At 61.4% G+C, this 47,568-nt stretch carries 44 protein-coding genes, 1 tRNA gene and 1 pseudogene; 27 read left to right on the top strand and 19 right to left on the bottom strand.

Annotated elements, in window-relative coordinates:
- A partial coding sequence (locus VGI36_01980; GenBank protein HEY2483883.1) for a hypothetical protein occupies positions 1-561 on the top strand: 561 nt, incomplete at its 5' end.
- Between the two features lie 165 nt (positions 562-726).
- On the opposite strand, the gene VGI36_01985 is transcribed toward VGI36_01980, so the two are convergent.
- Together VGI36_01985 and dksA are read right to left on the bottom strand one after the other, a co-directional pair.
- A tRNA-Ala gene (locus VGI36_01985) sits at positions 727-802 on the bottom strand.
- A gap of 120 nt (positions 803-922) precedes the next feature.
- Positions 923-1,282, bottom strand: a complete 360-nt coding sequence (dksA, locus tag VGI36_01990) for an RNA polymerase-binding protein DksA (GenBank protein HEY2483884.1) — start codon at positions 1,280-1,282, stop codon at positions 923-925.
- Positions 1,283-1,353: 71 nt separating this feature from the next.
- Here dksA and larC point away from each other — a divergent pair, with 71 nt between their 5' ends.
- The 3 genes from larC (at position 1,354) to VGI36_02005 (ending at position 3,622) form a co-directional block, all read left to right on the top strand.
- Positions 1,354-2,559 (top strand): nickel pincer cofactor biosynthesis protein LarC, encoded by a 1,206-nt coding sequence (gene larC, locus VGI36_01995; GenBank protein HEY2483885.1) that lies wholly within the window; start codon positions 1,354-1,356, stop codon positions 2,557-2,559.
- Entirely contained in the window at positions 2,560-3,213 is a 654-nt protein-coding gene (locus VGI36_02000; GenBank protein ID HEY2483886.1) for a radical SAM protein, read from the top strand.
- 85 nt (positions 3,214-3,298) lie between these two features.
- Positions 3,299-3,622: a hypothetical protein gene (locus VGI36_02005; GenBank protein HEY2483887.1), complete on the top strand. Its 324-nt coding sequence runs from the start codon at positions 3,299-3,301 to the stop codon at positions 3,620-3,622.
- Positions 3,623-3,763: 141 nt separating this feature from the next.
- Here VGI36_02005 and VGI36_02010 read toward each other — a convergent pair whose 3' ends face one another.
- The 3 genes from VGI36_02010 to VGI36_02020 form a co-directional block, all read right to left on the bottom strand.
- Positions 3,764-4,066: a hypothetical protein gene (locus VGI36_02010; protein ID HEY2483888.1), complete on the bottom strand. Its 303-nt coding sequence runs from the start codon at positions 4,064-4,066 to the stop codon at positions 3,764-3,766.
- A gap of 68 nt (positions 4,067-4,134) precedes the next feature.
- Entirely contained in the window at positions 4,135-4,965 is an 831-nt protein-coding gene (locus tag VGI36_02015) for an alpha/beta fold hydrolase (protein ID HEY2483889.1), read from the bottom strand.
- Positions 4,966-4,992: 27 nt separating this feature from the next.
- Positions 4,993-6,900: a SurA N-terminal domain-containing protein gene (locus VGI36_02020; GenBank protein ID HEY2483890.1), complete on the bottom strand. Its 1,908-nt coding sequence runs from the start codon at positions 6,898-6,900 to the stop codon at positions 4,993-4,995.
- Between the two features lie 191 nt (positions 6,901-7,091).
- On the opposite strand from VGI36_02020, the gene VGI36_02025 reads away from it, so the two are divergent.
- The 7 genes from VGI36_02025 (at position 7,092) to VGI36_02055 (ending at position 13,853) form a co-directional block, all read left to right on the top strand.
- Complete coding sequence (locus tag VGI36_02025; GenBank protein HEY2483891.1) at positions 7,092-8,165, top strand: rod shape-determining protein; 1,074 nt, start codon at positions 7,092-7,094, stop codon at positions 8,163-8,165.
- 50 nt (positions 8,166-8,215) lie between these two features.
- Positions 8,216-9,073 carry a rod shape-determining protein MreC gene (gene mreC, locus VGI36_02030; GenBank protein ID HEY2483892.1) on the top strand — a complete coding sequence of 286 codons (858 nt, stop codon included), beginning with the start codon at positions 8,216-8,218 and terminating at the stop codon, positions 9,071-9,073.
- Positions 9,070-9,576, top strand: coding sequence for a rod shape-determining protein MreD (gene mreD / locus VGI36_02035; GenBank protein HEY2483893.1), 507 nt, complete (start codon positions 9,070-9,072; stop codon positions 9,574-9,576). Before mreC ends, mreD begins: the two co-directional genes overlap by 4 nt.
- A 20-nt stretch (positions 9,577-9,596) precedes the next feature.
- On the top strand, positions 9,597-11,534 hold the full coding sequence (gene mrdA / locus VGI36_02040; protein HEY2483894.1) for a penicillin-binding protein 2: 1,938 nt from the start codon (positions 9,597-9,599) through the stop codon (positions 11,532-11,534).
- Between the two features lie 199 nt (positions 11,535-11,733).
- A complete protein-coding gene (gene rodA / locus VGI36_02045) occupies positions 11,734-12,837 on the top strand; it encodes a rod shape-determining protein RodA (GenBank protein ID HEY2483895.1) in 1,104 nt (367 codons plus the stop codon).
- A 94-nt stretch (positions 12,838-12,931) separates the two neighbouring features.
- Entirely contained in the window at positions 12,932-13,177 is a 246-nt protein-coding gene (locus tag VGI36_02050; GenBank protein HEY2483896.1) for a hypothetical protein, read from the top strand.
- Positions 13,178-13,217: 40 nt separating this feature from the next.
- On the top strand, positions 13,218-13,853 hold the full coding sequence (locus VGI36_02055) for a class I SAM-dependent methyltransferase (GenBank protein ID HEY2483897.1): 636 nt from the start codon (positions 13,218-13,220) through the stop codon (positions 13,851-13,853).
- A gap of 65 nt (positions 13,854-13,918) precedes the next feature.
- Here VGI36_02055 and VGI36_02060 read toward each other — a convergent pair whose 3' ends face one another.
- Entirely contained in the window at positions 13,919-15,106 is a 1,188-nt protein-coding gene (locus tag VGI36_02060; GenBank protein HEY2483898.1) for an acyl-CoA dehydrogenase family protein, read from the bottom strand.
- 193 nt (positions 15,107-15,299) lie between these two features.
- On the opposite strand from VGI36_02060, the gene VGI36_02065 reads away from it, so the two are divergent.
- The 3 genes from VGI36_02065 to VGI36_02075 all read left to right on the top strand — a co-directional run bounded on the left by VGI36_02065 (position 15,300) and on the right by VGI36_02075 (position 18,133).
- A complete protein-coding gene (locus tag VGI36_02065) occupies positions 15,300-16,193 on the top strand; it encodes a hypothetical protein (protein ID HEY2483899.1) in 894 nt (297 codons plus the stop codon).
- Between the two features lie 185 nt (positions 16,194-16,378).
- Positions 16,379-17,143: a VOC family protein gene (locus VGI36_02070; GenBank protein ID HEY2483900.1), complete on the top strand. Its 765-nt coding sequence runs from the start codon at positions 16,379-16,381 to the stop codon at positions 17,141-17,143.
- 18 nt (positions 17,144-17,161) lie between these two features.
- Positions 17,162-18,133, top strand: coding sequence for an LLM class flavin-dependent oxidoreductase (locus tag VGI36_02075; GenBank protein HEY2483901.1), 972 nt, complete (start codon positions 17,162-17,164; stop codon positions 18,131-18,133).
- Between the two features lie 98 nt (positions 18,134-18,231).
- On the opposite strand, the gene VGI36_02080 is transcribed toward VGI36_02075, so the two are convergent.
- Positions 18,232-19,161 (bottom strand): hypothetical protein, encoded by a 930-nt coding sequence (locus VGI36_02080; GenBank protein HEY2483902.1) that lies wholly within the window; start codon positions 19,159-19,161, stop codon positions 18,232-18,234.
- 149 nt (positions 19,162-19,310) lie between these two features.
- Between VGI36_02080 and VGI36_02085 the strand changes: the two genes are divergently transcribed.
- The 4 genes from VGI36_02085 (at position 19,311) to VGI36_02100 (ending at position 22,931) form a co-directional block, all read left to right on the top strand.
- Entirely contained in the window at positions 19,311-19,562 is a 252-nt protein-coding gene (locus tag VGI36_02085; protein ID HEY2483903.1) for a hypothetical protein, read from the top strand.
- Between the two features lie 3 nt (positions 19,563-19,565).
- Positions 19,566-20,729 (top strand): N-acetylglucosamine-6-phosphate deacetylase, encoded by a 1,164-nt coding sequence (gene nagA, locus VGI36_02090; protein ID HEY2483904.1) that lies wholly within the window; start codon positions 19,566-19,568, stop codon positions 20,727-20,729.
- 28 nt (positions 20,730-20,757) lie between these two features.
- The gene (locus VGI36_02095) at positions 20,758-21,606 is read left to right on the top strand and encodes a MaoC/PaaZ C-terminal domain-containing protein (protein HEY2483905.1); all 849 of its coding nucleotides are present in this window, start codon (positions 20,758-20,760) and stop codon (positions 21,604-21,606) included.
- Between the two features lie 89 nt (positions 21,607-21,695).
- Positions 21,696-22,931 (top strand): ABC transporter substrate-binding protein, encoded by a 1,236-nt coding sequence (locus VGI36_02100; GenBank protein HEY2483906.1) that lies wholly within the window; start codon positions 21,696-21,698, stop codon positions 22,929-22,931.
- Positions 22,932-23,069: 138 nt separating this feature from the next.
- On the opposite strand, the gene VGI36_02105 is transcribed toward VGI36_02100, so the two are convergent.
- Complete coding sequence (locus VGI36_02105; protein HEY2483907.1) at positions 23,070-24,353, bottom strand: alkyl sulfatase dimerization domain-containing protein; 1,284 nt, start codon at positions 24,351-24,353, stop codon at positions 23,070-23,072.
- Between the two features lie 143 nt (positions 24,354-24,496).
- On the bottom strand, positions 24,497-25,210 hold the full coding sequence (locus VGI36_02110; GenBank protein ID HEY2483908.1) for an HAD family hydrolase: 714 nt from the start codon (positions 25,208-25,210) through the stop codon (positions 24,497-24,499).
- 287 nt (positions 25,211-25,497) lie between these two features.
- Here VGI36_02110 and VGI36_02115 point away from each other — a divergent pair, with 287 nt between their 5' ends.
- The 5 genes from VGI36_02115 to VGI36_02135 all read left to right on the top strand — a co-directional run bounded on the left by VGI36_02115 (position 25,498) and on the right by VGI36_02135 (position 31,646).
- The gene (locus tag VGI36_02115; GenBank protein HEY2483909.1) at positions 25,498-26,136 is read left to right on the top strand and encodes a riboflavin synthase; all 639 of its coding nucleotides are present in this window, start codon (positions 25,498-25,500) and stop codon (positions 26,134-26,136) included.
- Positions 26,133-26,600 (top strand): Rrf2 family transcriptional regulator, encoded by a 468-nt coding sequence (locus tag VGI36_02120; GenBank protein HEY2483910.1) that lies wholly within the window; start codon positions 26,133-26,135, stop codon positions 26,598-26,600. The genes VGI36_02115 and VGI36_02120 overlap by 4 nt, the downstream gene beginning before the upstream one ends.
- 65 nt (positions 26,601-26,665) lie before the next feature.
- Complete coding sequence (locus VGI36_02125) at positions 26,666-27,838, top strand: GNAT family N-acetyltransferase (protein ID HEY2483911.1); 1,173 nt, start codon at positions 26,666-26,668, stop codon at positions 27,836-27,838.
- Between the two features lie 253 nt (positions 27,839-28,091).
- A complete protein-coding gene (gene asnB / locus VGI36_02130) occupies positions 28,092-29,861 on the top strand; it encodes an asparagine synthase (glutamine-hydrolyzing) (protein HEY2483912.1) in 1,770 nt (589 codons plus the stop codon).
- A 156-nt stretch (positions 29,862-30,017) separates the two neighbouring features.
- Positions 30,018-31,646, top strand: coding sequence for a glycosyltransferase family 39 protein (locus tag VGI36_02135; protein ID HEY2483913.1), 1,629 nt, complete (start codon positions 30,018-30,020; stop codon positions 31,644-31,646).
- Here VGI36_02135 and VGI36_02140 read toward each other — a convergent pair.
- The 7 genes from VGI36_02140 to VGI36_02170 all read right to left on the bottom strand — a co-directional run bounded on the left by VGI36_02140 (position 31,603) and on the right by VGI36_02170 (position 38,747).
- Positions 31,603-32,166 (bottom strand): DNA-3-methyladenine glycosylase I, encoded by a 564-nt coding sequence (locus VGI36_02140; GenBank protein ID HEY2483914.1) that lies wholly within the window; start codon positions 32,164-32,166, stop codon positions 31,603-31,605. The two genes, VGI36_02135 and VGI36_02140, sit on opposite strands and share 44 nt — an antisense overlap.
- Positions 32,167-32,247: 81 nt before the next feature.
- Entirely contained in the window at positions 32,248-33,144 is an 897-nt protein-coding gene (locus VGI36_02145; protein ID HEY2483915.1) for a ParB/RepB/Spo0J family partition protein, read from the bottom strand.
- 23 nt (positions 33,145-33,167) lie between these two features.
- A complete protein-coding gene (locus tag VGI36_02150; GenBank protein ID HEY2483916.1) occupies positions 33,168-34,010 on the bottom strand; it encodes an AAA family ATPase in 843 nt (280 codons plus the stop codon).
- A gap of 141 nt (positions 34,011-34,151) precedes the next feature.
- Complete coding sequence (locus VGI36_02155) at positions 34,152-34,835, bottom strand: RsmG family class I SAM-dependent methyltransferase (protein HEY2483917.1); 684 nt, start codon at positions 34,833-34,835, stop codon at positions 34,152-34,154.
- A 25-nt stretch (positions 34,836-34,860) separates the two neighbouring features.
- Positions 34,861-36,732 (bottom strand): tRNA uridine-5-carboxymethylaminomethyl(34) synthesis enzyme MnmG, encoded by a 1,872-nt coding sequence (gene mnmG / locus VGI36_02160; GenBank protein HEY2483918.1) that lies wholly within the window; start codon positions 36,730-36,732, stop codon positions 34,861-34,863.
- 138 nt (positions 36,733-36,870) lie between these two features.
- Positions 36,871-38,271, bottom strand: a complete 1,401-nt coding sequence (gene mnmE / locus VGI36_02165; protein ID HEY2483919.1) for a tRNA uridine-5-carboxymethylaminomethyl(34) synthesis GTPase MnmE — start codon at positions 38,269-38,271, stop codon at positions 36,871-36,873.
- Positions 38,272-38,408: 137 nt separating this feature from the next.
- Positions 38,409-38,747 (bottom strand): HEAT repeat domain-containing protein, encoded by a 339-nt coding sequence (locus VGI36_02170; GenBank protein ID HEY2483920.1) that lies wholly within the window; start codon positions 38,745-38,747, stop codon positions 38,409-38,411.
- A gap of 337 nt (positions 38,748-39,084) precedes the next feature.
- Here VGI36_02170 and rpmH point away from each other — a divergent pair, with 337 nt between their 5' ends.
- From rpmH to jag, 4 genes and pseudogenes are all read left to right on the top strand, one after another.
- Complete coding sequence (rpmH, locus tag VGI36_02175; GenBank protein ID HEY2483921.1) at positions 39,085-39,243, top strand: 50S ribosomal protein L34; 159 nt, start codon at positions 39,085-39,087, stop codon at positions 39,241-39,243.
- A 35-nt stretch (positions 39,244-39,278) separates the two neighbouring features.
- A pseudogene (rnpA, locus tag VGI36_02180) lies at positions 39,279-39,623 on the top strand (ribonuclease P protein component).
- Positions 39,624-40,040: 417 nt separating this feature from the next.
- Positions 40,041-41,720, top strand: coding sequence for a membrane protein insertase YidC (yidC, locus tag VGI36_02185; protein ID HEY2483922.1), 1,680 nt, complete (start codon positions 40,041-40,043; stop codon positions 41,718-41,720).
- Positions 41,717-42,622: an RNA-binding cell elongation regulator Jag/EloR gene (jag, locus tag VGI36_02190; protein HEY2483923.1), complete on the top strand. Its 906-nt coding sequence runs from the start codon at positions 41,717-41,719 to the stop codon at positions 42,620-42,622. Before yidC ends, jag begins: the two co-directional genes overlap by 4 nt.
- Before the next feature lie 445 nt (positions 42,623-43,067).
- Here the strand turns inward: jag and VGI36_02195 are convergent, their stop codons facing one another.
- The 3 genes from VGI36_02195 to VGI36_02205 form a co-directional block, all read right to left on the bottom strand.
- Positions 43,068-44,354 (bottom strand): DUF1329 domain-containing protein, encoded by a 1,287-nt coding sequence (locus VGI36_02195; GenBank protein ID HEY2483924.1) that lies wholly within the window; start codon positions 44,352-44,354, stop codon positions 43,068-43,070.
- A gap of 402 nt (positions 44,355-44,756) precedes the next feature.
- Positions 44,757-46,070 carry a DUF1329 domain-containing protein gene (locus VGI36_02200; GenBank protein HEY2483925.1) on the bottom strand — a complete coding sequence of 438 codons (1,314 nt, stop codon included), beginning with the start codon at positions 46,068-46,070 and terminating at the stop codon, positions 44,757-44,759.
- Between the two features lie 474 nt (positions 46,071-46,544).
- Positions 46,545-47,568, bottom strand: a 1,024-nt coding sequence (locus tag VGI36_02205) for a DUF1329 domain-containing protein (GenBank protein ID HEY2483926.1), incomplete at its 5' end; no start/stop codon positions are given.

A 47,568-nucleotide genomic window follows, 5' to 3' on the forward strand; every position in this document is an offset into this window, starting at 1 on the left:
GTCGTACGACGGATACTCATTCAGCACTACCGACCGCTGCCAGGCGGTGATGGCCCTTCGTGGCTAACCGTCATCGCGCACGCCAAGGACAGCCTGTGGAGCGTCGACCTCTTTCGCTGCGAATTGATTCTGCTCGAGAGCTTTTGGGTCATGGTCGTGATGGACGTCTTCAGCCGCCGCATCACCGGCTTTGGTGTTGCCGCGGCGAACCTCGACGGTCCCGCGGTCTGCCGGATGTTCAATCGAGCGATCGCAAAGCAAACACTGCCGCGCTACCTCTCCTCGGATCATGATCCACTGTTTAGCTTTCATCGCTGGCTGGCGAATCTTCGCGTGCTTGACGTTGGCGAGATTAACACGCTTGCCTGTACGCCCCGTTCCCACGCTTTCGTTGAGCGATTGATCGGGACCGTGCGGCGCGAGTGCCTCGATCAGACCTTGTTTTGGACCCGGAGTGATCTTGAGCGAAGCTCGAGGATTATAAAGCCTATTACAACCAGCTTCGGTGTCACACCGGGCTGGCCGGAGATACGCCGGCCTATCGCAGCGGCGCAACCGTAGCCTCCCTTCTTGAGGACTTATTACCTCACCCAATCGCAAACCTGCAGTCATATCGTTGGCGCCGACACTGCAACGGCTTGTTTCAGACTCCCATTGCCGCATGAACTGCAACTCGCCACACACAGGCAACTGGTCGCAAGAACCCTTTAATTTACAAAGAAAAAATGGTGGAGCAGAAGGGATTTGAACCCTCGACCCCCACGTTGCGAACGTGGTGCTCTCCCAGCTGAGCTACTGCCCCACCGCAGGCGAGACGGAATTATTGCCCGAATCAGCCCTTCAGGAAAGCGCCGGTGAAGATGCTGCCTGGAGGGTCACTACGACTGCCCGCAACTCGGCATAGAAGGGCAAGTCCGGCGTTTCAGCTTTGGCGTTCGCGCGCTTCCTGTGCCGACTTGCATGATATGCAAAAGGTGGTGACCGGGCGTGCTTTTAGTCGCTCGATCCCGATGTCGCCGCCGCACTCCTCGCAGCGGCCGTAGCTGCCTTCATCGATCCGCTCGACAGCTTCTTCGATCTTGCCCAACAATTTGCGCTCTCGATCGCGCAGGCGCAGCAAAAAATTCCGATCGCTCTCCAGCGAGGCACGATCTGTGGGGTCGGCGTACCCATCCTCGGTCCCGTTATTCATCTCGCCGACGGCGCGATCCGCTTCACTCAGAATTTCCTGTTTTCGGTCTTCCAGAATTTTGCGGAAGAGTTTGAGGTCTCGTTGCCTCATTACTTTAGGCTCGGCGCTGAGCCGAGTTTCTGATTCTATCGGCGCCCTGATAGCATGTAAAGCTCGCAGTCATGAAAACCGCGTATCTCGACGCATTCTCGGGCCTCGCCGGCGATATGATGGTCGGCGCGCTGATCGATTGCGGACTCGATTTCGCGAGCCTTACACGCGCTTTGGCCTCCCTGCCGCTGAGCGGCTATCGCCTCGCGCAGCACCGTCGCGTGATGAGCGGAATCTCCGCGGTGAAATTCGAAGTAGAAGTCGGCGAACCCCAACCCGAACGGCACTTGGGTGAAATTACCGCGATGATCGACCAGGCCGCCGCGCTTTCACAAACGGTCAAGCGGCGCGCGAAAGCGATGTTCGAGGTGCTGGCGGAGGCGGAAGGCAAAATTCACAACACTCCACCCGATCATGTGCACTTCCATGAAGTCGGCGCGGTCGACTCGATCATCGACGTAGTCAGCGTCGCGTGGGCACTCGACGCATTGGGAATCAGCGAGGTCCTGGTTTCCCCACTGCCCGGCGGCCGGGGTTTTGCGCGCTCGCAGCATGGAATCATTCCGGTCCCCGCACCCGCTACCGCCGAGTTGTTAACCGGATTTCCCCTGCGCCTAGGTGATGGCGCCGCCGAGATGGTCACTCCCACCGGTGCCGCGGCGCTCAAGGCGCTTGCCCGCCCGGCTCCGCTGCCGTTGTCCTTCGAAATCGAACGGGTCGGGTATGGCGCCGGTTCGCGCACGCTGGAAGACCGACCGAACGTTCTGCGCGTGATGATCGGCCATCAGCAGTCCGCGTTCGATGCTGACGAGATGATCGAAATCCAGGCCAACATCGATGACCTTAACCCCCAGGTCTATGATCACGTGGTAGAACGCCTGTTCGCGGCCGCCGCACGCGACGTGACGCTGACCCCGACCATGATGAAGAAGGGGCGGCCGGGGGTGGTGCTCGGGGTCCTCGCCGAAGCGCAGCACCGCGACGTCCTGGCGCGGATAATCCTCACCGAGACCTCGACTATCGGGCTGCGGTTTCATCCGGTGTCGCGTCTCAAGTTGCCGCGCGAGATCCATGAAATTGAAACCTCCTTCGGCAAGATTCGGGTCAAGGTTTCGCGCGCCCATCAGGACGACCACAGTCAGCATGCGGATGGAGATCGAGCTTCCCAGATCTCGCCCGAGTATGATGATTGCAGGCGGGCCGCCTTGGAGCACGGCGTCCCGCTGCGAATCGTTATGGACGAGGCACGTGAAGCTGCCCGCAAGCATTTGAGTTAAATGGCCTCCGAGCGGCTACACATCAACGAAATCTTCTACAGCATCCAGGGCGAATCGACTCATGCGGGGCGCCCGTGCGTGTTCGTGCGGCTAACCGGATGCAACCTGCGCTGCCGCTGGTGTGACACCGAGTATGCCTTCTTCGAAGGCCGCAAACTGACCATCGCCGAGGTTGCGGCGATCGTCACCAGCCACCAGTGCAATCTGGTCGAAATAACCGGTGGTGAGCCGCTCCTCCAGGAAGGGATCTATCCGTTAGCCGATACCCTACTCAAATCGCAGCACACGGTGATGATCGAAACCTCGGGCGCCGTCGATGTAAGCCGCCTCGACCCTCGGGTGATCAAAATCATGGACCTCAAATGCCCGGGCAGCGGAGAATGCAATCGCAATCTGTGGAGCAACCTCGGGCATCTGAGCGCGCGCGACGAAGTCAAGTTCGTGCTGGCCGATCGCGCGGACTATGAATGGGCACGCGACACGATCCGCGCGCGCAACCTCGACGGCCGCGTGAACGCCCTCCTCATGAGCCCGGTGTTCGGAGTACTCGACCCCGCGGAACTCGCCCAATGGATCCTGGAAGATCGTATTCCCGTACGTCTGCAAATCCAGATTCACAAACACATCTGGCCGCCCGACACGCGCGGGGTTTGAGCAACGCCGACCCGAAAATCCGCAAACTTAGTGCATTGCGCACTTTGCCTTGACCGCCGATGCGATTCGACGACCCTTGAGCGCGATGGCAGCGCCTCTGATCAGTGACGTGTTGCCCGATCTGCTCGAGGAGATGGTGTATCTCGCAAAGCAGGCCGAGGCCGATCCGCTTGAAGGTCAGTTGCGCGCTCTGAAAATAGAATCGGTTTGCGACTGCGGCGACGAAAATTGCGCCAGCTTCGCGACCGCTCCGGTGGTCAAGGTCGCCACCTTCGTGGAGCTGGAGGCGATGGAAGGCCAGCTGATTATCGATCTGAATGCCGAAAACCAGGTTTGCTTCATCGAGGTGCTGGGCCGCCCGGACGTAAAGTATCTGCTTGAAGAGTATTACGATTCGCAGCCGTCCTGACGCTGCGCGTCAAGCTTCCTGCGGGACTGCTGAGTTCCGGGGTCTCCGGCTCTTCCGCAATACCGTGCCCTCCATTCGGAGCGAGCAACCACTTTCCGTCATTTCACGGCGATCGGGCGAGCTTTCAGGCGACGATCGTGACTATTGATTCTCTTGCTCGTGATTCTCTTGCTCGGACGAATCTGAATCGTTGCTGTCGTTGTTATTCTGGTCCGAGTCCGCGCTCCCACTGGAATCGTCCTGGTCCGGTCGGGCGCCAGGGTTGTCCTCGCTGGAATCGTCGGATTTCTTTGAGGTTGTGCTCTGATCGTCGCTCTGCGGCTGCTGACCGTAGGTAGGACTATCCCGGGGTTGTGAAGTCTGCGCTCGAGCGCCGTTGGCACCCAACGCGGCCACGAAGGCGACTATCACCAGGCCTTTGAATAGCAATGAAGCACGACGCATTTTCAAACTCCTGTCAGAAACTCGATAACCTCGGGACCCTCATGCCGCTGAACTAGGACCAGACCCCTCTAGCCAAACGCGCGCCGCTTGCTTTGCACACGGAAATCCTCGACAAAGGTCCGCACTTCCGCGGCGACCTGGTGTTTTTCGTTGTCCACCGTGATCACGTGATAGCTCTCTTCCAAAACCACCTCGCGGCGCTCCGCAGTGCCCAGATGCCGCGTAACAAAACTCCGATTACGCCCCATGGGACAAGTATGATCCTGGCGCGAGTAAATCAGTAGGGCCGGCTGTGTCACTCGCTCGAGCCGCCGACGCACCATCTTCGAAAGATCGAGCAGGTTGATGGGTGCCGAAAGTGGCAACAGACGCGCGGTCGGATGAATCCGACGCGCCGCCGCGTCGTGGATGTCGGAGCCGCTGTCGTTGTGCAGATAAAGATGATTCGCCAGCTTTCCGAGCTTCCGAACCGCGCCCAGCGCGACGGTGGCCGTCCACGAGAGAAAGAAGGCCGGCGCCAGCATCGCAACTCCCGCGATTGCTTCGCCCTGATCCACCGCCAGCCGCGCGGCCAAGACCGCCCCCGCCGACAGGCCAACTACCACGTTCGGGTCGCCGTAGCGGCGCAGGTCTTCTAATCCCTGCACCACGCTCTCGTACCAGTTGTCATAGGTCGATGCGCCCAGGTCCTCGGGACTACCCGCATGACCGTTCAAGCGAACACCGCGCACGCGAATTCCCGCAGCGGCCAGCTGCTCACCCAGCCACCGCATTTCATACGGCGTACCGCTGAGGCCGTGTACCAGGAGCGCGCTGACTCCCTCGCCGGGAAAGAAGAATTCGTTTTTGTCGACGACCGGAAATTCCGGCGATGGTGGTTCTTCGGCAGGTGGGGTCATGTTCCTCTGCGCGAACGACTACATCGACTAGTCTGTCGTATTATTGGCAAACTGGTTGGCGTCGATGGTGATTTTGGCCTTCGCCTTGAGCTGCTCCAGGTACCTGGTCCAAGCCTGGGCGCGGCGCCCGGCAAGGTACTCCTGCATGAACGAATCCTTGGCACTTTTCCACGCTTCTTCCGACGGATTCGACCGCGTGGTGACTTCAAAGATATATGAGTTGCCGTCCCGTTCCATCACCCGCTCAATCAGTCCGGGCACGGTAGCCACCGTGCCGGTCTCGTCGCTAATCTCGGGAAAATCGCCGAGACCGGGAATGCTGGAGGTCGATCGGTCGAATGAATCGACGTTGTGAATCGTAAGGTTGTTGGTTTCCGCGACCCGCTTGAAGTCGGCAGGGGTTTTCATCTGCCCGATCAGTTTTCGCGCCTGAGTGCGAGCGGCGGCCTCGGCCATCGCCCGCACATACGCATCGCGTACCCTGGCTTCTATCTCCTTTAAAGGTGGAACCCGCGAGGGGGTCCTCTCGATCACCTGGACCAGAAACGGCGCCGGACCAGGGACCGTACCCACCTGCCCCGCATCCATCGAAAATGCCTTTTGCGCAAGCGCGGTCTCCCCTTTGAGCCCCTGAATCGGCTCTCCCTTCGCGAAGCTCGGCGGCTGGACGACGTCGAGGCCGCGCTTCTTCGCGAGGTCCTGGAGCTTGACGCCGGTGAGCGCAGCGCTCAGATCCTCGTCGATTGCTTGCCGAGCCAACCGCGCTCCGGCCTGGGAACGCATCCCCTCCACGATTCGGGGCTCAGCTTCCTGGAGAGTGTCGACGCGAGCGGGTTTTACCTCGTCGACCTTGACGACGTGATAGCCGAAACTGGTTTCGACGATTTCGATGTCACCCGGCTTCATCTTGAAGGCCGCGTCTTCAAACGGCTTGATCATTTGCCCGCGGGAAAAGAACCCGAGGTCGCCGCCCGACTGCTTGTTGGAAGTATCGTCGGAATATTTCTCGGCGAGCGCTTTGAAATCTGCGCCTGCCCTTAGCTGTTTGAGAATGTCCTCGGCCTTGGCCTTGGCTGCGGCCTTTTCACTGGCGCTCGCCCCAGGCGGAACGGAAATCAAGATGTGCTGCGCGTGCACCAGATCCGGATGGGTGAAGCGGCTTTTGAGATTGGCCTGGTAGTAGTCTTCGACTTCTTTCTGACTGGGTGCCGCCAGGGCCGCCAGCGCGAGCGGTTCGTAGTGGATGAACGCGATCTTTGCACGCTCGGGTTCGCGAAATTCCTCGGCGTGCTGTTTGTAAAAGTCGGCGATTTGTTGTGCGGTCGGATTGATCTGCGCACTGAACTGCTGCCAGGGGACCTCGAGGTAGGCCAGTCCGATGCGCTGGTTGTGCAGGTCGTAGGCGTGGCGAGCCTCATCCTCACTTACACTGACGCCTTCTTCGATCATGCGCTGCAGGGTGTCAGCGACCATCGCCACCCGCATCCCGCTCTCGTAGTCGGCCGGACTCAGGCCGTTCTCGCGCAGCACTTCCTGATAGGTCTGGAAATCGAACTGGCCATCGGACTGGAAGACCCGCTCGCCGGCGATTTTCTGTTCCAGCGCTTCGGTGCTGACCGTCAGACCGAGGTGCTGGGCTTCGCGCGAAACGAGCTGTTTCTCGATGATCTGGTCGAGCGCCTCCTCCCGCAGGTTGACGTTCTTCAAAAGTGCGGTCGCGTTCGCGCCGTACATGTTTTGGAGGTTTTGCCGGAGGCGTTCGGCCTCGTGATCGACCTGGTCGTTCAGGATGCGCTGGCCATCGACGGTGGCAACCGGGCGAACCTGCTTGAAAAATCCGGCACCGAGACCCCAGAAGATGAAGACCACCGTAATGAGTCCCAGCAGCACCCGCGTCGTCCAGGAATAGGCATGGCGGCGCATCAGTTCGAGCATGATTCCGTAATCATATCCAAGCGGGTTTTCGCGGCGCAAATTCGGGGGCTTACTTGAATGTGCCGCAATCCATCTGTTACCTTGCTCGGCAGGCGGTAAAGGGACCGGCAACCCGATTTTCCCGCCATTTTTCAGGGCTTGGCAGACCTCTTCCGGGGGAAATTCGGGCTGGGCTCAGCCGCAAAAAAGCCGTGCCCGAGCGGGTCGGCAAGGGGCAAATTCCCGTGGTTCTCAATGCGGTCTTCGGTTGGTTCTCTAACGATCTGGCAATCGATCTCGGCACTGCCAACACCCTGGTCTACGTAAAGGGCGAAGGGATTATCTGTAACGAGCCTTCGGTAGTGGCGGTACAGCGCGACACTCGCGGCTCGCGCCGCATCCTTGCGATCGGTGCGGAAGCGAAGCGGATGGTCGGCCGCACGCCCGGTTCAATTACTGCGATTCGTCCGCTGCGTGACGGCGTGATCGCTGACTTCGAAATCACCGAAAACATGCTGCGTTACTTCATCCAGAAGGCACACTCGGGCAAAACTCTGGTGCGGCCGCGGCCGCGCGTCGTGATCGGTGTACCGTTCGGAATTACCGCGGTCGAGAAACGCGCGGTGCGCGAATCGGCAGAATCGGCCGGTGCGCGCGAAGTTTATTTGATCGAAGAGCCAATGGCAGCGGCGATTGGCGCCGGACTTCCGATCACCGAGCCGTCCGGCAACATGATCGTCGACATCGGCGGCGGCACCACCGAGGTCGCGGTCATTTCGCTGGGCAGTATCGTGTTTCCGCGCTCGGTCCGAGTGGCCGGTGACAAGATGGACGAGGCCATCATCCAGCACATCAAGCGCAAGTACAACCTGCTCATCGGCGAGCGGACCGCGGAGCTCATAAAGATCACCATCGGTTCGGCTTACCCCGGCAACGAAATTCAAACCATGGAGATTCGCGGCCGCGACTTGGTCGCGGGGGTGCCAAAGGAAATCGAGATCACCGACGAAGAGATTCGCGAAGCGCTCCAGGACCCGGTGCGCCAGATTATTGAATCGGTTCGCATCGCGCTCGAGCGCACCCCTCCGGAACTCGCTTCGGACATCATGGACAAGGGCATAATGCTTGCTGGCGGCGGCGCCCTGCTTCGCAACCTGGATGTGCTGCTGCGCGAAGATGTCGGATTGCCGGTCACGCTCGCGGAAGATCCGCTGACCGCGGTCGTGATGGGCGCGGGCAAGGCACTCGATGAATTGTCGCTGTTGCGGGGCGTCACGGTTGAATGATGGGTTGGGTGGATACAGGTGGCTGTGCCCGCACTCCGGGTCGCATTTAAGTGAAGGGATCCTTTCTGTGGCGCAACCGCGTGGTTCTGACCGGCGGCGCGTTGATCGTGCTCTCGCTTTATCTGATGACTGCAGGCGTGCGGCAAGGTGATCGCGTGAGCGCGCCCGCGCGCGGAATGCTCGAGGTCCTGCGCCCGGTCCAGGCGGGAACCGCCAACTTCGGCGCTGGCCTGCGTTCGATCTATCACGATTACTTGAACCTGGTGCAGGTGCGCCAGGAAAACGAGCGCCTGATCGCCGAGCTTGCCCGCGTCAAGGCTGAACAGGCGCGGATGGCCGAACTGGAGGCCGAAAATCGCCACCTTACCGAACTGCTCGAACTGCGCGATGTGCTGGGAGCCGATGCGATCGCGGCCAACGTGATCGGGAGCGACGCGACCGGAATCTCGCACACGCTCATTCTGGGGCAGGGCTCGGCCGGCGGCCTCAGACCAGGGATGGCCGTGCTCTCAAACGAGGGTGTGGTGGGCAGGATCATAGAGACCAGTCCACACGCCTCGCGGGTCTTGCTGATCGACGATCATAACTCCGCCCTCGATGGGTTTGACCAGCGTTCGCGCGTCCGTGGCATCGTCGCAGGGATGGTCGATGACGGAGTCATCATGAAGTATGTGGACCGCTCGCAGGACATCAGGACGCATGACACCATCGTCACCTCCGGTCTCGACGGTATCTTTCCGCGCGGGCTCCTGGTCGGCAACGTAAGCGGCGTGCATCGCGAAGGCCCCGGACTGTTCCTGGCAGTGCAGCTCGCACCTGCGGTGAGCTTTCGCGAGTTGGAGCAGGTGCTGGTGGTGAGGCAGCAGACACCGCCGCTGGCCGCCGACCAAAGAGCCGAGGGTCAGTGAGATTAACCATCCTGTTCGCCTTCCTCGGCTTCCTGGCGCTCGCGATTGAGACCGCCGTACCATACTGGTTTTCCCTGCGGATTTTGGTGCCCAACCTGGTCGTGATCCTCGCGGTCGATTTGGGCCTGCGCCACCACGGCGCGCTTCCGGTCGCGCTTGCGTTCGGGATGGGCTACGCGACCGATGCCTTTGCGGGTACCACCCTGGGGTTGAATGCCTTGCTCATCACCGTCGTGTACCTGCTCGCATACGAGGTTTCGACACGCCTGATGGTCACGACGGCGTTTATTGGCGCGGTGATGGTTTTCATCGGCACACTGCTGGCCACGCTGGGAGCGGTGATTTTGGAATCGGGACTCGCGGCAGTGCCCAACGCAGCCGATCTGTTCCCACGATTCGCGGCCGAGGGGGCGATATCCGCCGTATTCGCACCGGTCATTTTCGCGCTTCTAGGCGGGCTTAAGCGCCTGACCGGATTGCCTGTAGGTCCCGTGCGTGAGTAGATAATAGACGGGAACGTTCCGTGGCGAAGTTTCACGCCAAACGACAAAACCGCCCAGTCCCGAAGCTCGAGCCGAGAATCGCGATTCTGACTGCAGCGATTATCACGGTGCTCGGGCTGGTCTCGGTCCGCCTCTACTACCTGCAAGTGATGCAGCATCACCAGATGAGCGAGCTGGCCGATCGCAATCGCATCCGCCTGCATCGGGTGCCGGCGCCCCGCGGTCTGGTCTTCGACCTAAGGCATCGCCCCCTGGTCGACACCCAGCCAACCTTCGATGCCGAGATCGTCCCCGAGGATTCCCCCAATCTTTCCGAAACCATCGAGCGCCTCGAGGGCTATCTCGGTGGAGACGATCACGTGGCCGACAAAATCGCTGCCGCCGATGAAGAAGGGCGTCCGCCTTACGAGCCGGTCCTGGTCGCGGAGCGTCTTGATTGGCCAAAGGTCGTGGCGCTCGAGGCGCATCAGCTTGAGCTTCCCGGAGTCAGCCTCGAAATCACTCCCGGCCGGCATTACCTGTACGGCAGGCTGGCAGCCCATCTACTCGGTTATGTCGGTGAGGTCAGCCGCGAAGATCTGATCAAACAAACCGCCTACCATATGGGCGACGAGATCGGAAAATTCGGTCTCGAACGCGGATGGGAACCCTTCCTGCGTGGCCAGCCCGGCGGACAGGAAGTCGAAGTCGATGCGGTCGGGCGGCGACTGCGGGTGTTGAGGGAAATGCCCGACACGCCGGGCGAGAGTGTGGTGCTGACCATCGACCTGGATCTGCAGCAGACCGCCGAGCAGGCGCTGCAGGGTAAGAACGGTGCGCTGGTCGCGCTCGATCCCAACAACGGCGACATCCTGGCGATGGTCTCATATCCGGCGTTTGATCCCGATGTATTCGGGGCGGGCGTCAAGTCGGCGGATTGGCGCGCGCTGATGAGCAACGCGGACCACCCGCTGCAAAATCGCGTCATTCAGGGAACCTACCCGCCCGGCTCAACCTTCAAAGTTCTCGATTCAATTGCTGGCTTGCAGGAAGGCACCTTGAACGAAGACACCGTCTACACCTGCGGTGGCGGCATCTGGTTCGGAGGACGCGAATACCACTGCTGGCGCAAGCACGGCCACGGCAGCATTGCTCTCCACAACGCGATCGTGCGCTCCTGCGACGTGTACTTCTATAACGTGGGCCAGCACCTGGGAGTCGACAGGCTCGCGCATTGGGGGAACCTGTTCGGCTTCGGCAACAAAACCGGGGTCGACCTTGACAACGAAAAAGCCGGCGTGATGCCGTCTTCCGCCTGGAAACAGAAACGCTATCACGAACGCTGGTACGCGGCGGAGACGCTGTCGGTCGCGATCGGTCAGGGCTACGTGGCGGTGACTCCGCTGCAGCTTGCGCAATTCGCGGCGATGATCGCGAACGGCGGCATCCGCTATCGGCCACAGTTCGTCAAGGAAGTCGAAGGCCTCGATGGCGGCGTCGCCAGATCGTATCCGCCCATCGTGGAGCAACGGGTGGACATCGGCCCCGAGAATCTGGCCTTCGTCCGCAACGCCATGGCAGATGTGGTCAATGGGGCGGGAGGCACGGCGCACAAGGCGCAACTGCCAGGAATCACCGTCTGCGCTAAGACCGGCACGGCCCAGGTCGTGGGAAACAAGGGCAGCCTGGTCGCCGGTGAGGACGAGGACAAGATGCCCGAGAAGTATCGCGATCACGCCTGGCTGATTGCCTTCGCACCCAAGGAGCATCCGCAGATCGCGATCGCGTGCCTGGTCGAGCACGGCGGCCATGGCGGCGCCGCATCTGCACCCATCGTGCACGCCGTGATGCAGCGCTTTTTTGAGCTTCATCCTCCAGCGCCACCCACGCCGGAATTGACGGAAGACGACGAAACCCCGCGCCCCGCGATCGCCCACGTGCTCGAAGACGACCCCACCGACGCCGTCGAGGAACGCTGAGCGACGTGCGCTTAAGTCACGCTGAATCGGCGGCGAAGAATTCCAGGCCGGTAATGCCTGCGTCCTCCCACTTCGCCGGCGGCAGTGAAGGGAGATTCTCTGCGCCGCGCGGGCGGTCGGGAATGAAGAGACTATTCGCGGGCCCCGCTCGTCCTCGCGCCACGGGCCCGTTCGCACTGCTAAGCCGCACGACACCGCAGTGGCGCTAGATCGCAGACTCGTTGTTCGCTTCGATTGGACGATCTTCTGGATCGTACTGGCGCTCGCGGGCATTGGACTGCTGAGCGTTATGAGCGCCTCGTACCGGGGTCCCCACAAACCCATCGATCCACTCGTGGTCCGCCAGCTCATCTGGATCGCAGCGGGACTGGTCGCGATGCTGGTCGTGATGCTGTTCGACTATCGAGCGCTCGCGACCTATGCGTATCCTTTCTATGTGATCGCGGTCGCCCTGCTGATCGCCGTGGAAGTTATCGGACACTCGACCGGGGGTTCGCGACGCTGGATAAATCTCGGGTTTTTCCACCTGGAACCATCCGAACTCGCCAAGCTCGCGGTGGTGTTGGTGATGGTTCGTTATTTCCGCGAGGAGCCGCCCAAGGGTGGGTGGAGTCTCCGGCAGATGATCATTCCTGCGGTGCTGCTCGGCGTTCCGGTAGCGCTGGTACTCAAGCAGCCCGACCTCGGCACCGCCCTGATCCTGATTCTAATCACGGTCACACTGGTGTTCGTCAGCGGTCTCAATTCGCGCACCATGATCGCGCTGGCAGTGGCGGCGCTGTGCGTCATGCCGCTCGGCTGGCACTACATGAAACCCTACCAGCGCCAACGGCTGGTGAGCTTCGTCAATCCGCAGGCTGATCCGCTCGGCTCCGGCTATCACATCATCCAGTCCGAAATCGCCATCGGTTCGGGCGGACCCTGGGGCAAGGGGTTCCTGAAAGGCACCCAGGCGCGGCTCAACTTCCTTCCCGAGCAGAGCACCGATTTTATCTTCGCGGTTTTTGCGGAGGAGTTCGGCCTGGCCGGATCGCTCCTGCTCATCGGGCTTTACACGATTCTGATCGCGCGCGGGGCCTGGATCGCGCGGCACACGCGGGATCGGTTCGGAGCCCTGCTCGCGATCGGTCTGGTCGCGATCGTGTTCTGGCAGGTTGCGATCAACATCGGGATGGCAACCGGGCTGCTGCCGGTCGTCGGTATCACGCTCCCGCTGGTCAGCTATGGCGGCTCGTCGGTGATCGCAATGATGATAGCGATGGGCCTGCTGATCAGCATCAACATCCGCCGCTACTTTTTCTAGCAAGCGCAATCGGGCCGTACAGCTGCATGGCGCGAAGCGACCCTGCTATAGTCATGCTCGACCGCGGATTTGCGCGGAACCCGGGGTTTCTATCATGGCACGGACAAAAAAACTTACCGACCCGACCGACATCGCGATCTGTGAAGTTCACCGCCGCTATGTCGAAGTAATGGAAACGGTTCGGCTGGAAACCATCAGTGCCGAAACCAAGCAGCGTTACCTGGCGGTGATCACGTCGCTTACGGACAAGCTGGCCATGCCAAGCAAGCCACTGTCCGAAATCGTCGGCGAGATCATGACCGAAGCGGGTCCGCTGCTGTTCCAGGCGATGCAGCGCTGAGCCGGGCCGCCCCTGATTTCCTTCTCTCAAGGATTTCCAAGTGGATAGTGCTATCGAAGCGGTTCTGCGCAGGTACGAGGAGCGCGCGGCTGCCGAGACAAAACGGATGCAGGAGCTAGCTCCGGCCGAGTTCACCAAACACATCGACGAGTTTCTGCTGGCGGTCGGACCGGCGACCGGTCAGTTGATGAACCTCCTCATCAAAGAGGCAAAGGCGCGCACCATCCTCGAGCTGGGCACCTCACACGGCTACTCGACGGTGTGGCTCGCCGAGGCCGCGCGCGCGACCAGCGGCAAGGTCATCTCGATGGATGTCCACCCCGGCAAACAGGAATACGCCCGCCGAGCACTGAGTAGCGCGGGCTTGGCTGAGTTCGCGGAATTCAAACTCGGGGACGCGCGCGAATCGATCGCGGCGCTCCCGGGACCCATCGACTTCGTGCTGCTGGATTTGTGGAAGGACCTCTACATCCCGTGCTTCGACCTTTTCTATCCGAAGCTGGGCAGCGGCGCGATGGTAATCGCGGACAACATGATATTCCCGGAATTTTCCCGCAGGGACGCCGAGGACTACCGCAGGCATGTCCGCGCGAAGTCCGACCTCCAATCGGTGTTGCTGCCGGTTGGGAGTGGGCTCGAAGTCAGTCGCTGCACGCGCGGCCTCGAGTTCAAATGATCGCGCGGACACCGCTGGCGATGTCCGCGGGTGCATCGTCCCGGCTCTGGATCCGGTAGCGGCTCTCAGCCCTTGGGCAGACCGAGCACACGCTCGCCGATCATGTTCTTCTGCACCGGCGAGGTGCCGCCCGCGATCGTCATCGATTCCGACTGCAGGATTCGCTTCATCCAGTCGCCATGCGGGGCAAACGGCGAGTGCGGCTCCAGCATCGCATACTCGCCGAGCAGCCGTGCGGAGAACTTGGTCATCCGCTGACCCAACTCGGTCGAGATCAGTTTAGAAACCGATGCCTCCGGGCCGGGCAATAATCCCTTGAGACGGCGCGACAGCGTGCGCAGCCCGTTGTACTTCTTGGCCGTCACTTCGATCGCAAACTGGGCGAGTTGCTGACGGATGTCGTCTTCCTCGATCGCGCGATGACCATCGAGCTGAATTCCTTTGGCCATCTCGACGAGCTGCGCGAGGATCTGTTCAGTGCCGCCCAGGGTCTCGCCGATCCCGAACCGCTCGTGCATTAGGGTGGAGACCAGCACCTGCCATCCCTGGTTGAGCGGTCCGAGCAAATTCTGCTTGGGAACCTTTGCGTCCTCGAAAAAAATCTCGTTGAACTCGGAGTCGCCGGTGATTTGCTTGAGCGGTCGGACCGTCACGCCCGGCGATTTCATATCAACCAGCAGTGCACTCAACCCCTTGTGCTTGGGCGCCTCGGGATCGGTACGCACGAATAGCTGGCAGAAGTGGGAGCGATGCGCGATCGTGGTCCATACTTTCTGGCCGTTGACCACAAAGTAGTCGCCCTTCAACTCCGCGCGCGTCTGCAGTGCGGCCAGGTCGGAACCCGCTCCCGGTTCCGACATGCCCTCGCACCAGATCTCGTCGCCAGCGAGGATGGGTTGCAGGTAGCGCTTTTTTTGTTCCTCGGTTCCCCACTGCATCAAAGCCGGCCCGGTCATGATGACGCCCAGCGTGTTGCAGCCCATCGGCAGTCCCTGTCGACCGAGTTCCTGCTGAAAAATGACCTGTTCTATGAAAGTGGCGCCACGGCCGCCGAATTCCTTGGGCCAGGTGAGCCCCGCCCAGCCGGCTTCATACAGCCGCTTGTGCCACTGCTTGAGGCGCTGCCATTGCGCATCGTCGCCGGCAAACTCGGGATCGTCGTTTTTGCCAAGCGGGCTGGGCCGATTGGCTTCAAGCCACGAGCGGGCCTCAGCACGATACTTTTCCTGTTCGGGCGACCAGTTGAAATCCATCGGGACGGACTGCTCCTGCGTTATTTCGCGATGCCTGCGCGGACCGAGATAGATGCTAGCGAACCTGCCGCCTCTTGAGTAGCGCCTTCCGCGCACGCCCGGCAAGAGATGCTCTGAGGGAACGGTCCCTCGTGCGCCATGCCCTTGCCCGCGCCGCCAATCCACTCGCGCTTGCGCCGCGTATATGGGGTGAATGGCCACCGACTTAAGCTTCGACCTCGATCGCTATCTGCGCGCATCTGGTGCCAGCAAGCCCGCCGCGTTTGATTGGGATCGGCCCCAACCGCAGCTCAGTAACGAGGCGCTGTTTTGCCTCGCCTACATGATGGACATCGAATCGCACACCATAGTGTATTTGCGGGAATTGCTGTCTACCGAGATCGTGCGCGAAGTGGATGTCACCGCTTTTCTCTCGTGCTGGGCGTACGAGGAGTTTTTCCATTCGTTGTTGCTGCGGCGCTTTCTCGGGCGGCAGGGAGTTGAAATTAACGATCGCCGGTTTTCCGAGTTGCGCCGTCGCCGCAGTCTCGCGGACCAGGTGATCGTTCCGCTCGCGCGCCTAGTGTCGCGGGCGACCCGTCATTTTCCCGCAGTGCATATGACCTGGGGCGCGATCAACGAATTCTCGACCCTGACCGGCTACGAAGCGGTCATTCGCCAGACCGATCCTGGTGCACCGGGACGCGAGCCGTCGCTGCTTACCACCATTCTGGAGCGAATTATCAAGGATGAGCGACGACACTTCGCGTTCTACTTCCACCAGGCGCGGACTCGGCTTAGGCCGCTTGCCGCGCAGCGCCTGACCTCGTTTCTGCTGCGCCGTTTCTGGACGCCAGTGGGAGTGACGGTGCGCGGCGACGAGTCGATGCGACGCGTCTGCGCGTTCATGTTCCCCGATGACGCGGGACTGAGCGCGCTGGGCAAGTTGGATTCTAAAACCCGCGCCCTCCCGGGTCTCGAGTGGTTTAACCTGGGACGGCGTTATGCGGAAGGAAACCGGTCTCGCTCGTTTAAGAGCTTTTCTGATGAAGAGGCAGGGCGCGGAGGACCGCGGGGGCTGAAATGCGAGCCCCTCGGACAAAATTAAGCCTCCTCGCCCGCTCGCCTCCCCCACGCGGACGGCCCGCTCTAGTTCTGCCTCCCTCGCCCATGCCGAGCGGGAGCGGACTCCAACCTTGCAGTTGATGCGGCGCGCGCATCTCTAGTAAATCTCGCTCGTTGTTCTTCGCGCCGATCTCACAGGCCGCAAGCTCAAAAATAGAAGGAGGGCGCATGTTCAACGGTATCGATCACTTCGTGATTGTCGTTCCCGAATTGGAAGCGGCCATCCGCGACTATACGGCAGCCGGGTTCACGGTAGTTCGGGGCGGACGCCACAATATCGGCTCGCATAACGCACTGATCGCGCTGGCCGATGGTGCCTACATCGAATTGATCGCGTTCCTTGATTCGGTCGGCGGGCATCCCTGGTACGCCGCCTTGGAGAAAGGCGGTGGCCTGGTCGACTTCTGCATGCAGACCGATGATCTCGAAGCCGACGCGGAAGCAATGCGCCAGGCCGGCGTTCCAATGAGCGCCGCCAACCCGATGACGCGCGACCGGCCGGACGGCTTTCGGCTCAGTTGGGTGCTTTCCATCCCCGGCCCGCCGTTCAATGGGAGAGCACCTTTTCTGATCAAGGATGAAACTCCGCGCGATGAACGCGTGCCGCGGCAACGATCACATCACAACGGCGTGACCGGCCTGAGGATTATGACGGTCGCAGTCGCGGATCCGGGCGCAACCAGTGTCCCGTATGCACGCGTGCTTGGCCGTCCCGCGGTGCCAATCCAGCGGCCGGACCTCGATGGCGTTGGGGTGCGGTTTACCATCGGGCCGCACGCGATCGAGTTGGTCGCACCGAAGAGCGAGGAGGGTCCGCTGGTCGATTGGATCAAGCTGCGCGGGCAATCTCCTTTTGGCGTAGTGCTGGCCGGCGGCTCCGGCGCCCGGCTCGATCCCGCCCTGCTGCAGGGCGCGCGTTTGACCATAGGTTAAGCGAGCGGAGGAACGAACATGGCCAGCCCAGTCAGTTTCGGATTCACGATTCCGCAGCGCGGGGTTCTCTTTGGAGTCGCAACCTGGCCCCAGATGATCGCGCTGGCGCGCGAAGCCGATCGGATTGCGCTGTTCGACTCGCTGTGGGTTGGCGATAGCGTGATGGCCAAGCCGCGCCCCGATTCGATTTCCCTGCTCGGCGCGCTCTCCGCAGCAACCACCCGCGTGAGGCTTGGGGTCGGATGCATGGCCAGCTTTCCGATTCGTGATCCGATCGTGTTTGCCCTTCAGTGGGCGACGCTGGATCTGATTTCCGGCGGCCGGATGGTGCTGGTGGTTTGCACCGGAATTGTCGCGGGAGGAGTGAGTGCGCGTGAGGGCAGCGCGTGGGGAATCAAGGATACCGCGCGCGGCAACCGGATGGCGGAAAATATCGAGATTTGCCGGCGGCTCTGGAGCGAGGACCGTGTCAGTTTCCAGGGCAAGTATCACTCGTTCAACGACGTCACGGTCACACCGCGGCCGATTCAGCAACCCTGTCCCATCTGGATCGCGGCCAACCCGCAGCCGCACGAGGCCGAGAAGCCGCTGCGGCGCGTGGTGCGAATTGCCGACGGCTGGATGTCAGCTAACGCGTTTCCCGGACTCTTCGCCGCAAACTGGGAGAAGCTCGCCGGACATCTGAAAGAGGCTGGCAAGGATCCCGCGACCTACCCAACCATCGCGTATCACAACATCAACATTAATCCCGACCGCGATGCGGCGCTGCAGGAATCGAAACGCTTCCTCGACGAATACTACGGACCGGTGTTCGCGCCGCCAATGGTCGAGGGGTGGACCGCGGCCGGCACCCCCAAGCAGTGCGCAGAAGACTTGCGCGCGATCGCACGCGCCGGTGCCAAGACCATAACCCTCCGTATCACGTCGTGGGACCAGGCGGGGCAGTTCCAGCGCCTCGTGCACGAGGTGCTGCCGCTGGTTAATCAGTAAGCTTGGTCTACAACCGCGCGGTCCTGGTTCCCAAGACGAGAATCCATTTTCCGGGAAGGCGCCCTGCGGTCATTTGACCGGCCCCCGCCGACGGCAACTCACGCCGGTGCGCTGCCGAGCGGCACCGTCGCTTGCATCGCGACTGCTTCGGCAGCGGGTTCCTCCGCAATCACGCCGAGGTCCTGGTACAGTCGCACGCCGGCTGCAGTAAAAAAGGCGATGGTCGCGTAAGTTACGGCGACCGCGAACAGGTCGAGCACAAAGATCGACGCCGCGATGGAGTTCGTCATTACGCTTACAGGCCCCAACAGCAAGCTAGCCGCCACAAACACGGTCGCCGCCCACGAGTTGTATCCCGACCAGACCGCGAGAAACACGACCACCCTGAGAGCGACCTTGAAGAACCGGCCACGCATCAGATCACGACTGAAGAGCAACGCAAGCCAGCTGCGACGGCCATCGAACACCAGCGAGTACTCTGCGAAGTACAGCCAGACGTAAACCACCAGCCCCGGCACCACCAGCAAAGCGAAACCAACAATGGTAGCAAGCCATTGCAGCAGAACCACGAGCGCGAAACCGGGAACCAGTTGCAGGGCGCGCCGATAGATCGCGATGCTTTCGGCGATGAGATCGGGCGCGCGGGTCTTTTCCCACATCCTTTGCAGCGCGCACAGGATGACTAGCTTCAGGGATACCGTAATCGCGATTGAAAGCAGGTGGAGAATCCGCGTAAACCAGACCGGGTAGAGCGGCGGCTGCGAGGTGTCGGGCGGTGGCGAGGGTTCTGGATGAGCTTGCGCGGGTATGAAGGAAACGCTCTGGCCACCCGCCGCCTCGAAGGTTTGGACCACGCGATGCTGCAGGTTCAGCGCATCGGGCAGCAGACAGAGCGAGGCGGCAAGCGCAAGCGGAGCGGCGATGAGCGCAAGAACGCTCCAGTTGCCGCGGAGATCGTTTACCGCATTGGCAAGATATATGAAGCTGCTCTTGAGCCGTGTCTGCCCCACGCGGCTAGAGGTTGTCATCCTGTCCAATCCAAGACAAGTGCACCACCCGTTTCGGCGCGGAACAGGCCGCAATCGTTTTGCGCTTTTCCCTCTTCATTTGACCGCTAGCTCCCGATAGCGTGAAGATAATGGCTCGGGCTCGCCCCTCGGTCGCAAGGAGTAAAGCCATGACAGATTCCGACCTTAAAGCCGCAATTGAACATGAGAACAAAATGATCCGCCGGCTGCGGTTCCTGGTCGACCTGACCTTCGCAACCATCGTGCAGGACTGCGACATGACTCTCGAGGAGGCCTGGCGGCACGTGCTGGCGCTCAAGGGCGCGGCGGTCTCGATGTTTCCGGGGAAGGAAGAGACCTTCGACCTTGTCTATCTGCCGCGATTTTCGCGCCTACTCCAGGAGCGTTTCGACGCGAACTAGTATGTGCACGCCGCGCACCACGACGGGACCATGGCTCGTCACGGCTTGAGAACGCTGAGCGGCGAAATCGCACAGCCGGACGGGACGCTGACCCGCGGGCAAATCACCTTTTCCGATCGAATCGTCGAGGTTCACGCGGCACCGACCTCGAGCGACGATTACATCCTGCCCGGATTCGTCGACCTGCAGGTGAACGGAGCACACGGCGCCGGCGTGATGACGGCCTCACCCGAAGCGATAGTCGGGATCGGCCGAAAGCTGGCGCCTGAGGGAACGACCGCGTGGCTGCCTACGGCGGTGACCGCGACCGTCGAGCGCATCGAGCAGGTGCATGCCGCTATCGCCCAAGCCACCTCGCTCGCGGCCGAGCAGAAAGGCCCGGCCGTGGCCGCCACGATTCTCGGTATGCATCTGGAAGGGCCGTTCATTTCGCCAAGGCGGCTCGGGGCGCATCCCCCGTTGAACCTCGAGCCGCGCGGCGAAGCGTTCGAGCGGCTGCGCGCGCTGCCAGCCGTGAAACTGGTAACGCTCGCGCCCGAGCTGCCGGGTGCGCTGGATGCCATCAAGCAGCTGACCGGACTCGGCGTAGCGGTTTCCCTCGGTCATACCGATGCGACGTTGGAAGAGGCGCGCGCGGGAGTGGCTGCTGGCGCGCGGATGTTCACCCACGTGTGCAACGCCATGCGTCCGCTGAACCATCGCGACCCCGGAGTGGTTGCGCTTGCGCTGGCGCCCTCCGCCGCCCGATCCGCCTTCATACCGGACGGCGTCCATGTGCATCCGGAGGTACTGCGGCTGGCCTGGCGGGCGCGCGGCACTCCGGGAATCGTCCTCACCACCGACATGGTCCCGCTGGCGGGAACCGGGGGCGAGGCGAGTTGGGATGTAGGCTCCGGCCGGGCACGAATCGATCGTGGCGCCGCGCGGCTGGCGGACGGCACCCTTGCGGGAAGCATCATTTCGATGCTCGACGGCGTGCGCTTGATGCAGCGCGAAGTCGGGGTGCCGCTGGCCGAAGCAGCGGTTATGGCATCTACCAACCCGGCCGCGGTACTCGGGCTTCGCAATCGCGGGCAACTGGTGCCGAGCTGTTGGGCCGATCTGATAGTACTGAACCGTGCGCTCGAATTGCGGGCGGTATTCGTCGGCGGTCGCGAACTGAGTTGATTAGTCACCAGAAATGAGGTTAAGCAAAATGCCTCTCAACAAGTCGTGCATCGGCAGAGAATTTGCTCCGGTAACCACCGAGGTCACCGCCGCCGCGATCCAAAAATATGCGCGAGCTTACAACGACGACAATCCGGCATTCTTTGAGGCGGCCCGGCCGGGTGGCCTGGTTGCACCGCCCATGTTCGCGGTGGTGGTAACCTGGAGCTCGACCCTCAACGCGGTAATGGACCCCGAGACGGGGGCCGACCTGCTGCGCCTGGTCCACGGCGAACAAGACATGTCTTTCCTGGCTCCGATTCGCCCCGGCGACCGGATTACCTCACGCGCAAAAATCACCGCGATTGATACCAAGGCGACGGGCGAAACGATGACCGTCGACCTGAGCGCGGTGAATCAGAATGGGGTGGCGGTGAACCATTCAGTTTTCAGTGCATTCATTCGGGGGGGTGGCCGGCGCTCAAGCCCGCAAGAGACGCGTACTGATGAGCCACCGGGCGGCGAGCCCATGTTGACCGTTGCACAAAGCATCGATGCGGATCAGACCCTCCGTTACGCGGAAGCTTCGGGCGATCGCAATCCGATTCACGTCGATGAAAACGTGGCGCGAATGGCGGGCCTGCCTGGAATCATCGTGCACGGCCTTTGCACCATGGCTTTCACCTCGAAAGTCATGATCGACAATCTCTGCGACGGCGACCCCACCCGTCTTAAGCGGCTGCGCGTGCGATTTTCGCGTCCGGTGCGCCCGGGCGAAACGATCACCACCCGCGTGTGGCCCGAAGGAGAGCGGGAGGGACGTCGCGCTTTCGCATACCAGACCAGCGCAAGCGACGGTCAGGCCGTCATTCGCGGCGGGATCGCCGAAGTGTCTTAATCAGCGGCGCCGGCTACGGATGAAACCCCGAGCTGGCGTAGTTGAGCTGCGGAGTTTGGCTCCAGCTTCGTCGCGCCGAGGATGCTGCAGTGAACATAACTCTGGGGCTTTCGCTTTCACTGAGCGGCAAATTCGCGCCGCTCGGACGTCAAATCGAGGACGCACTGCAGCTTTTCGTCGCCGACATCAACGCCGCCGGTGGAGTAATGATTGGCGCAGAACGCAGCTACTTTGCGTTGCGCTGCCACGACGATCGCAGCGAGCAAACCCGCTGCGCAGCGATCTATCGCGAGCTATGTGCAGGCACCGGCAGCGACATCGTGTTGGGACCTTACTCCAGCGAACTTACTGCAGTTGCCGCACCGATTGCGGAGGAACATGGCCGCGTGTTCATTAATCACGCCGCTGCCGCCGACGGTATCTATCGACGCGGATACAAGATGATCGTGGGACTGCCAACTCCCGCCAGCCAATATCTCGACGAATTCATTCGCTTGCTTGCGTCGCTCAAGTTCTGGCGCAAGCGTCTGGCGCTAATCACCGAACCGACGGACTTCACACGTTCGCTCAGCATTGGCGCGCAGGCTTGCATACGTGAGCCTCCGGTTCGGCGCAAAGGCGTGCGCCTGCGCGTCAAATGGGAGGAGCGGTTAGATTCGGGGCAGGCGAGCGAGGTGCTGGTGAGCACGCTGCGCCGGGATCGAATCAATTCACTGGTCAGTGCCGGCAGCTATGACCACGATCTAGCGGTGATGCGCGCGGTTCTCGATTCAGAACTCAATATCCCGGTGCTGGCGTGCGTCGCGGCCGGGCGGAGCAGATTCGGCACCGACCTTGGCGAGCGCGCGGAGGGAATCGTGGGAACCAGCCAGTGGGAGCCAGATTCGCAAGTTATTCCCGAGCTGGGACCGAATTCCCGTGAGTTTGCGTATCGGATGCGCACCCAGACCCGCACCGCCACATGCGATTACGTCGCTGCACAGGCTTACGCGGCGGGGGTTCTGGCCGCCGATGTCATCGGGAAGCTTGGCACCTGCGACCAGGTGAGGATGCGCGAACAATTTTCGACGCTTCGAACCGGAACCCTGTTTGGCGCTTTCGAAATCGATCCCGAAACTGGCTGCCAGGTCGCGCATCACATGCTGACCGTGCAGTGGCACAAGGGCAGCAAGGTACCGATCGAGCCCCACCCGCCGCTCGGCGATCGCGGATCGAGCGAGTATTCCGCTGGATGGCGCCTCCTGGAGGCCGGCGCGCAGCTCTTGGGGTTAGGAAACCGCGGCAAACGCAACCGCGGCGACGGTTACGAACTGGATCGCAATTAAGTTCGCAAGCGGAATCCACCACATCGAAGTTTGCGAAAGTCGTTCACCGGGAGCGAGATTCCTTCGCGAGAGGTTTCCCCCAGAGCGTTGAACGCATCCGGGGTGGAGCGTCTTCCGGCCTCGGTCGGTGACTCAATCTCAGAAACTGCGCTGGTCGGGCGGTGGCTCCTGTCCCAGCTTTTTCGCCGAGGCAAGGGCGGCCGAGCGGAAGATACCGTGCGCCATGGTGGAGATCGCTCTTTCGGCGCGAGCTTCGTAAATGGAGACCCGCGCCTGGTGCGCTGGACGATCATCCGGAGCCGCGGCGACGGCCCAATCGACTAGGTGCGCGGCAAGAGCCAACTCGCCTGCCACGAGTTTTTCCAACGCCCGCGTGACAATTTTATCGACTCCACCCGCCAGCGCCGCAATCTCGCGACCCCGCTCAGCGTCGGTTGCGGGCTGCAGGTTTGAGGGAACGCCGTCATACCATCCGCCTTCCAGTCGCCAGATGTTGCGCACGATGAACTCGGGATCATCGTAGACCGGCTGGAGGTACGGTTTCTCGGCCAGATCGGGTCGCGGCTTGACCGCGTGGATTATCTCGTCAAGCGTCGCGTCCGCGTTCATCATCGCGACGGTCGTATCGTAGAGACCCTGAAGAAACTCGGCGGTGTCGTTGAGCATCCGTCTCACGGTCAGCGCGCCGAACACCGGGTAGCCGTGGCCAGGCACCAGCACTTCCGCGCCCAGTTTGCTCATCGCGCGGAGCGCCTCGGCCCAATCGCGTGCGTAGCGCTGGACCTTCTGTGGATTGCCCGCGTTGGGCACCGCCCAGATGATGAAATCTCCGGTGCACAGCACTTTACGCTGCGGAATGTAGACCCAACAGTGGTCGTCGGTCTCGCCGCGCGCGTGATGACATTCGAATTTGTGATCACCCGCAACCACGTTGAGCTGATTGTCGAAATAGGTGTCGGGGTACACGTACTCGGTAGGCCATTGCGACTGGCGGCTGAACTGACGCGTGTTGACCGCGCTGTTATAACCGAGGGTCCGCTTGTAGCGGTCGAAGCGTGCCGCCACGGCGCGGTGCCCGACCACGCGTGGGCGCGCGAGGTTGTTCTTGCGCGCCTCGGCGAGCAGCGCCGGAGTGCCACAGGCATGGTCGACGTGTCCATGGGTATAGATCGCGGTGTTCACCCGCTCCGGGGAAAACTTGCGCAGCAGTTCGAGAGTAGCGGACTGATTGAAGTAGGCCCCGGTATCGATCAGCACCAGCCCTTCGCGGGTTTTAATAGCGGTGACGTTCGCGAACCAGCGGTAGAACATCACGCCGTCGGCGACTTCCTCGCTCTCGCCGGTCGCCATGAGCGGGTGAAGCTGGCGCGTTGAAATTTCGCCACGGATCAGTTTTTCGGAGGTCTCCCTGACTACGCCCATAGGCTTGTCGACCGGGCGGATTATCCGCCCCGTACTCGCGGCCGCGCAACCGCCGACGACTTGCAAACGAGGGTTGGTCGGTCCACGCCCCCAACTGCATACCCTCTCCGGTAATTTCCGATAGACCGGTGTCTACAACACAGCTAACTCAATGGATGCAGTTGGCCGACGTGACGAATCTTGCGATGTTCTACCCAGTGATAGCGATCATGCTGGTCGATGAGTGCCCCTTCGATTCCTGCCGCGCGCGCACCAACCATATCGATCGAGTAGATATCTCCGGCGAAACGCGCCTCTTTGGGTGTCACGCCCAGGCGTTCAAGAGCGATATGAAAAATTCGCGGATCGGGTTTGGCCACGCCGACCACGTGCGAGTCCACGATGGTGTCGAAAAACGGCGCGAGCCCAAAGTCTTTCGCATCTCTCTCGACGTTGCCGTCCGCGTTCGAGACGACCGCCAGTTTGAACCCCTGCGACTTGAGCCGCTCCAGCGCTTCAACAGTTCCGGGCCTCACCACATGCCACAGGGTCCGCTCGCGATGAATCTCTTGGAAGCGCACAGCGTACCCGGGCACTTCCTCCTCGGGAATTCCTGCCGCGCGCATCCAGCCGCGGAAGAATTGTTGGTAGCCGTCGTTCACGTCGCCTCGACGCTCGCCCATCATGAACCGATCGAGCATCGCACGGCCCTGGTACTCCGCATACTCAAGCGCGAGCGCATCGAGTTTGCGCCCCGAACGACTGAACTCGTGCGCGAGTAATTCGTAATCGAGAAACGCCAGCGTTCCGCCAAAGTCGAACAGCAGTGCTTTGACCGCCGACGCCCGCGAAGAGCCTGATTTTTCCTGCGCTGCCATGGTGATGAGCTTAGAGGTCCGAGGTTACGAGCGCTATATCCCAAGCCGCGCTCCCCGGCTTAAACACAGCCCTAACTCGGTCTCAAATCGCCGAAGACATCGCTGGCGGTCGGACAGCCTCTCGTTATGGTACCGGCGCAAGCCGGGAAGCTAGCCCAATGGGCGATAGTGACCGGTGTTTGGGGCAGACCCGTACCCGGGTTGCTTCACCGTCTGGCGAAAAGATAAGATTTTTCTGGATTTTTTGCTTTGCCCACTCGCACCGCGGATCATAAGTGGAAGGCGCAATGTACACCGGAATAATCGAAGACTTGGGCAGCATCGCTAGTGTCAAGCGCGTTCCGCAGGGCGCGGTGATGACGGTCAAAACCGCGCTGCCTCTGAGTAAGATCGATATTGGCGATTCGATTTGCTTTAACGGGGTCTGCGTTACGGTCGTGGCGAAAGGACGGGGAAAAATTTCCGCCGACCTTTCCGCCGAGACCCTGCGCCGCTCGACCTTGGGCAAGCTCAAGGCCGGAGACCGGATTAACCTCGAGCGATGCCTCACGATGGACAAGCTGCTCAGTGGCCACCTGGTGGCCGGGCACGTGGATGGCGTCGCGCGGATCGTTTCCGTCAAGCCCGAGGGGAGCTCGCGGCTCTTCACCTTCGAGGCGCCGGCCAGCGAGGTTCGGTACCTGGTGGAGAAAGGATCCGTGGCGCTCGACGGAATCAGCCTGACCTGTTTCGCGATCAAGGGCCGTCAATTTTCGGTGGCGCTGATTCCGCATACCCTCAAGGTCACCACGCTTGGCGACCGAAAAGCTGGCGACAAGGTAAACTTCGAAAGCGACATGTTGGTCAAGTACGTCGAGAAGATGCTGGTCCAGCGGGGATTCGCCTCCCTCGCGTCGGCGCAGGCCCAGGCGGGAGCCGCGCGATGAGCCTGATGCAGATACCGCGCAAGATCGAGTACGCGTTGCGTGCAATGATCTACCTCGCGGATCGTCCGGCGGGAGTCGCGCGCGGAAGCGAAATCGCCCGGCACGAACAGATTCCCAAGTACTACCTGGAGAAAGTGATTCGCGACCTGATGCGACGTGGACTGGTCCAGGCGCGGCGCGGCCCCGGTGGCGGCTATCAGCTCGCGCGCTCCGCCCCGCAGATCACCTTCCGCGACATCATCGAGGCGGTCGAAGGTCCGATCACACTCAACATCTGCACCGACGGATCCAGTTCGTGCGCGCTGCAGCCGACCTGCAGGATGTACCGGGTCTGGGAGAAAGGGCAGCGCGTGCTGCTGGAAGTGTTCTCTGATACTTCGCTGTCTGAAGTCGCATCGAGTAAGGCTCCAGGTAGTCCCCTCACCGGTGGGACAGCTCGGTCCGAATCGGTCGGCAAACAATAACCAGTGTTCTCTGCGGAACTCTCCATCTTGCCGGGTCCAGCCCGCCGTGAGCCGGGCATCCAGCGGTGAACGACCCGTCATCGGTTTCTCAGCCCGCGGGCGAACGGTCGCGCACTCGCAGCTTTTCCGAGGAAAGCTTCTATCTCGAGGAGTTCTACGGTAAGAGCCTGCTGTTCGCGATGGTTCCGCCGGCCGGCACTCGCATCAGCGACTTCAACTCACTGTTACATACGCTGCGTCATCTCAAGAAGAACCAGACCCGCTGCATCGTGATCGTTTCTCGGAGCGCGCTGCCCAAGCTCCTGCGCCGGATGGGCCGGCACGCGCCAAGCGGACCAGTGCCGGTGTTTAATCCCTCGGTCGGCGTGCGCTCGCGCCCTTATCCGCCCGATGGCGCCGTAGCCCAAATCTGGGAAGGGTTGCGTGCGGGCTCTATAGTGGTCGCCTCGACCAGCGATGAGGAGGAAGACGACCTGGTGGTGTTCGCGCAAGAGCTGGCCAGCCGGCTGCGCGTCTTCAAACTTATCTTTCTCGATCGCCAGGATGGGCTCGTCGATCGCAAAGGCAATCGGCTATCCTTCGTCGAAAGCAAACGGATCCCGCGCACGACGCGGGGAATCCGCTCGCGGGTACGACGGGCGATAATTCGCTCCGCCGCGCGCGCTCTCAAAGACGGGGTCGGCTCCGTGAACCTGGTCGCCCCGCGCGACGTGTACGAAGAACTGTTCAGCTTTATCGGGGCAGGGACCTTGTTCACTGAAACTCCCTACGGTCACGTGCAGCCGATTTCCATCGATGACTTCGAAGAAGTCGAAGCGCTCATTATGCGCGGGCAGAGTGAAGGCTCTCTGCTGTCCCGCAGCGAGGAGCAGATCGCGAAGATCCTTCCCTCGTGCTTCGGCTACCGAATCGGCGATGAACACCTGGCCGGGATTTGTGCACTGCTGACCGATCCGTATCGGCGGGAACGCGCGGGCGAGATCACCGCCCTGTACACGCTCACCCGCTTCCAGGGCGAAGGGGTAGCCGTGGAGCTGGTCAAGGAGGTGGTGAGCGAGGCACGGGCGCGAATGCTGCGGTATGTGTTTGCATGCACCAGCGAAGAGCGTGCGGCTCGGTTTTTCAGTCGCCTCAAGTTCCGCCGGGTCGGAGCCAAAGAAGTACCGGCATCGAAGTGGCGCGGTTACGATCGGACGCGGATCGGGAGACTCAGCATCTTCCACTACAAGTTGGACTGAGAATGGGAGTGCGAACCAAGCCGACACCTTGGCGCAAACCGCACCGGAGAGTTCCCGGGCGCAGGGAGCGGAACTCCGCTCGCGACACTTCTGTTTTCCGGTCAGCGCCGTGGCCCGCCGAAGATTGGCCGATCATAGAACCGTGCAACCAGTCTACCCGGGTCCCGACTACCACTGCGGGCCGGGGTGAGGCTGCGGTGCACCCGCCGGTAAGGAAACTCGCTCGAACGCAACCCCGATGTCTGGATAGCTCATGTGCGGCATAGCAGGGGTGATGATGTCCAACGGGCGGCCGGTCCATCCGGAGACCCTGGACGTGCTACAGGCCGCACTCGCGCATCGCGGGCCGGACGGCAGCGGGCGCCATGTCGCGGGTTGCGTGGGTCTGTTGAGCACCCGCCTGGCCATCATCGATCTCAAGACCGGCCGCCAGCCGCTGTATGAAGATCAGGGCGCGGTGCTGGTTGCCAATGGCGAGATTTACAACGATCCAGAGCTGCGCAAACAGCTCGCCGAGGTGCGCTTTCGCACCGGATCGGATTGCGAGTCCCCCCTGCATCTCTATCGGCGCAAAGGTCTTAAGTTTGTCGACGAGCTCCGCGGCATGTACGCGATCGCGATCTACGATCCGGCTGCCGGAAAGCTGGTCCTGACCCGCGACCCATTTGGAATCAAACCGCTTTACTACGTGGAGAAGGCTCCCTTGTTCGCTTTCGCTTCCGAGCCCAGCGCACTCCTGGCGGCGGGGCTGGCCGAGCGCCGGATCCGACCGCGCGCTCGCGTCGAACTCATGCAACTCAAGTTCACCACCGGCGCCGATACCATCTTCTCGCATATCCATCGCGTGCTTCCCGGCGAAACGCTGGTGATTGCCGACGGAAAAATCGTGGAGCGCCACCGACGCGCGGCCTTGCCCGCAGGGGCGCCGCTGGTGATCGACTACCAGGATGCCCTGCGACAGCTCGACCAGGTCTTGCGCGACAGCGTCGAACATCATCTTCGATCGGACGTTCCCTACGGCCTGTTCCTGTCCGGTGGAATCGATTCCTCGACGCTGGTCGGATTGATGGCCCAGCTTTCACCCAATCCGGTAGTCGCGATCAGCGCGAGTTTTCCAGAGAGCAGTGTGGCCGACGAAAGTCGCGACGCGCTCCGGGTCGCACGTGCGGTCGGCGCCGATCACCACATCGTGGAAATGAGCGCCGACTACTTCTGGAGACGCGCGCCGCGCATCGCGGATGCGCTCGACGATCCCACCACCGATGCCGCAACGATTCCTACCTTCGCACTTGCCCAGGCGGCGAGGAATCACGTCACCGTGGTGCTGAGCGGCGAGGGTGGCGATGAGATGTTCTGCGGGTACAGTCGCTACCGGCGGGCGCGCTGGCTGAGGGGCGCGCTCACCAGGCACGCACGCACGCGCGGCGAATTCGCCGCATTCGGAACTATGAATGGTGCGCTCGACGGTTGGCGCGACGGACTCAACGAAACGGAACGTCGCGAAGCGACCAGCGAGCGGACTTTCATCCAGAAATTGCAAGCTGTGGATTGCGCCGAATGGCTGCCCAACGACCTACTGACCAAGCTGGACCGATGCCTGATGGCTAACAGCCTCGAGGGACGCACTCCGTTTCTCGATCCGATGGTCGCCGATTTCGCGTTGCGGCTGCCCGACGAGGCCAAAGCAACGACCCGGATGAGCAAGCGTCTCCTGCGCGATTGGCTGGCGCGCAATGTTCCCGCGGCGCAGCCATACGCGAAGAAGTTGGGTTTTAATCCGCCGGTGGGCGAATGGATCGCAGCCCGCAGATCGGTGGTCAAAGACCAGGTCGCGGCGCAGCCGGGGATTGCCGAAGCCTTTAGCAAGACGGATGTTCAGCGCGTGTTCGCCTACCCGGAAAAAAATCCTCAGGCCGCGTGGAGCCTGCTGTTCTACGCACTGTGGCACAGCAGACACGTACTGGGTGTTCCATACGACGGAAATATCGAGGATGTGCTCGCCGCGGCCGCTTTGCGTGGATAACCTGTCGCCGGTTGGGCGCGCAGGTCGCTCGTCTCCTTTCCTGCACCTGACGGCGGCTTGGGAAGCGCCACCGGTGCGGTTCGGACCCCGGCTTGTCGTTGCTGCGGCCCTCGTCGGAGGCGCGGCCGGCCACCCTCTTCCCGCGGGGGCACGACCATGACTCCTTCGTCGTGGAAGTCCCAGCGCGGCGCGATGGTCATGTGCGCGGCAATCGCGCTCGCCGTCGCGGTCCTGACCTTGCACCGGTTGGGCGCCAGCGACCTCTGCAGCGGCGATGAAGCAGTGGAGGCGGTATTCGTGCAGCAGATGGTCGAGCATCACGAGTTGCTGTTCCCCCTCGAGAACGCCAAGCAGCCGATGTACAAGCCGCCGCTGTTTCACTGGACGGCTGCTGCGTTCGACCGGCTCGGCGGTATCGGCCGGGTGACGGTGCGCGGGGTGCGCGCGGTTGCGGCAGGCTACGCGATCGCGGGAGCAATCCTTACTATGGTTGCGGCCGCCGCGCTGCTGGGCGCCGAGGGTGCGGTTTTAGCCGGGCTCGCGCTGGCGGGATCGTATCAATACATCAGCCAGGGCCGGATGGCGCGGGTCGACATGACGCTGTGCTTCTTTGAAACACTGGCGCTGTTGGTGTTCGTGTGGTGGCTTCCGGAGCGGGTGGCTACCGGGGCGCGGGAGGCGTTGGAGCGGCGGCTACGTCTGTACGTGCTCGCCGTCGTGATGGGACTGGCGGTGCTTTCCAAGGGTCCGGTCGGCGCCCTCGTGCCGGGTGCCGCCATGCTGGCTTTCATGTTGTACGAGCGGCGGTTTCGACAGCTGCCCGCGCTCCTGGAGCCGGGGCCGCTCTTGATCGGCGCGATGGTTGCCCTGAGCTGGTACGCGGCCTGCTATCTGGGCGGCCGGTTCGGATTCCTCAACCGTCAGATCGGCAGCGAGAATTTCGGACGGTTCTTCGGATCGCTTGGCGCAATGTCGCCGCTCTACTACCTCAAACCCGTCTTCCTGAATTCTGCTCCGCTAAGCCTGTTGGCTCCCATCGCGGTCGGCGCCGTATTGTGGCCGCGCAACTCCACGGCCGAGCAGGAAGTCGTCAGCGGCCTTAAGCCGGCGACCCCGGAAACTGCTCGAGCCGGCTCTGCGATGCGGCTGTTCGCGATCTTCTGGATCGTAACGGTCTTGTTCTTCAATCTCGCCGCGTATAAACGGCGCGCCTACCTGCTACCCCTGTGGCCGGCCAATGCGATTCTGATCGCGTGGTTGTTTCTCCGGATCGCGCGCTTTCCTTGGGGGGTCATTGCCAAATGGACCTACGTCGCGACCTGCGCCGGGTTGATCGTGTTCAATTTCCTCTATATTCCGCGCCGTGAGATGCGTGACTGCGCGGACAGCAGCTATCGACCCGCGGCCGAGGAAATTCTCCAAGTGGTGGGCAGCAACGATCCGCTCTACACGTTCGGCTTCGACGAAGAACTGTCGCCGCTGCTCTTTTATCTCGATCGCAACGCGCCGGCGTTGAAGGACAAGCTCGGCGATGCGCCGCCGGGCTACGTGATCCTGCCGCTTAAGGTGTGGAAGGCGCATCAGTCTGAAGCGCTCGACTTGACGCCGGTACTCACCAGCGAGCACGGCCAGCGCAAGATCGTCCTGCTGCGCCGCGGGAAAACCTACGCGCGAACCGAAAGGGCGAGGCTTGCACGGATGAAGGTGCCGCAGCGGCGCCAGCGACAGATTTCGAGGGCGCTCAGACTTGCCTGTAGCGGAAGCAGTTGGTCATGTGGTCGTTGACCATCCCGACCGCCTGCATAAACGCATAACAGATAGTGGTGCCAACGAAGCTGAAGGCGCGTTTGCGTAGGTCCTTGCTCAGCGCATCGGATTCGGCGGTCGAAGCGAGCAGGTCGCTACGCTGGCGCAGCGCGTTGCGCTTGGGCTTGCCGCCCACGAACTGCCATACGTAGGCATCGAAGCTGCCGAACTCCTCCTGCACCGCAAGGAATGCTTTCGCGTTGGCAATCGAGGAATCGATCTTCAGGCGATTGCGGACGATGCCCTCGTTGTTGAGCAGCCGGGCGATTTCGCGTTTGCCGTACTTTGCGACCTTGCGCGGGTCAAATCCGTCATAGGCGGCGCGATAGTGCTCGCGCTTGCGGAGAATCGTGTCCCAGCTAAGGCCGGCCTGCGCGCCCTCGAGAATCAGAAACTCGAACAGCTTATCGTCATCGTGGAGCGGGACACCCCACTCGCCATCGTGGTAGGCGATCTCGAGGTCATTGTTGGCCCAGAAACATCGCGTAGGGGTTTTCACGCCAAGCACAATCTAGCGGTTTGCTGAAACAAAGGCATATCGCCGCCGCCCCACCCAAAATCAGCGGAGCTGAGGGAGGTTTCACGCGTGCGTGGCGACCCCGCGCGATTCGCCCATGAGCGCCGACGCGAGCGCGGTCAGGTCGGGCTCGTCGTAGTAGTCGAGCTCGACGCGCCCGGGGCTCTTTCCCCGCTTCTTAATGATTCGGACCTTGCGCTTGAGAGCGCGCTGTAATCCCTCCACGAGTGCATTCAGATTGGGGTCATCAGGCGCAGGGCGCGGCGTGCCGGTGTTGCGCCTGCGACGTTGTTCCTGGGCCAGCGCTTCGGCGCTCCGCGCGGTCAGCCCGCGCTCGACGATGGCGCGTGCCGCGGCGATTTGTGCATCGGCGGAAGCGAGCGCGAGCAGGGGGCGCGACTGACCCACGGTCAACTTACTCTGCGCGATCAGGTCGAGTACCGGCTCGGGCAAGTCCAGCAGCCGGATCGCGTTGCTCACGTAGGGCCGACTCTTGCCGATGCGCGCCGCGATGTCGTCGTGGGTCTGACCGAAATCCTGGTTAAGGCGCTTGAGCGCACGTCCTTCTTCGACCGGATTGAGTTCCTCGCGGGCCAGGTTTTCGACCAGGGCCATCTCGAGCGCACCGCGGTCGTCGAGTTCGCGCGGCAGGACCGGCACGCGCTCCAATCCGGCCAGCCGCGCAGCGCGCAGGCGCCGCTCGCCGGCGATTAGCTGGTAGGGCTGCCGGCTCGAACCGTCGGCGCCGGTGAGCCGCACGATCAGGGGTTCGATGATGCCCTGGCTTTTGATCGCCTGGGCGAGTTCCGCGAGACCCTCCGGATCGAAGTAGGTGCGCGGCTGATACGGCCCCGGTGCAATCTCCTCCAGGCGCACCAAACTCACCTGGCTTACCGGCGGTTGTGCAAGCGTGTTTTCGATCAGCGCATCGAGCCCTCGCCCCAGCGGTCGTCGCAGCATTCCGTCTCCTCCCACCCCGCCGGTCATCCCGGCAATGCAGCCGTCCCATCGCGCGCCATTATCTCGATCGCCAAGCTCCGATATTTCTCGGCTCCCGCCGACTTGCCCTCGTATTCGAGTACTGACAGGCCGTGGCTCGGACTTTCCGACAGACGCACGCTGCGCGGAATGACGCTGGCGAAAACCTTGTCGGGAAAATGCCGTCGCACCTCACCCGCAATCTCATGTGAGAGCCGGTTGCGCGGATCAAACATGGTGAGCACCAGCCCTTCGATCTCGAGCGACGGCCTGAGCGCGTTCTTGACTTTGCGGATAGTCGCCAGCAGCGAGCTGAGGCCCTCAAGGGCATAGTACTCACACTGCATCGGAACCAGCACCGTGTCGGCGGCCACCAGCGCATTGAGCGTGAGAATCCCGAGCGACGGTGGGGTATCGATTAGAACATAGTTATATTCTAGTACTAACGAATTCAGGAGCGTGTGCAGCCGCTGCTCGCGCCCTTCCATGGTCGCCAGCTCGATCTCGGCACCGACCAGATCGCCGCCACCGGCCGCCAAAAACAAGCCGGCCCGTACTTCGCGAACGATTTCGTGAAAGGGAACCCCAACCACCAGTGCATCGTAGACCGTCTTTGAATGGACGGCGCGCTGTTCCCCGTTCCTAACGATCGTTAGGCCCGAGGTGGCGTTGCCCTGCGGATCGAGATCGATGAGGAGAACCCGGCGCCCCGCCGCCGCCAGCGCGACCGCGAGATTGACCGCGGTAGTAGTCTTACCGACGCCGCCCTTCTGATTGGCTATTGCGATGACCCGCCCCACACCAACCAACACCTCATCAGCGTCTCTGGGAAGACGCGTACGTTTCACGTGAAACGCTGCTAACCCTTGATATTAAACTCCGCGCGAGGACAGAAATCAAAGTGGTGCGGAGATTTCTGTACACAGACTGCAAAATTTAATTAACCGGTCTCGGAGGAAGGAACGCGGGAGGGACGACGGCGCCCTCGCCTAAAGGGATTTGCGTTGGACGGTCACTAGAGAGCGGCGCACTGCTTTGGCTCCACGACGCAGGACATAGTCGTGCCGCGCCAGGTAGCACGGTCCCGCAGTGAGAACGCGGTCCACGCTTACCATCTGCTCGCGACCGAGCCAAAGGATCGCACACCCGTGCGGGCCTAACGCCCGCGCGATGATCTCGAGGCCGGCCTCCCCGACGGCCCGCGCGGTGATTGCGTCGAATCCGGCGTCGACCGTTTTGGCGGACAGACGGCTTGCCGTTACCTTTACGTTGGTGAGGCCCATCGCGGCCGCCGCTATCGAAAGGAACGTTGCACGCTTGCGCCGAGCCTCGGCCAGGGTAAACTCGCCCGCCAAGGCCGCCGCCAAGATCAGTCCCGGAAAGCCCGCTCCACTGCCGAGATCGAGCACTCGCGCCCCGTCGCACAAGGGGCTGGGGCAGAGATTCAGAGTAAGCGGCGCGAGGCTGTCGACGACGTGGAATGCGACCTCGGCCGGATCCTCGGGATGAGCCGTCAGATTAGTCCGAGCCCCCCAGAGATGCAGCGCGTTTGCAAATTGTTCCATGCGGTCGAGGAAGTCGGTGCCAAGACCGCTTTGCGCGACCTCAGGAGAGTGCTCCAGGATCTGACGTACCTGCGCGGAGAAAGGACTGGACGGCTCGCGACGTTTCACGTGAAACGTGACAGGCGCCGGCAACTCAATCGGCGGTGGCTCGCGCGCCCGCTTTGATATGGACCGCCAAGATCGATACCGCAGCCGGTGTAATTCCGGGCATACGGGCGGCTTGGCCGAGCGAGTGAGGTCGGGATGCTGACAGGCGTTCACGAACCTCGGTAGATAGTCCGCGTACAAGATGAAAATCTACCCAGTCGGGAATGGTTGTCTCCTCCAGGCGCCGAAACCGCGCGATCGCTTCGCCCTGGCGCTGCACATAGCCGTGGTATTTGATATCGATTTCCAGCTCCGCCGCCTCATCGACATCGAGCGGCTCTGTAAGAGACGTCATCTGAAGTACGTCACCATAGGACAACTCCGGACGCTTCAGCATCTCGAGCGCCCGCATGGATTGAGAAATCGATGACGACTCGCGCTCGGCCAGCTGGGCGTTCACGGTTTCGCTCGCGGGAATCAGCGTGGCGCGCAGACGCGCGATTTCGGCAGCAACCCGGGTTGTCTTGCTTCGAACTCGTTCGCCGGCTCGGGCATCGAGCAAACCAAGTCGTTCGCCAATCGGCGCAAGCCGGCGGTCGGCGTTGTCCTCGCGCAGAATGAGCCGATATTCCGCCCGCGAGGTGAACATCCGGTACGGCTCGCCGCCGATTCCTCGTGTGACCAGGTCGTCGATCATCACGCCGATGTATGCCTCATCGCGGCGTAGAATCAACGCGGGTTCGCTCCGCACCTGAAGAGCGGCGTTGATGCCGGCGATCAAACCCTGCGCGCCCGCCTCCTCATAGCCTGTGGTTCCGTTTAGCTGACCTGCGAAGAAGAGCCCGCGAACCAGGCGAGTTTCCAGACTCGGAAGGAGCTGCGTCGGGTCCGAAAAATCGTATTCAATCGCATAGCCAGGCCGCATGATCTCTGCCCGCTCGAGTCCCTGGATGGACCGCACCATCGCGACTTGGACGTCGAGCGGCAGACTCGTTGAGAGTCCGTTGGGGTAAACCTCAACGGTGTCGCGCCCTTCCGGTTCAAGGAAAATCTGATGGCTCGCTTTGTCGCTAAAGCGCATCACTTTGTCTTCCACGGAGGGACAGTATCGCGGTCCGCGGCTTTGAATCACCCCGGAATAGATGGGCGAGCGATCGATGCCGCCGCGAATGATCTCATGGGTACGTTGGTTGGTATGTGTGAGATGACACGGTATCTGGGACTGTGAGATTTGTTTGGTGCGAAACGAAAACGCGGGCGGCGGTTCGTCACCCTTCTGCACTTCCAGTTCGCTGTAGTCGATGGTTCGCGAATCAAGGCGTGGGCAGGTCCCGGTCTTGAGTCGCCCGATGCGAAAGCCTAGTTTCGTTAAATCTTCGCTTAGACCCATGGCGGCGAAGTCACCCGCGCGGCCCGCCGCATAGTTCTTGAGCCCGATATGGACCAGACCCTTAAGAAATGTTCCGGTCGTCAGGATCACGGTCCGCGCTTCGAAAATTTCCCCGATTTGGGTTTCAACCCCGCAGACGCACCCGTTCTCGACGATGACGCGCTCGACGCTGCCCTGACGCATCGCCAGGTTCCCGGTAGTCTCAAGCACGCGCTTGCTGCGCGAACGATATGCAGCCTTGTCGGCCTGTGCCCGGCGAGCGCGAACCGCGGGCCCTTTGCGCGTGTTAAGAAACCGAAACTGAATTCCAGTCTCATCAATCGCCAGGCCCATCTCACCGCCAAGCGCATCCATCTCGCGCACCAGGTGGCCCTTGCCGATGCCCCCGATCGCGGGATTGCAGGACATCTGTCCGACGTGGTCGAGATTGAGCGTCAGCATCAGAGTCTTGGCGCCCATTCGCGCCGCGGCGAGCGAGGCCTCGATTCCGGCGTGCCCGGCGCCGACCACGATAACGTCGTACTTCATGGCTGAGAGCGAGATTATCGCGCCGGGAAAGGGTGAAGCAAAGCAGGGGAAACTTAACCACCCAAATGTCTGTAGATCCCACTTCTGCCGTCTGGGTGGCTGATCCGTTCGGGGGCGATGTATCGCTCCGACGCTCAGCTACTTTCCGATACAGAAATCGCTGAAAATCCTGTCGAGCACGTCTTCGTTGCTGACCTCGCCGGTGATCGCACCGAGCGCATCGGCGGCGGAAGCGATGTCGACCGCGACGATCTCCGGTGGCATCGCACGCAGCGCACTTTCGCGGCCGGCCTTAAGCGCGCGCAGCGCCTGCGCGAGGGCATCGCGATGGCGTCCGCGAGAAATCGCAATCTCGCTTTCGGCGCCCGGACCCGCCAGCGCATCGATGGTGCTCGCAAGCTCCTGGCGGAGCCGCTCCAAACCATCGGCGGTGAGCGCGGACATTGCCAGCGTCGGCATCGAGAGGCCGGCCGCGTGTAATGCTGAAATACTGAAGAGCACCGGCAGGTCGCTTTTGTTCAGCACCGCTACGCCGCAGCGATGGTCACATAACGCGACGATTGCAGCATCGTCGCAATCAAGCGCGCGCGACGAATCGAACACCGCGATCAGCAGGTCGGCTTCCGCGACCGATCGGCGAGTGCGTTCGATTCCGAGCCGCTCCACCTCGTCGCCGCCTTCGCGCAGGCCGGCGGTGTCGAGAATGGTAAGCGGCATGGGCCCCAGCTGGATGGTGTCTTCGATCACGTCGCGGGTGGTGCCGGGAATCTCGGTCACAATCGCCCGATCGGTGCCGAGGAGAAGATTGAGCAGGCTCGACTTGCCGACATTGGGCTTACCGATAATTGCGGCGCGCGCACCGTCTCGCGCCAGGCGCCCGCGTGCGAAGCTATCGTGCAGAATTGCGACATCGCCGATGATCTGCTCGATCTCGCCAGCGAGTTGGCGGCGCGAGGGCAGCCGGATGTCCTCGTCGGAGAAATCGATCTCAGCCTCGAGATGGGCGCGGATGCCAACGACTTTCTCCCTGAGTCCGCGGACCTTTTGCGCAAGCGCGCCGGAGAGCAGCGCGAGTGCCTGCCGCAGCCCCGCCTCTCCACGCGCATTGACGAGGTCATCGACCGCCTCGGCCTCGGTAAGGTCCATCCGGCCATTTAAGAATCCGCGACGAGTGAACTCGCCGGGTTCGGCCAGGCGGGCTCCGCGCGAGACTACTAGACTCACAATCCGCCGCACCAGGAAGGGACCGCCGTGAATCTGAAGCTCGGCGACATCTTCGCCGGTAAGGCTCGCCGGCGCATGCATGAAGAAGGCAAGCGCGCGGTCCAGCAGCGCGCCACTGTCCGGATCGATCACATGACCGAAATAAACCCGCCGCGGTTTGAGAGCGGCGTGATGCGACGGCTTCCAGATAGCCCGCAGGATTGCGAGCGCAAGCGGCCCGGAAAGTCGGATGATTGCTACCGCACCCGCTCCAGGAGCAGTCGCGGGCGCCACGATCGTATCGCGGATATACATTCCCGGCTGCTTAACCGCCACCGGTCAGAGGTTCAACCGCTAGTGAGCCGCTGGCCGTCCTCACAATGGAAACCAATTGGTTGTGATGCCTCGCTGCGGATTCCAGGCTTCTAAGCGGATGCGAAGAGTTCATCGCGGCCGCAGCAGCCGCCGTAATTTCACAGAACGTTCAGGTTGCCCGTATGGCGGTGGTTTGCGAGCACTTTGCGCACCGCGCGCCGAACACGGTCGTCTGGGTCCTGATAGAGACTCTCCAGCACCCGCACAATTTCCCCATGATAGAGAACCGGCGATCCATCGCAAAGCACATGTACCGTCCAGCGACGAACCGCAGCATCGGGGTCGGCGGCCATCTCCAGAACCCGTTTCCAGACTTCAGAAACTTTGGTTTTCAGTTCGCATGGGCAGAGCGCGTGGAGTGCTTTGCGGCGCTCCCGCGGGTCAGGACTATGAGTGAGTTCAAGCCAGTCCGGAATATCGCTCTTGCCAGTTCGCACGACCTACAAGTTGCTCTTTCGCGACCGAGGCCGCACCATCGGTCCCTCGGGCAGTCAACCGAAGCCACCACACAGAATACCGTGTTTGGTCCCCGGGTGGCAGACTCGGGCCAAATCGTCGCCACTTTGGCCGCGGCTCCGCGCCGCCGAGGCGTGCGAGATTCGCTCAATGAGCCCTGTTAAGCAAACGGCCCAGGTGCTGCACGAGTCCCTTGCCCGAATCCTGTCAGTGTGGTTCGATCGCGGCTATCTCTCAAGGGAAATTCTGAAGTAAAATCGCGCTTTTAGAACCTAACTCCCCGAGGCCACGGCCCGGGCAGGATAAAATTGGCCCCTGATGAAAAGGACCTACCAGCCTCACAATCGTCGACGAAAACGCACCCACGGGTTCATGGCTCGCATGGCGACGCCCGGTGGACGCAAGATTCTGAAACGCCGCCGCGCCAAGGGACGCAAACGGCTGAGCATCTCAATCCCGCAGAAACAGCCAGGGTAGCTCGGCACCGCTCGCCACAGGGCTTCAGCAAAACCAACCGGTTGCATCGAAGCGCCGAGTTCCTGCGCCTCCAACGCAAGGGCATCCGCGCTCAAAGCAAACACTTCGTGCTCTACGCGGGAAGGTTGGGAGACGAAGCCGAACGGCGGCTGGGAATCACCGTGTCGCGCCGAATAGGTAACGCTAGCGTGAGAAACCGACTGAAGCGCCGGGTCCGGGAATGCTTTCGCACCAAACTGCGCATGGCGATTCCGGAAGGGGTCGCCACGGTGATCGTTGCACTCTCTGGAGCGGGCGTGCTCGACACATCGGCTATCAATTACGAGCTTGCGGCTGCTACCTTGAGTGTCGTCAAGCGCCTCGAGGCGGGTGATGGGTGACCGTCGCATGCCAGCGAACCTTACCCCGCACCCCTTCTCCGAATCGGAAGTGGAACCAAACTCAAAAGGGAAATTCTTTCAAGGCTTACTCTCCAGTTCCCGCACGGGATGGGCGCTTAGAGGCTGGTTTGCGCCTCTGCCGAGGGAGCGGAAGGGACCACAGCGCGGACTTGCGCTACTGGCGCTCGGATCGCTCTGGCTTTACCGCTTCACTCTTTCGCCGCTGCTTCACGCTCTTTTCGGTCCTTCGTGCCGGTTTGAGCCTTCCTGTTCCCGGTTTGCAACCGATGCGATCCGTGAACACGGACTAGGTCGCGGGGCAGCAATGACTATTAAGCAGCTTGCGCGATGCCATCCGTTGGGTGGCCATGGCTACGACACTGTTCCGGCGACGGGGCACAGTAGGAAGAGATAATTTTGGATACCAGCCGCCTAATTCTCGCCGTAGTCCTGTCGTTGGGGCTTATCTTTATCTACCAGGAGCTGGTCTTGAAGCGGATCAGTCCGCCCCCTGGCCCGCAGGAGCAGTTGGCGCAACAGCGCGCAACTGAGGTCATCCCCACCTCCCCTTCGACGGCAGCGACCATCGAGCAAAACGCCGCGCAGCCGTTGTCCGCGTCGATTTCGGGTATCACCTCGCTTCAGCCCGCCGGGCCCCCGGTGCCCGAACGGCTCGTCACCATCGAGACTGATCAGTACGTCGCTCAAATCACGAGCCGCGGCGGGCGGATCAAGAGCTTTCGGCTGAAGCACTACCTGGAGACCGCTTCGCCGGACAGCGGATGGTTCGAGTTGGTCCCTCAGACGGGTGAGTACGTGCTGCCGCTGGGTGCCATCCTTGCGCGCGGGGACCAGGTGCTGACCGATTCCGCGCTGGACTACTCCATTTCGCCGTCGCAGGGCGTCCGCATCGCGGCGGACGAAGGTACCAAGCTGGTTCTAAACGCGCAGGCAGCGGACGGGACCACCATCGAGAAGACGCTCCTTTTTCACGGCGACTCTTACGCTTTTACGACCGATCTGAAGGTTTCCGGTGGCCCGAAAAACGACGCGATCGGGCTTGCGTTGAGCCAACCCCTCAACCCACACGCCGGGTACTATGATATTCCGGAGTTGCAGGCATACGTGACCGGGAAGGCGATAACGGAAGCCGAAAAAGCCTTGCGCAAAGGGGTCGCCCCCGTAACCGGCAACATCACCTACGCCGGATTCGGCGATCGTTACTTTCTCAGCGCCTATCTGCCCGCGACTTCGAGCGCGGGGACCCTGATGATGACTTTTGCCAACGAGCAGGCGCTCGCGCGGATGCTGTTTTCGGGAAACGATCGGCTGAGCGCCCGGGTTTACATGGGTCCCAAGCTGCTGGAGGCTCTAGAAGCCGTCGACCCCGCATTGGAGAAGTCCATCAACTTCGGTTGGAGCGGCTTGCTCGCGATTATCTTTTTGCGCGCGCTCAAGCTCTTTCATCAAATCGTCCCCAACTACGGCTGGGCCATTATCCTGGTGACTGTGATGTTGCGGCTGCTGATGTTGCCGATCTCCATCAAGAGTCAGCGGTCGATGATGAAGATGCAGCGGCTGCAGCCGCAGATGGAACGGATGCGCGAGCGTTTCAAGGACGACCAGGAGCGCTTACAGCGCGAAATGGTGGATCTCTACAAGCGCAACCACGTGAACCCGGTGGGCGGATGTTTGCCGATGCTGCTGCAACTACCGATCTTTATCGGCCTCTACGAAGCCCTCCTGAATTCGGTGGAGCTGCGTCACGCGCCGTTCATCTGGTGGATCAAGGACCTCTCGGCCCCCGATTGCCTGCCGGTGTCGTGGATGCCGCAGATACCGTTCATGCACTGCCATGGGATTCCGGTGCTGGTGCTCGCAATGGGCGCCAGTACCTTCTTTCAGCAGTGGATGACGCCGACCTCGCCGGACCCAAATCAGCAGCGAATGATGATGTTGACGCCCCTGATTTTCACCGTCATGTTCGTCAATTTTCCCGCCGGGCTTTCGCTATACTACTTCGCGTCAAACGTGCTGGGTGTTGTCCAGCAGGTCTTTCTTAACCGGGAATTCAAAAACAGTCCTGTGACCGCATGAGCACCAACGAACCAATCGAAATCGCAGCCACTACCGTAGACGAAGCTATCAAGCAAGCACTCGAACAGCTCGCCGCGCAGGAAGATGACGTGGTGATCGAAGTTCTCGCCACACCTCGCGCCGGAGTGCTTGGACTCGGTGCACGCCAGGCACGCGTACGCGTGACGCGGCGCACCTCGAATGTCGTAACCTCGGGAGTTCAGTCGCCGCCGCCGGCTCCTGCCGTCGATCGCCATCCGCGTGAGCCTGCTGCCGCTGAGGCGCACGACGGCGAAGAGCGTCCTCAGGCGCAACGCGAAGCCGTGGACCTCGACCAGCTGGCGCAGGAGGCGCGTGAGGTCCTCAGCAAGGTCCTCCAGTTAATGGACGAGCGGGCCGAGGTGCTCCGGACCCAAGGTGATCCCGAGTCAGTCGAGCTTGAGATCAAGGGCGATGGGTCCGGGATTCTAATCGGCCGCCACGGCCAGACCCTCGACGCGCTCGAATACCTAGTCAATCGAATCGTGGCACGGCGAATTCGCGACGCCGCTCCGGTGGTGCTGGAGACCGAATCCTACCGGGCCCGCCGCCGCCAGCAGTTGCATCGCATGGCGCTCTCGATGGGCGAGCGGGCCAAGCGAGATCATCGACCGATGACGCTGGACCCGATGCCGCCGCGAGATCGGCGGGTGGTGCATCTGGCGCTGAAAGACGATCCGATGCTGACCACCCGATCGAGCGGTGACGGGTTTCTGCGCTCGATCGAGATTGTGCCGGCCGGCGGTGGCCAGCGCCGGGAACGCGAACGCGGCGGTGGCGGTGGAGGCGGCGAAAGTCGCGGACGGAGGCAGGAACGCCCCGAACCCCCGGAACCAATCGGCGAGCAGGGTGGCTTCAAGCACGGTCAGAAGCGCATTGTGTGAGGTGCTTCGTCGGTTTCGCAACTCGCTCTGCTACTAACCGGACGCGAGATAGGCGAGGCAATATTCCAGGCTGAACTGGTCAACCGCGCGCTGAGTGTCGACGCCTTCCTTTGGCGTGAACGATGCGCCGCGTCTGCCCGTTATCATTCGAGGTTCGCACTCGCCCTTATGCGCAAAACCTGATGCCTCGCTCTCTTTGAGTGACAACGGACTGACACAACCCAGGATCGTCGGCCCACAGGCGCACAGCTGTCCGAACGAGGGAATTCGTTCCCCGACCGCGGAGCGAAACTTTCGCGGGGATGGTTTTCGCCGCGCTGCGGTTCTCCTGGCCGAGACTAGCGCCCGTCATCACCTCCAGGATGCAGCACCGCCTGATAAGAAAAACCGGCGCGACCCTTTCGGACCGTGCCGGTTTTTTGCTTAGCGATGAGCTTTGCGTCGTCTAGCGGATCGCGGACCGGACGAGAGCATCGGTGGTAAAGAAACTCTTGTCGACCGCGCCCATGTTGATGTACCAGCACTCGCGCTCCGGCGTCTCGATGCCCGGCAGATAGCACATCGTCGCCTGTCCCGACTGCACGTCGGTCGATACCGCACCAACCACGAACAGCCGCTTGAACGGATAGATCGCCACGCGCGCATCCGGCACCGGACGATCGCGATACGCTACCCAGTAGATGTGGCTGCGGAAGAGCCGGCCACTGCGATCGTAGGTGTCGATGTACGGGTTGAACCAGACTTCCGAGTCCTCGTACAGAACGGTGCGGGAATCGATCGGGTTGATCTTACCGGGGCGAGGGGTCGCCTCGACCACGTACATGTGGCGCATCTCCCAATTTTCCGGGCACGCGCTCGCACCACCGTCCGTCGCACAGCGGACTTCGGGCGAATGCTCCGCGTGAACCGTCGCGAGCATGTTCTTCTCGCCGAGCAGCTTGTAGTTGTACTCTTCGGTCTTCGCGTTGAACCCCGAGTAGTGATCCGGATCCCACGAGAACGCGGCGGTCCCCGAGGTGGACGCCGAACTCAGGATTGATTCGTCGACGCGACGAACGCGACGGCTGCCAGAGCCGATGCTCCAGGTGTCATCACCGCGGTTTCCACCGTCATAGCGCCAGCGGATAAAGCCGACGCCACGAATTTCCATCGGCGCCAGCACCGGGTACAGGCCGAAGATCCACAGCCGCTTGGTCATTTTGTAGTCGGGATCGATCGGCATCGGCTCGACTTCGGTGCGGCCCACCAGGTCGTAGCCCATGTAGTGACCAATCTGGAAGTATTCGATCTGCTGTTGCTGCGCGCCTTTGGCCTGGTACTCGGTATCGCAGTCGTAGAAACGCAGATCGTAGTCGTCTGAATAGAAGGGCTTGTACACCAGGTTCCACACGACCTTGGTTCCAGCGTACGGGTCGTTTGGATCGATCAATGGGAACGGCTGTCCCGCCACGTACCCCACCAGGCTGCGGTGATCGTCCGTAAGCCTGACCTGGCCAGAATACTTTTCGGTTGCATCCTTGTAGGGCGGGGGCCAGTCGACGCGCTCGGTCGGGACGATCTTCATGCTCATCCCGTGCTCGACCTTGTAATAGACGCCGGGCGACAGCAGGTCTTGGACCTTGGTCGCGTTGGCCGGGGTGATGAAATCTCCCGGCCTTACTTCTGCATAACTCCTCGGACTAAAGACTAGCAGTGTTAATGTCGCCAGAACTCCGACCGTTCCGGCACTCAACCAACTACGCGCGCTCCTGTGCATACGCAGCCTCCTCTAGGCAATTTGCGGCTTAAAACCGCGGCATTCGGTTCCCCAAGCGTGCGCTATTATTAGTCCCGAAAACCTTCCGGCGTCAACACACTAATATTGACCGCGTCGTTTCCTAATTTCGGTGCGTACCTACGCGATAATGAATGAGAAGTTTTCTAATATCGGAAGAAGTATGTCTTCGCTATACAGCAGGCGGGACTAATGGACAGTTCTTCACGGCGAGTCCGGAACGCGATTCGGACATGAGCGGTGGCGCAGTGGTGCAACTCAAGGGGTGCGCCAGTGCGGTTTTTAGCGCCGCGGGCTTACCGCGATTTTGACTGGCGCGGTGCAAGGAGACCGCGCCAGTCACCCCCAGGATTCAGGACCTCAGCGAATTGCGGCCCGAACCAGAGCGTCGGTGGTAAAGAAGCTCTTGTCGACCGCGCCCATGTTGATGTACCAACACTCGCGCTCCGGGGTCTCCAAGCCCGGCAACCAGGCCATTGTGGCCTGACCCGACTGCACGTCAGTTGAGACTGCGGCTACAACGAAGAGCCGCTTGAACGGATAGATCGCGACTTTCGCGTCCGGCACCGGGCGATCGCGATACGCTACCCAGTAGATGTGCGAGCGGAAGAGTCGACCCTGACGATCGTAGGTGTCAATGTACGGGTTGAACCAGACTTCCGAGTCCTCGTACAGAATGGTGCGGGAATCGATCGCGTTGATCTTACCCGGACGAGGTACTGCCTCGACCACGTACATGTGGCGCATCTCCCAAGCTTCCGGACACGCGCTCGCACCACCATCCGTTGCACAGCGGACTTCGGGCGAATGCTCCGCGTGAACCGTCGCGAGCATGTTCTTCTCACCGAGCATTCTGTAGTTGTACTCTTCTGTCTTCGCGTTGAATCCCGAATAGTGATCCGGATCCCACGAAAACGCGGCGGTCCCCGCGGTGAACGCCGAGCTCAGGCTTGATTCGTCGAGACGACGAACGCGACGGCTGCCGGAGGCTATGCCCCAGGTGTCATCGCCTCGGTTTGCGCCCGCATACCGCCAGCGGATGAACCCGACTCCGCGAATTTCCATCGGAGCGAGCACCGGATACAAGCCGAAGATCCAGAGGCGGTTGGTCATCTTGAAATCCGGATCGATCGGCATAGGCTCGACCTCGGTGCGGCCCACCAGGTCGTAGCCCATGTAGTGACCGATCTGGAAATATTCGATTTGTCCCTTCTGCGGGCCTTCGGCCTGATACTCGGTGTCAGCGTCGTAAAAGCGCAAGTCGTAGTCGTCGGAGTAAAACGGCTTGTAGACCAGGTTCCATACGATCTTCGTTCCGGCGTAGGGGTCATTCGGATCGATCAACGGGAAAGGTTGTCCCGCAACGTAACCCACCAGGCTGCGATGATCGTCGGTCAGCCGTACCTGACCTGAGTACTTTTCCGTTGCATCCTTATACGGCGGGGGCCAGTCGATACGCTCGGTCGGGACTATCTTCATAGTCATCCCGCGCTCGACCTTGTAGTAAACGCCAGGCGATAGCAGATCCTGGACCTTTGTTGCATTAGCCTTGGTGATGAAGTCCCCCGGCTTCACCTCTGCCGAACTCCTTAGGCTCGTGGCGAGAACCATTAGCATCGCAACGCTTACGATGGATGCGATTTTAGACCACTCCAAAAATCTGGGTGTGCGCATACGCGGCCTCCTGTCGAGCTTTTGGTGGCTGGGCTTGCCTCAGCCTTCCCCGAAATGGGACATTTAGTCCGCTCCGACCGAAAGATCAAACGCTAATATTGACCGCGTGGTTTCCTAATGAATGTATGAATTCAACTCAGTACTGAACGTGTCGTTTTCTTATCGATGGGGAAGTCTAACTTAAGCTCTCCGCATTGGGGGCCCGTGACCTAAAGGTGCGGCATCAAAATGAGGGACAAAAAAGCAGGCACGACCCGCAAGGCCGTGCCTGCTGTGGTTCGTACGCGGATTTTGACAATGTGGCCTGAGAGCCCCACATTGATAATCAGAACAGGTCCACCCTCCCCGAGGTTTGATAGTCCCTTCCTTTGGATCGTAACCGCCCGCCTTTCACTCCATGAGCGTCATTGAGATGCGCGTCTGCCCGTACATTGTGCGATTAGCGTTCCTAAACGCGATCCCGGTTTCGGTTCCTCAACGAATAGCGGCACGCACCAATGCGTCGGTGGTAAAGAAACTCTTGTCGACCGCGCCCATGTTGATGTACCAGCACTCGCGCTCCGGCGTTTCCATGCCTGGCAGATAAGCGACGGTCGCCTGTCCAGACTGAACGTCGGTTGATATTGCGGCCACCACGAACAGCCGCTTGAACGGGTAGATCGCCACGCGGGCGTCAGGAACCGGACGATCGCGGTAGGCCACCCAGTAGATGTGCGTGCGAAAGAGCCGGCCGCCCTGATCGTAGGTGTCGATGTACGGGTTAAACCAGATCTCGGAGTCTTCGTACAGCACGGTGCGCGAGTCGATCGGATGCACAATGCGAGGACGCGGTGTGGCCTCAACGATGTACATATGCCGCATCTCCCATGCCTCCGGACACACACTCGCGCCCCCATCTGTTGCACATCGGACCTCAGGCGAGTGCTCTGCATGGACGGTGGCAAGCATGTTCTTCTCGCCAAGCATTTTGTACTCATACTCTTCTGTCTTCGCATTGAATCCCGAGTAATGATCGGGGTCCCAGGAAAAAGCTGCCGTGCCCGAGGCTGCCGAAGAGCTCAAGATAGACTCGTCGAGGCGGCGAACCCGGCGTGAGCCTGCACCGAGGCTCCAGGTGTCGTCGGCCCGATTGGCACCTGCGTAGCGCCATCGAATGAAGCCAGCGCCCCGAATCTCCATCGGCGCCAGCACTGGATACAAGCCGAAGATCCAGAGGCGGTTTGTGATCTTGAAATCCGGATCGATTGGCAGCGGCTCGACTTCGGTGCGGCCCACGAGGTCGTAACCCATGTAGTGGCCAATCTGAAAGTACGCTACCTGGTCTTTTTGGGGTCCCTTGGCCGTGTATTCTGTATCACCGTCGTAAAAACGCAGGTCATAGTCGTCGGAGTAGAACGGCTTGTAAACCAGGTTCCATACGATCTTGGTGCCGGCATATGGGTCGTTCGGATCGATCAGCGGGAATGGTTGGCCTGCTACATACCCGACCAAGCTTCGA

This window comes from Candidatus Binataceae bacterium, assembly GCA_036495685.1.
Taxonomy (GTDB): Bacteria; Desulfobacterota; Binatia; order Binatales; family Binataceae; genus JAFAHS01.

Excerpts from the sequence above, each read along its gene's own strand:
- VGI36_02075 (HEY2483901.1), top strand. The coding sequence starts at position 17,162 with ATGGCCAGCCCAGTCAGTTTCGGATTCACGATTCCGCAGCGCGGGGTT.
- VGI36_02050 (HEY2483896.1), top strand. The coding sequence starts at position 12,932 with ATGGCACGGACAAAAAAACTTACCGACCCGACCGACATCGCGATCTGT.
- VGI36_02060 (HEY2483898.1), bottom strand. The coding sequence starts at position 15,106 with ATGGATTTCAACTGGTCGCCCGAACAGGAAAAGTATCGTGCTGAGGCC.
- VGI36_02000 (HEY2483886.1), top strand. The coding sequence starts at position 2,560 with ATGGCCTCCGAGCGGCTACACATCAACGAAATCTTCTACAGCATCCAG.
- VGI36_02145 (HEY2483915.1), bottom strand. The coding sequence starts at position 33,144 with ATGCTGCGACGACCGCTGGGGCGAGGGCTCGATGCGCTGATCGAAAAC.
- jag (HEY2483923.1), top strand. The coding sequence starts at position 41,717 with ATGAGCACCAACGAACCAATCGAAATCGCAGCCACTACCGTAGACGAA.
- VGI36_02095 (HEY2483905.1), top strand. The coding sequence starts at position 20,758 with ATGCCTCTCAACAAGTCGTGCATCGGCAGAGAATTTGCTCCGGTAACC.
- VGI36_02110 (HEY2483908.1), bottom strand. The coding sequence starts at position 25,210 with ATGGCAGCGCAGGAAAAATCAGGCTCTTCGCGGGCGTCGGCGGTCAAA.
- VGI36_02005 (HEY2483887.1), top strand. The coding sequence starts at position 3,299 with ATGGCAGCGCCTCTGATCAGTGACGTGTTGCCCGATCTGCTCGAGGAG.
- rpmH (HEY2483921.1), top strand. The coding sequence starts at position 39,085 with ATGAAAAGGACCTACCAGCCTCACAATCGTCGACGAAAACGCACCCAC.
- VGI36_02135 (HEY2483913.1), top strand. The coding sequence starts at position 30,018 with ATGACTCCTTCGTCGTGGAAGTCCCAGCGCGGCGCGATGGTCATGTGC.
- VGI36_02020 (HEY2483890.1), bottom strand. The coding sequence starts at position 6,900 with ATGCTCGAACTGATGCGCCGCCATGCCTATTCCTGGACGACGCGGGTG.
- VGI36_02015 (HEY2483889.1), bottom strand. The coding sequence starts at position 4,965 with ATGACCCCACCTGCCGAAGAACCACCATCGCCGGAATTTCCGGTCGTC.
- VGI36_02105 (HEY2483907.1), bottom strand. The coding sequence starts at position 24,353 with ATGGGCGTAGTCAGGGAGACCTCCGAAAAACTGATCCGTGGCGAAATT.
- VGI36_02115 (HEY2483909.1), top strand. The coding sequence starts at position 25,498 with ATGTACACCGGAATAATCGAAGACTTGGGCAGCATCGCTAGTGTCAAG.
- VGI36_02085 (HEY2483903.1), top strand. The coding sequence starts at position 19,311 with ATGACAGATTCCGACCTTAAAGCCGCAATTGAACATGAGAACAAAATG.
- VGI36_02070 (HEY2483900.1), top strand. The coding sequence starts at position 16,379 with ATGTTCAACGGTATCGATCACTTCGTGATTGTCGTTCCCGAATTGGAA.
- dksA (HEY2483884.1), bottom strand. The coding sequence starts at position 1,282 with ATGAGGCAACGAGACCTCAAACTCTTCCGCAAAATTCTGGAAGACCGA.
- VGI36_02120 (HEY2483910.1), top strand. The coding sequence starts at position 26,133 with ATGAGCCTGATGCAGATACCGCGCAAGATCGAGTACGCGTTGCGTGCA.
- larC (HEY2483885.1), top strand. The coding sequence starts at position 1,354 with ATGAAAACCGCGTATCTCGACGCATTCTCGGGCCTCGCCGGCGATATG.
- VGI36_02065 (HEY2483899.1), top strand. The coding sequence starts at position 15,300 with ATGGCCACCGACTTAAGCTTCGACCTCGATCGCTATCTGCGCGCATCT.
- mnmG (HEY2483918.1), bottom strand. The coding sequence starts at position 36,732 with ATGAAGTACGACGTTATCGTGGTCGGCGCCGGGCACGCCGGAATCGAG.
- asnB (HEY2483912.1), top strand. The coding sequence starts at position 28,092 with ATGTGCGGCATAGCAGGGGTGATGATGTCCAACGGGCGGCCGGTCCAT.
- VGI36_02080 (HEY2483902.1), bottom strand. The coding sequence starts at position 19,161 with ATGACAACCTCTAGCCGCGTGGGGCAGACACGGCTCAAGAGCAGCTTC.
- VGI36_02010 (HEY2483888.1), bottom strand. The coding sequence starts at position 4,066 with ATGCGTCGTGCTTCATTGCTATTCAAAGGCCTGGTGATAGTCGCCTTC.
- VGI36_02200 (HEY2483925.1), bottom strand. The coding sequence starts at position 46,070 with ATGCGCACACCCAGATTTTTGGAGTGGTCTAAAATCGCATCCATCGTA.